Annotated in this window: 50 protein-coding genes and 1 tRNA gene (1 of these 51 running past the window's edge); 22 read left to right on the top strand and 29 right to left on the bottom strand. The window is 68.8% G+C overall.

Annotated features, from left to right (window positions below):
• The 4 genes from VDQ83_RS15690 to VDQ83_RS15675 form a co-directional block, all read right to left on the bottom strand.
• A protein-coding gene (locus VDQ83_RS15690; RefSeq protein ID WP_455435647.1) for an alpha/beta fold hydrolase crosses the window boundary here: on the bottom strand, window positions 1-424 show its 5' portion. The gene continues 872 nt to the left of window position 1, outside the view; only the first 424 of its 1296 coding nucleotides appear in the window; the start codon lies at window positions 422-424; its stop codon lies off the left edge, out of view.
• A 1-nt stretch (window position 425) separates the two neighbouring features.
• Window positions 426-602, bottom strand: a complete 177-nt coding sequence (locus VDQ83_RS15685; RefSeq protein WP_263397614.1) for a DUF4177 domain-containing protein — start codon at window positions 600-602, stop codon at window positions 426-428.
• Window positions 599-778, bottom strand: a complete 180-nt coding sequence (locus VDQ83_RS15680; RefSeq protein WP_263397615.1) for an Arc family DNA binding domain-containing protein — start codon at window positions 776-778, stop codon at window positions 599-601. Before VDQ83_RS15680 ends, VDQ83_RS15685 begins: the two co-directional genes overlap by 4 nt.
• Before the next feature lie 61 nt (window positions 779-839).
• Window positions 840-1724: an SPFH domain-containing protein gene (locus tag VDQ83_RS15675; protein WP_309912498.1), complete on the bottom strand. Its 885-nt coding sequence runs from the start codon at window positions 1722-1724 to the stop codon at window positions 840-842.
• A gap of 140 nt (window positions 1725-1864) precedes the next feature.
• Here VDQ83_RS15675 and purT point away from each other — a divergent pair, with 140 nt between their 5' ends.
• Window positions 1865-3052 (top strand): formate-dependent phosphoribosylglycinamide formyltransferase, encoded by a 1188-nt coding sequence (gene purT / locus VDQ83_RS15670; RefSeq protein WP_455435646.1) that lies wholly within the window; start codon window positions 1865-1867, stop codon window positions 3050-3052.
• Between the two features lie 70 nt (window positions 3053-3122).
• Here purT and VDQ83_RS15665 read toward each other — a convergent pair whose 3' ends face one another.
• The 7 genes from VDQ83_RS15665 to VDQ83_RS15635 all read right to left on the bottom strand — a co-directional run bounded on the left by VDQ83_RS15665 (window position 3123) and on the right by VDQ83_RS15635 (window position 8317).
• Window positions 3123-3743: a hypothetical protein gene (locus VDQ83_RS15665; RefSeq protein ID WP_455435645.1), complete on the bottom strand. Its 621-nt coding sequence runs from the start codon at window positions 3741-3743 to the stop codon at window positions 3123-3125.
• A complete protein-coding gene (locus VDQ83_RS15660) occupies window positions 3740-4384 on the bottom strand; it encodes a hypothetical protein (protein WP_263397619.1) in 645 nt (214 codons plus the stop codon). Before VDQ83_RS15660 ends, VDQ83_RS15665 begins: the two co-directional genes overlap by 4 nt.
• A 10-nt stretch (window positions 4385-4394) precedes the next feature.
• Window positions 4395-5150: a PhnD/SsuA/transferrin family substrate-binding protein gene (locus VDQ83_RS15655; protein WP_455435644.1), complete on the bottom strand. Its 756-nt coding sequence runs from the start codon at window positions 5148-5150 to the stop codon at window positions 4395-4397.
• A complete protein-coding gene (locus tag VDQ83_RS15650) occupies window positions 5147-5647 on the bottom strand; it encodes a PAS domain-containing protein (protein ID WP_309912506.1) in 501 nt (166 codons plus the stop codon). Before VDQ83_RS15650 ends, VDQ83_RS15655 begins: the two co-directional genes overlap by 4 nt.
• A gap of 10 nt (window positions 5648-5657) precedes the next feature.
• A complete protein-coding gene (locus tag VDQ83_RS15645) occupies window positions 5658-6020 on the bottom strand; it encodes a roadblock/LC7 domain-containing protein (RefSeq protein ID WP_263397622.1) in 363 nt (120 codons plus the stop codon).
• Between the two features lie 152 nt (window positions 6021-6172).
• Window positions 6173-7414 (bottom strand): endonuclease/exonuclease/phosphatase family protein, encoded by a 1242-nt coding sequence (locus VDQ83_RS15640; protein WP_455435643.1) that lies wholly within the window; start codon window positions 7412-7414, stop codon window positions 6173-6175.
• A gap of 141 nt (window positions 7415-7555) precedes the next feature.
• Complete coding sequence (locus VDQ83_RS15635; protein WP_455435642.1) at window positions 7556-8317, bottom strand: arginyltransferase; 762 nt, start codon at window positions 8315-8317, stop codon at window positions 7556-7558.
• Window positions 8318-8534: 217 nt separating this feature from the next.
• On the opposite strand from VDQ83_RS15635, the gene VDQ83_RS15630 reads away from it, so the two are divergent.
• Window positions 8535-9143, top strand: a complete 609-nt coding sequence (locus VDQ83_RS15630) for an EF-hand domain-containing protein (RefSeq protein WP_455435641.1) — start codon at window positions 8535-8537, stop codon at window positions 9141-9143.
• A gap of 487 nt (window positions 9144-9630) precedes the next feature.
• Here the strand turns inward: VDQ83_RS15630 and VDQ83_RS15625 are convergent, their stop codons facing one another.
• From VDQ83_RS15625 to uvrA, 5 genes are all read right to left on the bottom strand, one after another.
• Window positions 9631-10155, bottom strand: a complete 525-nt coding sequence (locus VDQ83_RS15625) for a putative signal transducing protein (protein WP_455435640.1) — start codon at window positions 10153-10155, stop codon at window positions 9631-9633.
• A 10-nt stretch (window positions 10156-10165) separates the two neighbouring features.
• On the bottom strand, window positions 10166-11077 hold the full coding sequence (gene tesB, locus VDQ83_RS15620) for an acyl-CoA thioesterase II (RefSeq protein WP_455435639.1): 912 nt from the start codon (window positions 11075-11077) through the stop codon (window positions 10166-10168).
• Between the two features lie 72 nt (window positions 11078-11149).
• On the bottom strand, window positions 11150-11929 hold the full coding sequence (locus VDQ83_RS15615) for an enoyl-CoA hydratase/isomerase family protein (RefSeq protein ID WP_455435638.1): 780 nt from the start codon (window positions 11927-11929) through the stop codon (window positions 11150-11152).
• Between the two features lie 296 nt (window positions 11930-12225).
• Window positions 12226-12657 (bottom strand): acyl-CoA thioesterase, encoded by a 432-nt coding sequence (locus tag VDQ83_RS15610; protein ID WP_455435637.1) that lies wholly within the window; start codon window positions 12655-12657, stop codon window positions 12226-12228.
• On the bottom strand, window positions 12654-15620 hold the full coding sequence (uvrA, locus tag VDQ83_RS15605) for an excinuclease ABC subunit UvrA (RefSeq protein ID WP_455435636.1): 2967 nt from the start codon (window positions 15618-15620) through the stop codon (window positions 12654-12656). The genes VDQ83_RS15610 and uvrA overlap by 4 nt, the downstream gene beginning before the upstream one ends.
• Before the next feature lie 294 nt (window positions 15621-15914).
• On the opposite strand from uvrA, the gene rplU reads away from it, so the two are divergent.
• The 3 genes from rplU (at window position 15915) to cgtA (ending at window position 17817) form a co-directional block, all read left to right on the top strand.
• Window positions 15915-16235, top strand: a complete 321-nt coding sequence (rplU, locus tag VDQ83_RS15600) for a 50S ribosomal protein L21 (RefSeq protein ID WP_145701260.1) — start codon at window positions 15915-15917, stop codon at window positions 16233-16235.
• Window positions 16236-16247: 12 nt separating this feature from the next.
• A complete protein-coding gene (gene rpmA / locus VDQ83_RS15595) occupies window positions 16248-16523 on the top strand; it encodes a 50S ribosomal protein L27 (protein ID WP_263397630.1) in 276 nt (91 codons plus the stop codon).
• Between the two features lie 223 nt (window positions 16524-16746).
• Window positions 16747-17817, top strand: a complete 1071-nt coding sequence (cgtA, locus tag VDQ83_RS15590) for an Obg family GTPase CgtA (protein WP_455435635.1) — start codon at window positions 16747-16749, stop codon at window positions 17815-17817.
• A 124-nt stretch (window positions 17818-17941) separates the two neighbouring features.
• Here the strand turns inward: cgtA and rpsT are convergent, their stop codons facing one another.
• Window positions 17942-18214 (bottom strand): 30S ribosomal protein S20, encoded by a 273-nt coding sequence (rpsT, locus tag VDQ83_RS15585; protein WP_003469619.1) that lies wholly within the window; start codon window positions 18212-18214, stop codon window positions 17942-17944.
• Between the two features lie 116 nt (window positions 18215-18330).
• On the opposite strand from rpsT, the gene murJ reads away from it, so the two are divergent.
• The 7 genes from murJ to VDQ83_RS15550 all read left to right on the top strand — a co-directional run bounded on the left by murJ (window position 18331) and on the right by VDQ83_RS15550 (window position 26973).
• Window positions 18331-19923 (top strand): murein biosynthesis integral membrane protein MurJ, encoded by a 1593-nt coding sequence (gene murJ / locus VDQ83_RS15580; protein WP_309913228.1) that lies wholly within the window; start codon window positions 18331-18333, stop codon window positions 19921-19923.
• Between the two features lie 210 nt (window positions 19924-20133).
• The gene (locus VDQ83_RS15575; protein ID WP_455435634.1) at window positions 20134-21162 is read left to right on the top strand and encodes a bifunctional riboflavin kinase/FAD synthetase; all 1029 of its coding nucleotides are present in this window, start codon (window positions 20134-20136) and stop codon (window positions 21160-21162) included.
• A 6-nt stretch (window positions 21163-21168) separates the two neighbouring features.
• Entirely contained in the window at window positions 21169-24000 is a 2832-nt protein-coding gene (gene ileS, locus VDQ83_RS15570; protein WP_263397633.1) for an isoleucine--tRNA ligase, read from the top strand.
• 94 nt (window positions 24001-24094) lie between these two features.
• The gene (lspA, locus tag VDQ83_RS15565; protein WP_263397634.1) at window positions 24095-24598 is read left to right on the top strand and encodes a signal peptidase II; all 504 of its coding nucleotides are present in this window, start codon (window positions 24095-24097) and stop codon (window positions 24596-24598) included.
• 8 nt (window positions 24599-24606) lie between these two features.
• Complete coding sequence (gene ispH / locus VDQ83_RS15560; protein WP_455435633.1) at window positions 24607-25557, top strand: 4-hydroxy-3-methylbut-2-enyl diphosphate reductase; 951 nt, start codon at window positions 24607-24609, stop codon at window positions 25555-25557.
• Window positions 25558-25592: 35 nt separating this feature from the next.
• Window positions 25593-25668, top strand: a tRNA-Thr gene (locus tag VDQ83_RS15555).
• Window positions 25669-25803: 135 nt separating this feature from the next.
• Entirely contained in the window at window positions 25804-26973 is a 1170-nt protein-coding gene (locus VDQ83_RS15550; protein ID WP_455435632.1) for a hypothetical protein, read from the top strand.
• A 262-nt stretch (window positions 26974-27235) separates the two neighbouring features.
• Here the strand turns inward: VDQ83_RS15550 and VDQ83_RS15545 are convergent, their stop codons facing one another.
• The 10 genes from VDQ83_RS15545 to VDQ83_RS15500 all read right to left on the bottom strand — a co-directional run bounded on the left by VDQ83_RS15545 (window position 27236) and on the right by VDQ83_RS15500 (window position 41964).
• Complete coding sequence (locus VDQ83_RS15545; RefSeq protein ID WP_455435631.1) at window positions 27236-28975, bottom strand: M61 family metallopeptidase; 1740 nt, start codon at window positions 28973-28975, stop codon at window positions 27236-27238.
• 25 nt (window positions 28976-29000) lie between these two features.
• Window positions 29001-30704 carry a M61 family metallopeptidase gene (locus VDQ83_RS15540; protein ID WP_455435630.1) on the bottom strand — a complete coding sequence of 568 codons (1704 nt, stop codon included), beginning with the start codon at window positions 30702-30704 and terminating at the stop codon, window positions 29001-29003.
• A complete protein-coding gene (locus VDQ83_RS15535) occupies window positions 30701-31141 on the bottom strand; it encodes a RidA family protein (RefSeq protein WP_455435629.1) in 441 nt (146 codons plus the stop codon). Before VDQ83_RS15535 ends, VDQ83_RS15540 begins: the two co-directional genes overlap by 4 nt.
• Window positions 31138-32415: an aminotransferase class V-fold PLP-dependent enzyme gene (locus VDQ83_RS15530; protein ID WP_455435628.1), complete on the bottom strand. Its 1278-nt coding sequence runs from the start codon at window positions 32413-32415 to the stop codon at window positions 31138-31140. The genes VDQ83_RS15535 and VDQ83_RS15530 overlap by 4 nt, the downstream gene beginning before the upstream one ends.
• Window positions 32416-32443: 28 nt before the next feature.
• Window positions 32444-32968, bottom strand: coding sequence for a RidA family protein (locus VDQ83_RS15525; protein WP_455435627.1), 525 nt, complete (start codon window positions 32966-32968; stop codon window positions 32444-32446).
• On the bottom strand, window positions 32965-34995 hold the full coding sequence (locus tag VDQ83_RS15520; RefSeq protein ID WP_455435626.1) for an amidohydrolase family protein: 2031 nt from the start codon (window positions 34993-34995) through the stop codon (window positions 32965-32967). The genes VDQ83_RS15525 and VDQ83_RS15520 overlap by 4 nt, the downstream gene beginning before the upstream one ends.
• Window positions 34992-36476, bottom strand: a complete 1485-nt coding sequence (locus VDQ83_RS15515) for a S10 family serine carboxypeptidase-like protein (RefSeq protein ID WP_455435625.1) — start codon at window positions 36474-36476, stop codon at window positions 34992-34994. Before VDQ83_RS15515 ends, VDQ83_RS15520 begins: the two co-directional genes overlap by 4 nt.
• Before the next feature lie 58 nt (window positions 36477-36534).
• Window positions 36535-38778 carry a TonB-dependent receptor gene (locus tag VDQ83_RS15510; RefSeq protein WP_455435624.1) on the bottom strand — a complete coding sequence of 748 codons (2244 nt, stop codon included), beginning with the start codon at window positions 38776-38778 and terminating at the stop codon, window positions 36535-36537.
• Between the two features lie 78 nt (window positions 38779-38856).
• Window positions 38857-40371, bottom strand: coding sequence for a S10 family peptidase (locus tag VDQ83_RS15505; protein ID WP_455435623.1), 1515 nt, complete (start codon window positions 40369-40371; stop codon window positions 38857-38859).
• A 3-nt stretch (window positions 40372-40374) separates the two neighbouring features.
• Entirely contained in the window at window positions 40375-41964 is a 1590-nt protein-coding gene (locus VDQ83_RS15500) for a S10 family serine carboxypeptidase-like protein (protein WP_455435622.1), read from the bottom strand.
• Between the two features lie 259 nt (window positions 41965-42223).
• Here VDQ83_RS15500 and VDQ83_RS15495 point away from each other — a divergent pair, with 259 nt between their 5' ends.
• From VDQ83_RS15495 to VDQ83_RS15470, 6 genes are all read left to right on the top strand, one after another.
• Window positions 42224-42997 carry a helix-turn-helix transcriptional regulator gene (locus VDQ83_RS15495; RefSeq protein ID WP_455435621.1) on the top strand — a complete coding sequence of 258 codons (774 nt, stop codon included), beginning with the start codon at window positions 42224-42226 and terminating at the stop codon, window positions 42995-42997.
• 386 nt (window positions 42998-43383) lie between these two features.
• A complete protein-coding gene (gene cyoA, locus VDQ83_RS15490) occupies window positions 43384-44325 on the top strand; it encodes a ubiquinol oxidase subunit II (RefSeq protein WP_455435620.1) in 942 nt (313 codons plus the stop codon).
• On the top strand, window positions 44325-46325 hold the full coding sequence (gene cyoB / locus VDQ83_RS15485) for a cytochrome o ubiquinol oxidase subunit I (protein ID WP_309912559.1): 2001 nt from the start codon (window positions 44325-44327) through the stop codon (window positions 46323-46325). Before cyoA ends, cyoB begins: the two co-directional genes overlap by 1 nt.
• Window positions 46326-46328: 3 nt before the next feature.
• Entirely contained in the window at window positions 46329-46952 is a 624-nt protein-coding gene (gene cyoC, locus VDQ83_RS15480; protein ID WP_263397651.1) for a cytochrome o ubiquinol oxidase subunit III, read from the top strand.
• The gene (cyoD, locus tag VDQ83_RS15475; RefSeq protein WP_263397652.1) at window positions 46952-47290 is read left to right on the top strand and encodes a cytochrome o ubiquinol oxidase subunit IV; all 339 of its coding nucleotides are present in this window, start codon (window positions 46952-46954) and stop codon (window positions 47288-47290) included. The genes cyoC and cyoD overlap by 1 nt, the downstream gene beginning before the upstream one ends.
• Before the next feature lie 435 nt (window positions 47291-47725).
• Window positions 47726-48412, top strand: coding sequence for a class I SAM-dependent methyltransferase (locus VDQ83_RS15470; protein ID WP_455435619.1), 687 nt, complete (start codon window positions 47726-47728; stop codon window positions 48410-48412).
• Between the two features lie 173 nt (window positions 48413-48585).
• Here the strand turns inward: VDQ83_RS15470 and VDQ83_RS15465 are convergent, their stop codons facing one another.
• Window positions 48586-49467, bottom strand: coding sequence for an SDR family NAD(P)-dependent oxidoreductase (locus tag VDQ83_RS15465; protein ID WP_455435618.1), 882 nt, complete (start codon window positions 49465-49467; stop codon window positions 48586-48588).
• A 90-nt stretch (window positions 49468-49557) separates the two neighbouring features.
• Here VDQ83_RS15465 and VDQ83_RS15460 point away from each other — a divergent pair, with 90 nt between their 5' ends.
• Complete coding sequence (locus VDQ83_RS15460) at window positions 49558-49992, top strand: MarR family winged helix-turn-helix transcriptional regulator (protein WP_455435617.1); 435 nt, start codon at window positions 49558-49560, stop codon at window positions 49990-49992.
• Between the two features lie 324 nt (window positions 49993-50316).
• On the top strand, window positions 50317-52203 hold the full coding sequence (locus tag VDQ83_RS15455; RefSeq protein ID WP_455435616.1) for a M61 family metallopeptidase: 1887 nt from the start codon (window positions 50317-50319) through the stop codon (window positions 52201-52203).
• A 199-nt stretch (window positions 52204-52402) separates the two neighbouring features.
• On the opposite strand, the gene VDQ83_RS15450 is transcribed toward VDQ83_RS15455, so the two are convergent.
• Window positions 52403-52828, bottom strand: coding sequence for a hypothetical protein (locus VDQ83_RS15450; RefSeq protein ID WP_455435615.1), 426 nt, complete (start codon window positions 52826-52828; stop codon window positions 52403-52405).
• 522 nt (window positions 52829-53350) lie between these two features.
• Between VDQ83_RS15450 and radA the strand changes: the two genes are divergently transcribed.
• Both radA and VDQ83_RS15440 read left to right on the top strand, forming a co-directional pair.
• Complete coding sequence (gene radA / locus VDQ83_RS15445; protein ID WP_263397657.1) at window positions 53351-54736, top strand: DNA repair protein RadA; 1386 nt, start codon at window positions 53351-53353, stop codon at window positions 54734-54736.
• 112 nt (window positions 54737-54848) lie between these two features.
• The gene (locus tag VDQ83_RS15440; protein ID WP_309912575.1) at window positions 54849-55235 is read left to right on the top strand and encodes a DUF805 domain-containing protein; all 387 of its coding nucleotides are present in this window, start codon (window positions 54849-54851) and stop codon (window positions 55233-55235) included.
• Window positions 55236-55862: the final 627 nt, after the last annotated feature.

Below are 55862 nucleotides of genomic sequence, written 5' to 3'. Positions count from 1 at the left end.
ACGCCTGTTCGGCGAAGCCGGCATCGGCGGCGGGCGGCGGTGGCGCCGGTGGCGGCGCCGGGGTCAGCAGTAGGCCTGCGATCTTGCCGTCGGCGTCCACCGAGACGTGCGCCAGCAGCGCACCGCGTTCGAACTGCAGGCGTCGCTCGATCAGGCTCAGGCCCTGTTGCCGGCGTTCGGTGGCCGCGCCGCGCTGCTGCAACGCGCCCATCTGCGCGGAAATCGAGCGCCAGACCTCGGCCAGCTTCTCGGCCGGTACCGCCTGCACCATCGCCGGCGTGAAGTCGCGTTCGGCCGCGGCGATGTCGCCGGCCTGCAGGCGGTCCAACAGCGTGTCGGCGGCCTGTCGCGGCGTGGCCGCCAGCGCGCAGGAGCACGCCAGCAGCAACGGCAGCGCGAGGCGCCACGCGCCGCGCAGGCGCATGTCAGAGTTCCCGCTTGAACATCAGCAGCGGCTTGGTGCCCGGCAGGGTGAGGACGTTGACCAGTTCCCAGCCCAGCTTGCCTTGCTTGCTCAGTTCGGCCTGCAGTTCCTCCATCTTCAGGCCCAGCATCAGATTGGTCTTGGCTTCGACGGTGAGATATTCCCAGCGTTTGCTCATGATTCCGGCGCCTTGTCGTCGCCGGGCTTGGGCAGCCGGCCGGCCTTGCGCAGCGCGTCGCGCAACACGTATTCGATCTGCGCGTTGAGGCTGCGCAGCTCGTCGTCGGCCCAGCGCTGCACCGCCGCCAGCACGTCGGCGTTGATGCGCAGCGGGTAGGCCTTCTTCTCGCTCATGCGGAACGGCTCATTTGCATCCGTGCGGCCGCTGCCGCACGGAGGTGGCGGGGCTCGCGCATCAGTACAGCGAACCGGCGTTGACGATCGGCTGGGCGCCGCGGTCCGAGCACAGCACGGTCAGCAGGTTGCTGACCATGTGCGCCTTGCGCTCCTCGTCCAGCTGCACCACGCCGCTCTTCTGCAGTTCGGCCAGCGCCATCTCGACCATGCCCACCGCACCGGCGACGATGCGCGTGCGTGCGGCGATCACCGCGTTGGCCTGCTGCCGCTGCAGCATCGCCTGGGCGATTTCCGGCGCGTAGGCGAGGTGGCTGATGCGCGCTTCGATCACGTCCACGCCGGCCTGGGTCAGGCGCTCGTCGAGGTGGCGCTTGAGCTGTTCGCTGATCTCGGCCGGATGGCTGCGCAGCGAGATCTGGCTGTCCTCGTGCTGGTCGTACGGATAGCTGGTGGCCATCGCGCGCAGCGCCGATTCGGACTGGATGTGCACGAAGCTCTCGTAGTCGTCGACGTTGTACACCGCCTCGGACGCATCGATCACCTGCCACACGATCACCGCGGCGATCTCGATCGGGCTGCCGTCCAGCTCGTTGACCTTGAGCCGGCCGCTCTCGAAGTTGCGCACGCGCTGGCTGACCTTCTTCTTCGAATAGAAGGGGTTGTTCCAGCGCAGGCCGTTGTCCTTGACCGTGCCCACGTACTTGCCGAACAGGCTCAGCACCGCGGCCTGGTTCGGCTGCACCGTGTACAGCCCGCACAGGCCGAGCAGGGTCGCGGCGCCGATCAGCAGCCCCAACAGCACCAGCGGCAGCGAGGTCGGACCGCCGCCGACCGGGTCCTTGATGATGCCGATCACGAACAGCCACAGCGCCACGCCTGCCAGCGCCAGGAGGCCGAGCAGGGCCGGGATGCCGGAGAGCGAGCGAAGCGTGCGTTCTTTCATTGCGGTGTTCCCCCAGGTGTGTGAACAAACGATATCACTTTGATATCTGTTTGCAATAGGGGGTGTTCGGCCCGTTCGCGGTGGGGCGGGCGCGCCGGCCGTTAGAATGGCGCCCCTCTTTCCGCGCAGGCACCGCCGCCATGACCACCCTGGGAACCCCGCTGTCCGCTTCCGCCACCCGCGTGCTGCTGCTGGGCTCGGGCGAACTGGGCAAGGAAGTGGCGATCGAGCTGCAGCGCTTCGGCGTGGAGGTGATCGCCGCCGATCGCTATGCCGATGCGCCGGCGATGCAGGTCGCGCACCGTTCGCACGTGCTGGACATGCTCGATGCGATGGCGTTGCGCGAGCTGATCGCGCGCGAACAGCCCGATCTGATCGTGCCGGAGATCGAGGCGATCCATACCGAGACGCTGGTGGCGCTGGAGCGCGACCACGGCCAGCGGGTGATCCCGACCGCGCGCGCGGCGCGGCTGACCATGGACCGCGAGGGCATCCGCCGGCTGGCCGCCGAGACCCTGGGCCTGCCGACCTCGCCGTACCGCTTCGTCGACACGCCACAGGAATACCGCGAGGCCATCGCCGCGGTCGGCCTGCCGTGCGTGGTCAAGCCGGTGATGTCGTCCTCGGGCAAGGGCCAGAGCACGCTGCGCAGCGACGCCGAAATCGACGCCGCCTGGGAATACGCGCAGACCGGCGGCCGTGCCGGCGCCGGCCGCTGCATCGTCGAGGGCTTCATCGACTTCGACTACGAGATCACCCTGTTGACCGTGCGCCATGCCGCCGGCACCGCGTTCTGCGATCCGATCGGGCACTGGCAGAAGGACGGCGACTACCGCGAGAGCTGGCAGCCGCAGCCGATGTCGGCGCTGGCGCTGCAGCGGGCGCAGGAGATCGCGCGTGCGGTCACCGACGACCTCGGCGGCTGGGGCCTGTTCGGCGTGGAGCTGTTCGTCAAGGGCGACGAGGTGTGGTTCAGCGAAGTCTCGCCGCGGCCGCACGACACGGGCCTGGTCACGCTGGTCTCGCAGGAACTGAGCGAGTTCGCGTTGCATGCGCGCGCGATCCTGGGCCTGCCGATCCCGGTCATCCGCCAGAGCGGGCCGTCGGCCTCGTGCGCGCTGCTGGCGCACGGCGAAGGCGTGCCGCTGTTCGGCAACGTCGCCGCCGCGCTGCAGGTCCCGGACACCGCGCTGCGCCTGTTCGGCAAGCCCAGCGTGCACGGCCACCGCCGCGTCGGCGTGACCCTGGCGCGCGGCGCCAGCATCGACGAGGCGCGCCAGACCGCCTGCGACGCCGCCGCCGCCCTGACCATCGAACTGAAGGCCTGACGGCACGGGAAAAGGACGCGCTGGTGGCGCCGTTCCCAATCTCCAATCCCGACTCCCCAATCCCGGCTCTTCACCCCGGCGGCGCGAACCGCGCCGCCGCCAGGCGGATGCTCCACACCAGTTCCACCATCGCCAGGTTGTTGAGCAGCGCCTCGCCGCCGAGCACCAGCCAATAGCCGGCGCCGTCGACCCAGAACGGCACGAACGACCAGTCCGGCAGCAACAGCTGCGGCTCGCTGTAGAACGACACGTAGCGCTGCGCGCCGCTCCAGCCACGCGCGCTCTGCCGCTGGGCGAAGGCGGAGAAGTCGGCTGCGGCCACGCTCAGCGTGTCGGCCTCGTCCTGGCTCAGCCCGGCATGGCCCAGGCGGAAGCCGCCGTCGGAGGCGAGCACGGCGCGGCGTTCGGCCGACAGCGGCGCGATCACGTGCTGGGCGAAATCGTCCAGGCGGATCTCCGGGCCGGGCAGCGGGCGCCGCAGCAGCTGGATCCATTGCCGCTCGCGCGCTTCGGTCAGCAGGCGCTGCGTATCGCCGTCCACGCGCGTGCGCCATTCCGGCAGCGACAGCGCGCCGTGCGCGCTGAGCAGCAGTTGCAGCGCGCGCTGCATGCGGTCCGGCGCGGCGCTGGCGAAACCGTGCAGTACGCCGTGCGGCGTCGGCATCAGCCAGGTCGGGTCTTGGTCGTTCATGGCCGATGCTCTGCGATGGAAAGAGGGAGGTCGGCGGCGATGTTGCGGCCGCCGAGCAGGTCGCGCTGTTGCAGCCAGCGTGCGGTGCGGTCCCAGCGATCGCCCAGCGCCAGCGCATGGCGGCGCAGTTCGCGGCTGGCGAGCATGAAGGCAAGCTTGTCCTGGCAACTGATGCAGTAGTCGAGGAACTCGCGCTCGCAGCGCGCCGCGGTCAGCGGCGCGCCTTCGCACAGCGCCTCGACCACCTCGCGCACCATGCGCCGCGAATGGTCGGGGCTGGCCCGGCGGACCCGCGCCGGCACGTCCGCCGATGGTCGCGCCAGCACGCTCCAGCGCGTGGCCAGGGCGTTGATCGGCAGCAACGCGTGGCCATGGCTGTGGCGCTGGAAGGCCTCGGCCACGTGCGGCGGCAGGTGCGCGGCGGCCATTTGCAGCGCGACCTGGCGCAACGCCGTGTCGTGCCGCGGCAGCGCCACGAACAGGTCGGCGAGCACGCCTTGCGCCGGCTCGTTGTCGTGCAGCTGCAGCGCCGCATGCAGGCGCGCCAGGTGTGCGGCGGCGTCGCGCGGATCGCGCAGCAGCGCGCGCGCATGCGTGCGCATCACCAGGCGGGCCGGATCGGGAGCGGGGCGGGTGGCCATGGCGGTGCGCTCAGTCCAGCAGGGTGTCGATCAGGTCGATCATGAATTGCGCGTCCTCCATGCCCATCGCTTCGAAGCCCTGTTCCAGGCCCAGCGCGTCGAGCACGCCCTGGTCCTCGCGGTGCGCGGCGTCGCCCAGCGCCAGCAACGCCGCCTGCAACGCAGGCAGCTGCGCGGCGATGCGCGGATGCGCCAGCAGCACGTGGCCGATGTCGCACAACGCGCTTTCCACCAGCGGCCGCAGCCGTTCCCGGGTCAGCCGCGACAGGCGGCGATAGGCATCGGCCAGGAACAGGCCGGCATCGGCTTCGCCTTCCAGCAGCAGCCGCGCCACCGCGGCGTAGCTGCTGGCCGGGCGCCAGGCGATGCGCTCGGGGTCGAGGTCGGCCGGCTCCAGCAGGCGCAGCGCGATCAGGCGCACGTCGTGGTTGTCGGTCAGCGCGATGCGGCAGCCATAGGACAGGTCTTCGACGCAGCGCGCCGGCGCGTCCATGGCCGCGGCGATCACCACCTCGTCGGCACGCCCGCGCGGACGTGCGACCGGCAGGTAGCCGCGCGTGCGGATCAGCGCGCTGGCATCGAACGGGCTGGCGTACACCAGGTCGACCACGCTGGCGTCCAGCACCTGCTTCTGCTCGGCGGCGTCGGCCGGCATCAGCAGGTGCAGGCCGACGCCGGCGCGGCGCTGCAGCACGGTGCTGAGCAGGTACCAGCCGCCGAAGTTCTCCGGCGCGAAATCCGGCGCGACCAGGAAGTCCAGGCTCATGCCGGCGCCTGCGCGCGTTCGTCCTGCAGCCATTGCGCGTACAGCGGTTGCAGCGCGTCGATGCGCCGCCGCGAGGGCTTGCGCCGCACGGAAGTGAAGCCGACCACCTGGCCGTCGCGCACGTTCGGCAGCGCGGTGGCGTAGACCCAGTAGCAGGCGCCGTCGCGGCGCAGGTTCTTGACGTAGCCGTGCCACTTCTCGCCGCCCAGCACCGTGTCCCACAGGTCGGCGAACGCGCGCCTGGGCATGTCCGGATGGCGCAGGATGCAGTGCGGCGCGCCGATCAGCGTCGCCCGCGGCCAGCCGCTGAGTTCGACGAAGGCGTCGTTGGCATGGGTGATGACGCCGTCCAGGTCGGTGCGCGACACGATCAGGCGCCCGTCGGGGTAGGCCACTTCGCGTTCGCTCCAGTACACCAGGCGGCGGCTGCCGTCGTGATAGCGCAGCTCGGCGCTGCGGTGCGGTTCGTGCGGCGGATCCATCGGCGGCAGCGGCATGGCGGCGGCCCTAGAGGATCTGCTGCAGCGCCTGGGCGGCGCGCTTGATGTCCAGGAACACCAGGCCGAGCTTGGCGCTGGGCTTGGCCAGCACGGTCAGCACCGCTTCGCGCCCGGCCGCGCTCATGATCACGTAGCCGAGTTCGCCCTGGATCAGTACCCGTTCCAGCGGCCCGCGCGCCAGTTCGCGCGCGCTGCGCTCGCCCAGCGCCAGCAGCGCGGCGGACATTGCGCCGACGCGATCCTCGTCCATGCCCTGCGGCATCGCCGAGGCGATGGTCAGTCCATCCAGGGAAATCAGCGCCGAGGCCTCGATGTCGGCGGTGGCGCCGTTGAGCCCCTCCAGCGCCTGTTGCAGCTGTTGCGTTCGCATGCTCGCTATCCGTTGACGCATCCCGACGGGGTGCGGGATGCATTGGATAGCGTTTGCGCGCCGTTGCCCTTGATCTGGATCAAGGCCGCGGCGCGGCGACCCCCAAAGTCCGGATCAGCTCAGTCGCCGGCGACCGCCAGCGCTGCGAATCCCTAATCCCGACTCCCCAATCCCGGCTCCCCAGCCACATCCACCCACACCAGGTGATGGTCGCTGCCGTCGGCGATCGCCGCGGCCGGCGCGCCGGAGGCCGGCCAGAACACGCCGCTGTCCAGGTAGCGGAAACCGACCGACGGCAGCACGTAGTCCAGCCGCATCGCGCCGGACTTGGGCCCGAAGTCGCCCGTCACCTGGGCCGGCGAACCGCGCCGGACGATGCCCTGCGCGGCGTAGGCGCGCGCGGTTTCTTCGCCACCGGCGCTGCGCGGGGTCGGGTAGCGCAGCACGCGCGGATGTTCGATCAGTTCGACGATGGCGTCGTGGCGGCCATCGCCATCGACCGGATCGTTGTTGAGATCGCCGAGGATCACGAAGCGCGCGTCGGCGGCCAGGCCGCCGCAACGGCCGGCGTCGTCGCACAGCCAGGACGCGCTGCCGGTGCCGCCGAGGTATTCGCGCCACAGCCGCAGCTCGTCGTGGTTGCGCGCCGCGTTGCGCTTCTCCGCGCCGTCGAACACCGGCGGCGTGGGATGCGCTATCAGCGCGTGCACCACGCCCAGCGGGGTGCGCACCGGCACGTCCCAATGCGACTTCGACGACAGCCGCAGCTGCGCCCACACCGCGTCGCTGTAGAACGTGCGGCCGCTGGCCGGATCGGTCGGCCGCAGCGCGCCAGGCATCGCGCTCCACTTGAGCAGGCGGAAGCTGCGCACCGCGTCGGCGTCGATCGGGTACCTGGACAGCAGCAGCATGCCGTACTGGCCCGGATGCAGGCCGTAGCCCCAGGCGTCGTTGCCGCGCGCACGGCCCTGGCCGCCGGCGTGGCCGTCGTTGTCCAGGTCCAGGCCGCTCGGCACGCCGGTGTTCACCGGCGCCAGGTAGCGGTACGGATAACGCAGCGCGGCGCCGCCGCCGGGTTGGGCCACGTCCAGATAGCGCTGCTGGAACAGGTCGGCGGCACGGTGCGCGTCGTCGTAGTCGAACTCGTTGAGCAGCACCAGGTCCGGGCGCACCTGCTGCAGCACCGCGGCGATCTTGCGCGCGTGCGCGCTGTCGCCCTGCAGTTCGGCGATCAGGCCGCCGTCCTCGTCCGAGTACAGCGAGGTGTTGTAGGTGGCCAGGCGCAGCGGCGCGCTCGCGGGTGCGGCGGGCGTGGCGGCGGTTTGGGCGGGGCCGGTGTGCGCGCAGGCGCCGCACAGCAGGGTCAGGGCAAGCAACAGGGCGCGTGGGTTCATGCGCGCAGTTTGGCACGCGGCGCATGTCCGAACGATGGCGCCGCGGCGGCGCGCGGATCACCGCTTGCGGAAGCTGGAGCGCGGTGCCCAGGTCGGCGCAGGCAGCAGGTGCGGGCGCGGCGCGCGCGAACGCCGCCGCGCTCAGTCGCCGGGGCGGCCGGCGTCCTCGTCGAACGCGCGCCAGCTGCGCCCGTCGTAGGCCTGCAACGGCCGGAAGCGGCGCTTGTAGTCCATCTTCTGGTGGCCGCGGATCCAGTAGCCCAGGTACAGGTAGCTCAGGCCTTCGCGCCTGGCCCATTCGATCTGGTGCAGGATCGCCAGCGTGCCCAGGCCGCGTCCGGCGGCGTCGGGATCGTAGAAGGTGTAGACCGCCGACAGTGCCTGTTCGGCGATGTCGGTCACCGCCACGCCGAGCAGCGGCCCGCGCGCACTGTCCGCCGTCTTCTGGCGCATTTCCAGGAACCGCCCGTGCGACCAGCGGCCGATCAGGAACTGGTCGAACTCGTGCGCGCCGTGTTGGTCCATGCCGCCGCCGGGATGGCGCATGCGCAGGTAGCGCTGGTACAGCGCCAGCTGCTCCTCGCTGCGTTCGGCGGCGACGATGCGCACGTCGATGTCGGCATTGCGCGCCAGGCAGCGGCGCTGGCTGCGGTCGGGCACGAACTCGGCGACCGGGATGCGCACCGCCACGCAGGCGCGGCAGTGGTCGCAATGCGGCCGGTAGACCAGATCGCCGGAACGGCGGAAGCCCCAGCTCAGCGCCAGCGGATATAGCGCGCCCAGGCGCGGGTCGTGCGGGTCCAACACCAGGTCGCGCGCCTGCCGTTCGGGCCAATAGCCGCACGCGTGCTGACCGGTCTGGAACAGCCGCAGGTCGTCGCTGACGTCGGTATGGATGGCCATGCGGTCAGCATAGCGCTTCGCGATCGCAGCGGCCGCGACTGTCCGCCGCATGAATGCGCCCCGGCGCGGGTCAACCGCGCCGGCGCCGGGGCGTTGATTGCAGTGAAGGCGCCGATGCGCCGGCCCGCTCCGCGGTCCGTCCGTTCTGCGCTGGTGACTGCCGTACGCGCGTGTCGCGTCGGCACGGTTCCTTCCTTTTCCCTTAGGGAGTTTTTCAATGAATTACCGCAATCCGCTGCTCGCCCTGGCCGTGCTCGCCGTGCTGTCCGCCGGCGCCTACGCCGCCAACCCGCCGCCGCCGTCGGATCCCGCCGCGCCGGCCGATGCCGGCGGCTTCGCCAAGCTCGACAAGAACGGCGACGGCGTCGTCGATCGCAGCGAGGCCGCGGCTAGCCCGCGCCTGGCCGAGCACTTCGATGCGCTCGACAAGAACCACGACGGCAAGCTGACTCCCGACGAGTTCCCGCGCCATGGCCGTCACGGCGAGCGCGGCGGACGCGGCGAGCATGGCGCGATGCTCGCCAAGCTGGACACCAACAAGGACGGCCGCATCAGCCGCGACGAGGCCAAGGCCGATCCGAAGTTCGCCGCGCGCTTCGACAAGATGGACGCGAACAAGGACGGCTTCGTCGATCGCGCCGACTTCGAGCTGCGTTCCAAGCAGCATCGCGACGAATGGTTCGCCAAGGCCGACACCAACAAGGACGGCATGCTCAGCCGTGCCGAGTTCGATGCGGCGCAGTCGATGCGGATGCACAAGCCCGACCACAAGCCGGGCCAGAAGCAGGGACCGAAGCCGGCGCCGGCCGCGCCCGACGCGAACTGACCGTCCACTCCGCAACAAGCGACAAGCACCAAGCAACAAGGCGCCGATCGACACCCGCCCCTGCGCAGCGATGCGCAGGGGCGTTTTTGTTTGTCTACGCAGCGCTACCGCAGCACACCGGTTCAATCGCCATGCTCCTGTAGGAGCGGTTCCGGGTGGCCTCGGGCCATCAACCGCGACAGGTACATTGGCGAAGTGACGAACTTCGGCGGCCTGTCGGGGCTGAAGCCCCTCCTGCAGTGCATCCAGCCAGCCAATCGCAGGCGGTTTCAATCGCGACAGGCCCATTGGCCCAGTGGCGAACTTCGGCAGCCTGTCGGGGCTGAAGCCCCTCGTACAGTGCAGCCAGCAGTGCCGCCAGTCAGTCGATCGCGAGCGGCTTCATCCGCCACAGGCGCGGTGGCGAAATCGCCGGCTTCGGCGGCCGTCGATCGTCAACGGCCACACCCAAACCCTGCAAGAAACACGATGCCGTGCCGATGACGACTCAGTTCCCGCGTTGCGCCGGTTGCACCCGCACCCGCACTTCGTCGTCGTCGGCGCTTGGCGCGGGCTGCGGCGCCGCTGCGTTGGCCGGCGCTGCGACCGGCGTCGCTGCGGGCACCGCAGCCTGGTTGCCGCGATGGCGCAACACCGTCACCAGCGCCACCGCGCCGATCGCCAGCAGCAGCGCGACGCGGATGCGCCACGCCCAGCGCTTGCCGGTGTCCGGCACCGCCTGCGAGCGGAATTCGCTCAGGTACGGCAGCGTCTGCGCCGGGTCCTGGCGGGTGCTGTCGATCAGGCCGGACTCGCGCAGCAAGGCGCGCGCGCGCGGCTGGTCGTCGGCGTGCACCACCCACACCGTGGGTTGCACCTGCGTCGCCATCGGCTCGATGTAGCTGAACTGGCCGCTGCGCCGGCTGCGGTAGGAGCGGCCGTTGCTGAGCCGTACCTCGATGCCGTGCTCGCGCAGCAGCTTGGCCACGCCTTCGGCGGTTTCCACGCGCTGGCTGCTGAAGATCTGCCGCATCGTCGTCGTCTCAGTCCTTGGCCGGGACCTGCGCCGCGGCGCCGGCCTCGGGCACCACGCGGATCAGGCCTTCCTGCGCGGTGCTGGCGACCAGCACCCCGTCGCGAGTGAAGAACTGGCCGCGCGCCAGGCCGCGCGAACCCTGCGCGCTGGGGCTGTCCAGCGAATACAGCAGCCAGTCGTCGGCGCGGAACGGGCGATGGAACCACAGCGCGTGGTCGAGCGAAGCCATCTGCACGTTCGGCGTGTAGTAGCTGATGCCGTGCGGAAAGGTCGCGGTGCCGAGCAGGTGGAAATCCGAGGCGTAGGCGAGCAGCGCCTGGTGCAGTTCCGGCGCATCGCCGACCGGCTCGCTCAGGCGCAACCACATCTGCTGGAACGGCGGGCGCTTGGGCGGGCTCAGTTCGTCGCGCGGATACACGTGGCGGAACTCGAACGGGCCGCCGCGCGAGAGCCAGCGCTGCACCTTGGTCGGCAGCGTCGCCAGCACCTCCGGGCGCGCGGCCGGGGTCGGCTCGATGTCTTCCGGCTGCGGCACTTCCGGCATCTTCAGCTGGTGGGTGGCGCCGTCTTCCTGCTCCTGGAACGAGGCGGCGCAGAAGAAGATCACCTTGCCGTGCTGGACCGCGGTGACCCGGCGCACCGAGAAGCTGCCGCCGTCGCGGGTGCGGTCCACGTCGTAGACGATGGGATGGTCGATGTCGCCGGCGCGCAGGAAATAGGCGTGCAGCGAATGCACGCGACGCCCGTTGTCCACCGTCGCCTGCGCCGCCGACAGCGCCTGGCCCAGCACCTGCCCGCCGAACACGTACTTGGTGCCGATGTCGCGGCTCTGGCCGCGGAACAGGTTGTCCTCCAGCCGTTCCAGCGACAGCAGTTCGATCAGTTCGGACACGACGGGGGCGGGCGGCTTGGCGGACAAGAGGCGGGGCCTGGGCGAGGGGTGTCCACGATTATACCGGGCCGCCTGCGCCGGCCTGTGTGCCTGCGCCGCTCAGCGCTTGCCCAGCCGTGCCACCAGCGCGTGCAGCGCGGCCTGGGTGTCCGGCGCCTGCCAGCCATCGACGAAGCGCTCGAGCTGGATGTGCTCGTCGGCCAGCGCCGCGCGCAGGTCGGCGCGGGCGATCGCACGGGTCTGCAGCATCGGCTGCCGCGGCCGTTGCAGCAGATCCTGCAGCCACGCCACCGCGCGCGCGACCACCAGTTCCGCGTCGGCCAGTTCGTCGACAAGGCCGATCTCCAGCGCGCGTTCGGCGCTGACCAGTTCGCCGCCGACCAGCAGCCGCTCGGCGCGGTGCGCGCCGACCACGCGCCGCAGCAGGCGCTGGATGCCTTCCGGCGCGACCAGGCCGACCTGGGTCTCGTTGAGGCCGATGCTGACCGGATGCGCCGGCTCCGGGCTGCGCGCCATCACCCGGTAGTCGCAGCACAGCGCCAGCACGCAGCCGCCGGCCGGCGCATGGCCGGTCAGCGCCGCCACCACGGGGATGGCGCTGTCGGCCAGCGCGCGCGCCGCGCCGAAGAACTGCTGCCAGCTGTCGAGCAGCTTGGCGCGGTCGCTGCCGTGGCCGAGCAGGTGCGGCACGTCCATGCCTGCGGAAAAGATGCGTTCGCTGCCGGACAGCACCAGCGCGTGCACCGCGTCGGCCTGCGCCTGCGCGATCGCCGCGGCCAGTTCGGCGCACAGGGCGGTGTCCAGCGCGTTGACCGGCGCGCGCGCCAGGCGCAGCTGGCGGATGGGGCCGTGGTCGAGAACCTGGATCAGCGAGGTCATGCGGAACGTCCGGAGGCGCGGTGCGGGATGGCTATCATAGAGCCACGAAGCTCAAACCATCCGCATGCGTACGGCGGCTGGTCAGCGGGCTGGCGTGTCTGGCCGTGTTGGCGCCCGGGCCGCATTGCCTGCAGTCTGTGGGTTCTGCGCGTCGCGACTGAAGTCGCTCCTACAAGGGCCGGGATTCGGGATTGGGGATTTGGGATTCGCAAAAGCGATCTTGCGTGGGTCTGCCAATCCCGAATTCCGGTTTTCCACAGCCGAACGGCTGGTCATCCCCAATCCCGGCTTTTCAATCAGCTACACGCAGCGCGGATTTCGTCCGGCAGCGGCGCGCTCTTGCCGGTCTGCGTGTCGATCCACACCACCACGACGTTGCCGTCCGAGTGCAGCACGCTGTCGTCCTTCTGGTCGACGATGCGGTGGCCGACGGTGATGCTGCTGCTGCCCATGCGTTCGACGAACAGCTCGACCACGATGTCGTTCGGCCACACGATCGGGCGCCGGTAGTTGACGTTGGTCGCGGCCACCACCGGGGCGATGCGGTTGCGCATCGAGAAGCCCTCCACGTTCAGCAGCCAGCGCACGCGCGCCTCCTCCAGGTAGGAGATGTACTTGGCGTTGTTGACGTGGCCCATGCTGTCCATGTCGCGCCAGCGCACGCTGATCGGCACGCGCGCCAGCGGCTTGTGCGAGGGGGAAGCGGAATCGGCGGGGGTTGCGCTCATCGTGCGGCCTTCTTGGTCGTGGTCTTCTTGGCCGCCTTCTTGGCGGCGGCCTTCTCGGCTTTGCTCTTGCGCGGCGGCAGCGCGTCGGGCTTGTTGGCCATCGCCGCCGGCTTGGTCGGCTTGGCCACGGTGCCGACGGGCAGCAGCTTGGCCAGGAACTGGCCGGTATAGGAATCCGGATGCGCGGCGATCTCCTCCGGCGTGCCGGTGGCCAGGATGGTTCCGCCGCGATGGCCGCCTTCCGGACCCAGGTCCACCACCCAGTCCGCGGTCTTGATCACGTCCAGGTTGTGCTCGATCACGACCACGGTGTTGCCCTCGTCGCGCAGCTTGTGCAGCACGCCCAGCAGCGCTTCGATGTCGTGGAAGTGCAGGCCGGTGGTCGGCTCGTCGAGGATGTACAGGGTGCGGCCGGTATCGCGGCGCGACAGTTCCTTGGACAGCTTCACCCGCTGCGCCTCGCCGCCGGACAGCGTGGTCGCGCTCTGCCCGAGCTTGATGTAGCTCAGGCCCACGTCGACCAGCGTCTCCAGCTTGCGCGCGATGGTCGGCACCGGCTCGAACAGGCGCAGCGCATCCTCGACGGTCATCTGCAGCACGTCGTTGATGTTGAAGCCCTTGTACAGGATCTCCAGCGTCTCGCGGTTGTAGCGCTTGCCGTGGCACACGTCGCAGGGCACGTACACGTCGGGCAGGAAATGCATCTCGACCTTGATCAGGCCGTCGCCCTGGCACGCCTCGCAGCGGCCGCCGCGCACGTTGAAGCTGAAACGGCCCGGCGAATAGCCGCGCGCGCGCGATTCGGGCACCTGCGCGAACAGCTCGCGCAGCGGCGTGAACAGGCCGGTGTAGGTGGCCGGATTGGAGCGCGGGGTGCGCCCGATCGGCGACTGGTCGATGTCCACCACCTTGTCGAACAGGTCCAGGTGCTCGATCTCGCGGTACGGCGCCACCGCATGCGAGGCGCCGTTGATCTCGTTGGCGGCCAGGGTGAACAGCGTGTCGTTGATCAGCGTCGACTTGCCCGAGCCGGACACGCCGGTGACGCAGGTCAGCAGCCCGGCCGGGATGTCCAGGTCCACGTTCTTGAGGTTGTTGCCGGTGGCCCCGCGCAGGTGCAGGGTCATCTTCGGATTGGCCTTGTGCCGCTTGGTCGGAATCTCGATGCGGCGCTTGCCCGACAGGTACTGGCCGGTCAGCGAGCGCGGCGCCTTCAGCAGGTCCTCGATCGTGCCCTGGCCGACGATCTCGCCGCCGTGCACGCCGGCGCCGGGGCCGATGTCCAGCACGTAGTCGGCCAGGCGGATCGCGTCCTCGTCGTGCTCGACCACGATCACCGTGTTGCCCAGGTCGCGCAGCCGGGTGAGCGTGCCGAGCAGGCGCTCGTTGTCGCGCTGGTGCAGGCCGATCGACGGTTCGTCGAGCACGTACATCACGCCGACCAGGCCGGCGCCGATCTGGCTGGCCAGGCGGATGCGCTGCGCCTCGCCGCCGGACAGGGTGTCGGCCTTGCGTTCCAGGGTCAGGTAATCCAGGCCGACGTCGACCAGGAAGCCGAGCCGCTCGGCGATCTCCTTGACGATCTTGGTGGCGATCTCGCCGCGCCAGCCGGGCAGGTCGAGCTGGCGGAAGAAGCGCAGCGCATCGTCGATCGGCAGCACCACCAGGTCCGGCAGCGGGCGATCGGCGACGAATACGTTGCGCGCGGCCTTGTTCAGGCGCGCGCCCTTGCACTCCGGGCACGGCCGCTGGCTGATGTACTTGGCCAGTTCCTCGCGCACCGCCGGCGATTCGGTCTCGCGGTAGCGGCGCTCCAGGTTGGGGATGATGCCTTCGAAGCGGTGCTTGCGCTGGGTGCGGCCGCCGGCGTCGGTGAAGTAGGTGAAGGTGATGGTCTCGTCGCCGCTGCCGTACAGCACCGCCTGGCGCACGCTCGCCGGCAGCGACTGCCACGGCGCGTCCACGTCGAACTTGTAGTGCTTGGCCAGCGAGGCGATCAGCTGGAAGTAGTAGGCGTTGCGCCGGTCCCAGCCGCGCACCGCGCCGGCCGACAGCGACAGCTCCGGATGCACCACCACGCGCTCGGGATCGAAGAACTCGGCCACGCCCAGGCCGTCGCAGCTCGGGCAGGCGCCCATCGGCGCGTTGAACGAGAACAGCCGCGGCTCCAGCTCCGGCAGCGAGTAGTCGCAGACCGGGCAGCTGTACTTGGACGAGAACAGGTGCGGCGCGGCCGCGGTGTCGTCCAGCGACTGCACCGAGACCATGCCGTCGGCCAGCTTCAGCGCGGTCTCGAAGCTCTCGGCCAGGCGCTGCTTGATGTCCTCGCGCGGGCGGAAGCGGTCGATCACCGCCTCGATGGTGTGCTTCTGGCGCAGCGCCAGCGCCGGCACCGCGTCGATCTCGTACAGCTCGCCGTCCACGCGCACGCGCACGAAGCCTTGCGCGCGCAGTTGCTCGAACACCTGCGCGTGCTCGCCCTTGCGCTCGCGGATCACCGGCGCCAGCAGCATGTAGCGCTGCTCCGGGTCCAGGGTCAGGATGTGGTCGACCATCTGGCTGACCGTCTGCGCTTCCAGCGGATAGCCGTGTTCCGGGCAGCGCGGCTGGCCGACGCGCGCGTACAGCAGGCGCAGGTAGTCGTAGATCTCGGTGATGGTGCCGACCGTGGAGCGCGGGTTGTGCGAGGTCGACTTCTGCTCGATCGCGATCGCCGGCGACAGGCCCTCGATGTGGTCGATGTCGGGCTTTTCCATCACGCTGAGGAACTGCCGCGCGTACGCCGACAGCGACTCCACGTAGCGGCGCTGGCCTTCGGCGTAGATGGTGTCGAACGCCAGCGACGACTTGCCCGAGCCGGACAGGCCGGTGATCACGATCAGCTTGTCGCGCGGCAGGTCGAGGTCGAGGTTCTTGAGGTTGTGCGTCCGCGCGCCGCGGATGCGGATGAAATCCATCGCCATGAGGAGTCCGTGTTGTGCCGGCCGGGCGACAGCCCAGGGCCAGCGTGGGGGCGGAGAGGGGACGGCAATCGATCAGCGTACCCAGCTTGTCAGGTGGGGGCAATTGCCGGATTTGCCAGGATCCGGGCGGGCGCGCGGCTGGCCGGTTCAGCCAATCGCGACGGCGCGCCGGGGCCGCAGCCGCGCCGGGCTGGGGACTTGACCCTAACCCGCTGAAGCCATTACAATTCCGCTCCTGTCTGCCCGAAGAGGCACGGCAGGGGCGACCACAATAACTACAGAGGAAGTCTGGTCATGTACGCAGTACTGGTAACCGGCGGTAAGCAATACCGCGTCGCGCAGGGCGAAACGCTCCGCGTGGAAAAGCTCGAAGTCGAAGCCGGCAACGAGATCAAGTTCGACAACATCCTGATGCTGGGCGACAGCGACGGCATCAAGCTCGGTGACGCGCTGAAGGGCGCCACCGTCACCGCGAAGGTCGTGGCCCATGGCCGCGCCGACAAGGTGCGCATCATCAAGTTCCGTCGCCGCAAGCACCACATGAAGCGTCAGGGACATCGTCAGCATTACACCGAAATCGAGATCACCGGCATTGCCGGTGGCGACAAGAAGTAAGGAGCAGCAGTCATGGCACACAAAAAAGGCGTAGGTTCCTCGCGCAACGGCCGCGACTCCAACCCGAAATACCTGGGCGTGAAGATGTTCGGCGGCCAGGCGATCGAGGCCGGCAACATCATCGTGCGTCAGCGCGGCACCCAGTTCCACCCGGGTTCGGGCGTCGGCCTGGGCCGCGACCACACCTTGTTCGCGCTGGTCGACGGCAAGGTCGAGTTCTCGGTGAAGGGCGCCAAGAAGCGTCGCACCGTGAGCGTGGTTGCCGAAGCGGCCGCCGTCGAGGCGTAAGCGTTTCGCCTCCAGGGCCTGCGCCGATGGCGCGGGCTTGCTGACGAGAGCCCCGCTTCGGCGGGGTTTTTCGTTGGAGGGCCGGGATGGCGGGATTGGGGATTGGGGATTCGCAACGGCGGATCGCTTCAAGTCCTTGCCGTCACCTCGGTCTATCGGGGCCGCTAAACTGCGGTGGCCGGTGTTTTTCCAATCCCGAATCCCGAATCGCGAATCTCAAATCATGAAGTTGGTAGACGAAGCAGAAATCCAGGTCGGTGCCGGCAATGGCGGCAACGGCTGCATCGGCTTCCGCCGCGAGAAGTTCATCCCGCTCGGTGGACCGGACGGCGGCGATGGCGGCAACGGCGGCAGCGTGTGGCTGGTCGCCGACGAGAACCTCAACACCCTGGTCGACTTCCGCCACCAGCGTTCGTTCCGCGCGCAGCGCGGCGAGAACGGCATGGGCCGGCAGATGTACGGCAAGGCCGGCGAAGACCTGGTCATCACCGTTCCGGTCGGCACCGTGGTCATCAACGTCGACACCGACGAGACCATCGGCGACCTGGTCGCGCATGGCGACAGGCTGCTGGTCGCGCAGGGCGGCAAGGGCGGCCTGGGCAACATGCATTTCAAGAGCTCGGTGACGCGCGCGCCGCGCAAGGCGACCCCGGGCGAAGAGGGCGAGGAGCGCACGCTGAAGCTGGAGCTGAAGCTGCTCGCCGACGTCGGCCTGCTGGGTTTCCCCAACGCCGGCAAGAGCACCTTCATCCGTGCGGTGTCCGCGGCCACGCCGAAGGTCGCCGACTATCCGTTCACCACGCTGTATCCGAACCTGGGCGTGGTCAGCGTCGAGGCCTACCGCAGCTTCGTGATCGCCGACATCCCGGGCCTGATCGAGGGCGCGGCCGACGGCGCCGGCCTGGGTGCGCAGTTCCTGCGCCACCTGCAGCGCACGCGTCTGCTGCTGCACCTGGTGGATCTGGCGCCGATGGAAGGCGGCGTGGACGGCGTGGCGCCGATCGAGCAGGTGCGCGCGATCGAGCGCGAGCTGGAGAAGCACGATCCCGAGCTGCTGGCCAAGCCGCGCTGGCTGGTGCTGAACAAGGCCGACCTGATGTTCGAGGACGAGGCGCGCACGCTGGCCGAGCAGGTCGTCGCCGAGCTGGGCTGGTCCCAGCCGTGGTACCTGGTGTCGGCGCTTGGCCGCGACGGCACCTGGCCGATCATGAAGGACGTGATGGCGTTCTTCGATCGCCAGCGCGAGGATGCGCTGGAAGCGGCCGCCAATGCGCCCGATGCCGATGCGCTCTGAGCGCAGCGGCCGGTCCGGCGCACAGCGGCCGGCGGCGGATCGCACGCACACGAAAAACCCGGCCGAGGCCGGGCTTTTTCGTAGCGCCGGAAGCGTTGGCGCCTCCGGCAACAACCGCAGCCGGTTAGGCGGCGGTCTTGATCGCCTTGATGCGGGCGGTCAGGCGGCTCTTGTGGCGCGCAGCCTTGTTCTTGTGGATCAGACCGCGCGAGCTGAAACGGTCGAGGATCGGCTGGGCAACGGCGAAAGCGGCTTCGGCGCCGGCGGCGTCGTTGGCGTCCAGGGCCTTGATGACCTTCTTGACGGCGGTGCGCAGCATCGAACGCTGAGCCGTGTTGCGCGCGTTGCGCACGACGGTCTGCTTGGCGCGCTTCTTGGCGGACTTGATATTGGCCACGGTGGTGGTTTCCTGGAAAGCTGTGTGGTGGATAAAAACAAGCGGGAGAGTATGAAGGTTCTAAACAACTGCGTCAAGCCAATTGTCAAGAGGGTCGCTGCATGAGCACGCCGCGCATGCTCCGCGGGCTACTCTCGTTCAGCAGCATGACCATGGTCTCGCGCGTGCTGGGGCTGGTACGCGATCAGGCTATCACCATTTCGTTCGGCGCCAACGCGACCACCGACGCTTTCTGGGTCGCGTTCCGCATTCCCAACTTCCTGCGCCGGCTGTTCGCCGAAGGCTCGTTCGCCACCGCGTTCGTGCCGGTGTTCACCGAGGTCAAGGAAACCCGGCCGCATGCCGACCTGCGCGCGTTGATGTCGCGGGTGTCCGGCACCCTGGGCGGAATCCTGCTGCTGGTCACCGCGCTGGGGCTGATCTTCACACCGCAGGTGGCGCTGCTGTTCAATCCCGGCGCCAGCGACGACCCGGCCAAGTTCGGGCTGATCGTGGATCTGCTGCGGCTGACCTTCCCGTTCCTGCTGTTCGTGTCGCTGACCGCGTTGGCCGGCGGTGCGCTGAACAGTTTCAACCGCTTCGGCCTGCCGGCGCTGACCCCGGTGATCCTCAACCTGTGCATGATCGCCGGCGCGCTGTGGCTGGCGCCGAAGCTGGAGGTGCCGATCCTGGCGATGGGCTGGGCGGTGCTGGTCGCCGGCCTGCTGCAGCTGCTGTTCCAGCTGCCGGCGCTGCGCGGCATCGACCTGCTGACCCTGCCGCGCTGGGGTTGGCGCCACCCGGACGTGCGCCGGGTGCTGACGCTGATGGTGCCGACCCTGTTCGGCTCCTCGATCGCGCAGATCAACCTGCTGCTGGACACGGTGATCGCCTCGTTCCTGTTCGCCGGCTCGCAAAGTTGGCTGTCGCAGGCCGATCGCTTCCTGGAGCTGCCGCTGGGCGTGTTCGGCGTGGCGCTGGGCACGGTGATCCTGCCGGCGCTGTCGCGGCACCACGTCAAGACCGACCATGCCGGATTCTCCAATGCGCTGGACTGGGGCCTGCGCACCACGCTGCTGATCGCGGTGCCGGCGATGCTGGGGCTGATGCTGCTGAGCCAGCCGCTGGTGGCCACGCTGTTCCAGTACGGCAAGTTCACCGCGTTCGACACGCGCATGGCGGCGATGTCGGTGTTCGGGCTGAGCTTCGGCCTGCCCGCGTTCGCGCTGCTGAAGGTGCTGTTGCCGGCGTTCTACTCGCGCCAGGACACGCGCACCCCGGTGCGTGCCGGCGTGGTCGCGCTGGTCGCCAACATGGTGCTGAACCTGCTGTTCCTGGCGATCCTGTACCAGCTGTGGGTGCCCGCCGAGCTGCGCGCGCAGGGCGTGCGCGCGGCATTGGAGGCGGTGCCGGGCTTGCACCTGGCGCTTGGTCTGGCCAGCGCGGTGGCCAGCTACATCAACCTGTCGCTGCTGTGGCGCTGGCTGCGCCGCGCCGAGGTGTACCGGCCGCGGCCGGGCTGGGCCGGCTACCTGCTGCGGCTGGGCCTGGCCTGCGCGGCGATGGCCGCGGTGCTGGCGCTGGGCCTGCACTGGCTGCCGGGCTTCACCACGATGGACAAGTGGCACCGCATCGGCAGCCTGCTGGCGCTGGTCGGCGGCGGCGGGGCGGTGTATCTGCTGGCGCTGCTGGCACTGGGGTTCCGGCCGCGGGATTTGAGGGAGCATTAGAGCCGGGACCGGGGACCGGGGACCGGGGACCCGGTGTGGTTCGCGCTGAAGTTGCGGGATCGTGGGCGCTGAGGGTGTATCCGGTTACTGGCCTGCTCGTAGTGTTGCAGCGATAGGCTTCTCCCGGTCCCCGGTCCCCGGTCCCGGCTATACTCACGAGTTACCCATCATCGGCCGGCGCACTCCAGCGCCGGCGCTTCGGACCGAGGAATGAGCAGGCTGTTTAGAGACGTCGAGGGCGGGACTTTGTTCCCGCAGGGAAGCGTGGTCTGCATCGGCGCCTTCGATGGCCTGCATCTGGGCCACCGTGCGCTGGTGCGCCATGCGCTGGCGCGTGCCCGCGCGCTGGGCGTGCCGGCGGTGGCGTTGAGCTTCGAGCCGCTGCCGCGCGAGTTCTTCGCGCCGGCCGCGCCGCCGCCGCGGCTGACCCTGGCGCGGGCCAAGATCGAAGGCCTGCACGCGCTCGGCGTGGACAGCGTGGGCCTGCTGCGTTTCGACCTGCGGCTGTCGTCGATGAGCGCGCAGGACTTCGTGCAGCGCACCCTGGTCGAGCGGCTGCAGGCGCGCGAGGTGTGGATCGGGCCGGCGTTCCGCTTCGGCCACAAGCGCGGCGGCGACATCGCGCTGCTGCGCGAGATGGGCGCGCAGCTCGGCTTCGCCGCCGGCGAGATCGAGCCGGTGCACCTGCGCGAAGAACGCATTTCCAGCACCCGTATCCGCGAACTGCTGGTGGCCGGCGAATTCGCCCACGCCGCCGAACTGCTCGGCCGTCCGTACGCGATCGACGGCCGCGTGGTGCGCGGCAAGCAGCTCGGGCGTACTCTCGGCTATCCCACCGCCAACCTGCGCTTCAACCGCACCCCGGCGCTGTCGGGCATCTATGCCACCTGGGTGCACGGCGTGACCGAGCAGCCGTGGCCGTCGGTGTCCAGCTTCGGCACGCGGCCGACGGTGCAGGGCGTGGAGCCGTTGCTGGAAGCGCACCTGTTCGATTTCCAGGGCGACCTGTACGGGCGCCACATCGCCGTGGAATTCGTCGCCAAGCTGCGCGACGAAGAAAAGTTTTCCGATCTGGCGGCGCTGACCGAACAGATGCACCGCGACGCCGCACTGGCCCGCCGCCTGCTCGCGTCCGCGCAGGACTCCGCACCGCCGCGCGCGGACGCCGATGGCGCCAGTCGCGCGCACCAGCCCGCGCCTTCCCGCGCGGACTCCCCCATGAAGACCACCGACCGGTAAATCCCCGTGACCCAGGACTACAAAGCCACCCTCCACCTGCCGGCGACGGACTTCCCGATGCGCGGCGATCTGCCCAAGCGCGAGCCGGACACGCTGGCCCGCTGGGAGAGCGAGGGGCTGTACGCGCAGCTGCGCGACAACGCCCAGGGCCGGCCGCTGTTCGTGCTGCACGACGGCCCGCCGTACGCCAACGGTGCGATCCACCTCGGCCATGCGGTCAACAAGATCCTCAAGGACATCATCGTCAAGTCCAAGTACCTGGCCGGCTTCGATGCGCCGTACATCCCGGGCTGGGACTGCCATGGCCTGCCGATCGAGATCGCGATCGAGAAGAAGTTCGGCAAGGTCGGGGTCAAGCTGGATGCGGCGCAGTTCCGGCAGAAGTGCCGCGAGTACGCCAACGAGCAGATCGACATCCAGCGCCGCGATTTCAAGCGCCTGGGCGTGATCGGCGACTGGGACAACCCGTATCGCACGCTCGACTTCCATTTCGAGGCCAACGAGATCCGCGCGCTGGCGCGGATCGTCGACAACGGCCACCTGACCCGCGGCGTGAAGCCGGTGCACTGGTGCTTCGATTGCGGCTCGGCGCTGGCCGAGGCGGAGATCGAGTACGCCGACAAGCAGTCGCCGACCGTGGACGTGGCCTACACCGCGCGCGACGGCGCGGCGCTGGCTGCCGCGTTCGGGGTGGAGCTGCCGGAGGATGTCGAGGTCGCGGTGCCGATCTGGACCACCACGCCGTGGACGCTGCCGGCGTCGCTGGCGGTGTCGCTGGGGCCGGACCTGAGCTACGCCCTGGTCGAAGGCCCGGCGCACGATGGCCGCCGACGCTGGCTGGTGCTGGCCGATGCGCTGGCCGAGCGCGCGCTGCAGCGCTACGGCGTGACCGAGGTGGTGGTGCACGGCCGCGTCGCCGGTGCGGCGCTGGAGAATCAGCTGCTGGCGCATCCGTTCTATGACGAGCGCGACATCCCGCTGATCCTGGGCAGCCACGTCTCCGACGAGGACGGCACCGGCGCGGTGCACACCGCGCCCGGGCACGGCCAGGAAGACTACGTGGCGGCCAAGCAGTACGGCCTGATCGATCGCTACACCGCCGCGCAGATCAACCCGATCGACGGCCGCGGCGTGTACCTGCCGTCGACCCCGCCGGCCGATGGCGTGGCGCTGGCCGGGCTGCACATCTGGAAGGCCAACGACACCATCGCCGAGGTGCTGGCCGCGCGCGGCGCGCTGCTGGCGCACGCGACGATGACCCACAGCTACCCGCACTGCTGGCGGCACAAGACCCCGATCGCGTTCCGCGCCACCCCGCAGTGGTTCATCTCGATGGAGCAGGCCAACCTGCGCGCCGACGCGCTGAAGGCGATCGAGGGCGTGCACTGGTATCCGTCCTGGGGCCAGGCGCGCATCGCCGGCATGGTCGCCGGGCGCCCGGACTGGACCATCTCCCGGCAGCGCACCTGGGGCGTGCCGATCGCGCTGTTCGTGCACCGCGAGACCGGCGAGCCGCATCCGCGCAGCACCGAGCTGATGCGCCAGGTCGCCGACCTGGTCGAGGAGGGCGGGGTGGACGTGTGGTACACGCTCGACGCCGCCGAACTGCTCGGCGAGGAGGCCGCCGACTACGACAAGATCACCGACATCCTCGACGTCTGGTTCGACTCGGGCATCACCCACGAGGCGGTGCTGGCCGAGCGCGGCATTCCCAAGCCGGCCGACCTGTACCTGGAAGGTTCGGACCAGCACCGCGGCTGGTTCCAGTCCTCGCTGCTGACCGGCGTGGCGCTGGACCACGCCGCGCCGTACCGGCAGTGCCTGACCCACGGCTTCACCGTGGACGAGCACGGCCGCAAGATGTCCAAGTCGCTGGGCAACGGCATCGAGCCGCAGGACATCATGAAGACGCTGGGCGCGGACATCCTGCGCCTGTGGATCGCCGCGGCCGACTACAGCAACGAGATGTCGCTGTCGCAGGAGATCCTCAAGCGCAACGCCGACGCCTACCGGCGCCTGCGCAACACCGCGCGCTTCCTGCTCGGCAACCTGCACGGCTTCGCGCCGGGCACGCACCTGCTGCCGCTGGCGGAGATGGTGGCGCTGGACCGCTGGATCGTGCATCGCGCCTACGAGCTGCAGGAGCAGATCAAGGCCGCCTACGAGCGCTACGACTTCGCCGCAATCGTGCAGGCGCTGCTGAACTTCTGCAGCGTGGACCTGGGCTCGCTGTACCTGGACGTGACCAAGGACCGGCTGTACACGATGGCCGAGGACTCGCGCGGCCGGCGTTCGGCGCAGAGCGCGATGTTCCATGTCGCCGAGGCGTTCGTGCGCTGGATCGCGCCGATCCTGAGCTTCACCGCCGACGAACTGTGGGGCTACCTGCCCGGCGCGCACGTCGGCAACGTGCTGTTCGCGACCTGGTACGAAGGCCTGGCGCCGCTGCCGGAGGACGCGGCGCTGAGCGCGGCCGATTTCGACCAGTTGCTGGCGCTGCGCGAGCAGGTGGCCAAGGTGCTGGAGCCGATGCGTGGCAACGGCGTGATCGGCGCCGCGCTGGAGGCGGAGATCACCGTCGCCGCCGATGCCGCGACCGCCGCCAGGCTGCAGCCGCTGCAGGAGGAACTGCGCTTCCTGTTCATCAGCGGCGACGTGGTGGTGCGCGAGGCCAGCACCGACGAGATCTTCGTCAGCGCGCAGGCCACCACCAAGCAGAAGTGCGTGCGCTGCTGGCACCACCGCGCCGACATCGGCGTGGACCCGGCACACCCGGAACTGTGCGGCCGCTGCGTCAGCAACATCGCCGGGCCGGGCGAGGAGCGCAGCTGGTTCTGATCCGCCCCTGCGCGGCGGCGCATCCGGCGTCGCCGTCGCGCCACGCACCCAGCTGTCCCGACAAACCCCTCTTCGCCCAAGGCGGACCCCACGCATGACCGTACGACCCAAACCCTCCGCCCTGATCTGGCTGCTGCTGTCCGCGCTGGTGATCGGCCTGGACCAGTGGAGCAAGGCCTGGGTGCTGTCCAGCCTGCCCGAGTTCACCGCGGTGCCGGTGATCCCCGGCTTCTGGAACTGGTACCGCACCTACAACACCGGCGCCGCGTTCAGTTTCCTGAGCCAGGCCGGCGGCTGGCAGCTGTGGTTCTTCACCGCGCTGGCGGTGGGCATCAGCGGCCTGCTGGCCTGGTGGCTGGCGCGCACCCCGCGCCGCGACTGGCGCAGCGCGATGCCGTACGCCCTGGTCATCGGCGGCGCGATCGGCAATGTGATCGACCGGCTGATGCACGGCCACGTGGTCGATTTCATCCAGTGGTACGTGGGCGAGCACTACTGGCCCTCGTTCAACATCGCCGACTCGGCGATTGTCGCCGGCGCCGTGGGCATCGCCCTGTTCGGCGTGTTCGACGGCAAGTCGAAGCGAAAAGCGGGATAATTGGAACCATGGACGTCCTGCTCGCCAATCCCCGTGGTTTCTGCGCCGGTGTCGACCGCGCGATCGAGATCGTCAAGCGCGCGATCGAGACCCTCGGCGCGCCGATCTACGTGCGCCACGAGGTGGTGCACAACCGCTTCGTGGTCGACGACCTGAAGCAGCGCGGCGCGATCTTCGTCGAGGAACTGGACGAGGTGCCCGACGGCAACACGGTCATCTTCAGCGCCCACGGCGTGTCGCAGGCGGTGCGGCAGGAGGCCGAGCGGCGCGGGCTGAAGGTGTTCGACGCGACCTGCCCGCTGGTCACCAAGGTCCATTTCGAAGTGGCCCGGCACTGCCGCGCCGGCCGCGACGTGGTGCTGATCGGCCACGCCGGCCACCCGGAAGTGGAGGGCACGATGGGCCAGTGGAACCGCGAGCGCGGCGTCGGGCGCATCTATCTGGTCGAGGACATCGAGCAGGTCGCCACCCTGGACATCCAGCAGCCGGAAAACCTGGCCTACACCACCCAGACCACGCTGTCGGTGGACGACACCCGCGGCATCATCGACGCGCTGCGCGCGCGCTACCCGGCGATGCAGGGGCCGAAGAACGACGACATCTGCTACGCCACCCAGAACCGCCAGGACGCGGTGCGCGACCTGGCCAGGCAGTGCGACCTGGTGCTGGTGGTCGGCTCGCCGAACAGCTCCAATTCCAACCGGCTCAGCGAGCTGGCGCGGCGCGACGGGGTGGAGTCCTACCTGATCGACGGCGCCGAGGAGATCGACCCGGCCTGGGTCATCGGCAAGCGCCGCATCGGCCTGACCGCCGGCGCCTCCGCCCCGCAGGTGCTGGTGGACGGCGTCATCGCGCGGCTGCGCGAACTGGGCGCCGACGGCGTCGGCGAACTGGCCGGCGAACCGGAGTCGATGGTGTTCGCCCTGCCCAAGGAACTGCGCCTGCGCCTGGTCAATTGACCGGACGCCCGCGGCCCCCTAGAATTTGCGGTTCAGCCGGAATAGCTCAGTTGGTAGAGCGGCGCATTCGTAATGCGTAGGTCGTAGGTTCGATTCCTATTTCCGGCACCAGATGCAGCAGCAAAAAGGCCGCCCCGAAAGGGCGGCCTTTTTTTGCTTATGCACTTGGCGTTCCCCGCAACTATCGCCGTAGCTACCAGGGTGCGTTAACTTGTGAGTCGATGTGGGTGCATCGGAGGATGCAGAATGATAGTTACCCATGTGCTCGGCAATTGTCCTGAGTGCGGATACGAACGCTTCGGGAACGTCATGGTCCTCCCGAACTTCATTCTTCGCGGATGTGGCCGGTGTGACTACTCAGTCCGCATTCCGCTCCCGCTGACGCGGAAGCGGGTCGTGTATCTGGACCAGCCCTTTTTCAGCGGAGCCTTTCGCGGCGGTGACCCGCGCTTTGTCGAGTTGGCCGCGAAGATCCAAAGGCTTTCCGCCTCCCAGATTCTTACTTCACCAAGATCGTTCGCGCACGAAGCCGAAGCTGTTCAGTGGGCGCGAGGTGCGGAGCTAGTCGCGTTCATAAAGCACACGAGTAGAGGCCACCAGTTCAAGCAGGGCTATGACGTCGAACAAACTCAAATAATGAGGGGTTTTAAGGCATGGCTTGCAGGGGCTAGGCCGGACTATGCTCCCGAACAAAAGGAGGCGTTGACCGCGGAAGTCCACAACTGGGATAACTATATGTTCGTGGACATTCGTCGTCCACTTGGTGATGGAAACGAACTCCGAGAGAGAAAGGAGCAGTCAACCCAAGCTTTAGTGGCCTGTTTTGACGACTGGCGCCAATCACGATCCACATATGAACAAGACGTAGAAGCAGAACTGGCGGCTGTGGCCAAAATTTACCGGGACTCCTATGCGGATTACCTGGTTAGAGTTGGTGGTGGCGATATCGAAGCGATGTTCACTGCCCCGATTTTCTCTATGATCATAGATCGAATGCGTCACTATCTTCCAACGGATATGGATGTTATAGAGCAGCTTAGGAGGTGTGCGGAGTTCTTCGCTGCGCCAAATTTTGCTTCGTTGCCGTATCAATACATTCATTCGCGCGCTTGTGCGCTTCTCAAGCACAAGGTCAGAAACGGTGCTTACGCAAACAGAGAACGGGCCATTGAGGCGGTTGGCGGATTCTTTTATGACCTAGATCATATAGCTCACTATGCGCCGTACTGCGACGCGATAGCGATGGATAGGCCGATGGCGGAAATGATGGGTGATCCGAGGATTGATTTAGAGGCGAGGTTCGGGGTCAAAGTCTTTAGCTTGTCGAATCTTGAAGAATTCCACACATGGCTAGATGACATTGAAGATCGAATGAGCGAAGAACATAGAGAAGCACTTTGCGCCGCTTATCCTTAGTGGGAAACGTTTGGTGCGGTAAAGCTATGAACGCTCTGCCTGTGCTTCCACTGCGATATCGCTATGTCTCCCCGCCCGGTTTGTAGGCGATGGTCAGCGGCTTGCCGTCCCTCACGATGCGCAGGAGGGCCCCGACGCTGCTTGCGCAGCCGGTTCGAGGCCGAGGCTAGAAAACCCGCAATCCGCGCTCGCGTGAAGTCAATTCCGCCTGCGCAGACGGCTACAACTGCGTCAGGCGCCTGGCCCGGGCGGAGCCAGTCGGTCATTGCGCGTGCGCGGTGGCGGGCAGCGAACAGGCCGTCTTCGCGCCCCCTTGCTTGCGCTTCCACTGCCACGTCGCCACGGTCTCGCCGCGCGGCTTGTACGAGACCGTCAGCGGCTTGCCGTCGCGCAGCAGCTGCAGCGTGAGCACGCCGTCCTGCTCTCCCTGCAGCTGATCCTGGCCGACCGGGCGGGTGATCTCGTCGCCGTTTTTCACGCCGGCCTTGGCGGCGACCGAGCCGGGGATCAGGTCGCGGACGATGCGTGGGGATTCGGTCAGCGCCGCGGGGGCGAAGCCGAGTTCGTAGCGGCGCATCGGTTGCGAGATGCGTTCGAAGCAGGGGCCGAAGGCGTCGCTGGCGGGGAGGGGCGTGGCGCCGTCGAGCATGGCGTGCAGTTGCTTGATCGCGTCTTCGCCGAGGGTGTCGCGCAGCACCGCTTCCCAGTCGGCGATGCCGAGTTGTTTGTTGCGTTGCTGGCGTTGCAGCATCGCCAGCATCAGGTCGTCCAGGGATTTGCGGCCGTGGCTGGCCTTGCGCACGGCGTCGTCGACGGTGACGAAGTACAGGAAGCCGCGGTCGTAGGGCAGGGTGCGGATGCGGGTGTCCTGCCAGAACTTCGCCGGCACGTCGCTGTTCGGGGCGTTGCCGAGGAGGTTGGTGTAGTAGCGGGCGGCGGTGTAGTTGAGGTCCTTCAGGAACGCGTCGGCATCGATCATGCCGTAGCGGAACGGCAGGCGCGCCTGGTAGAACACGGCCATGCCTTCGTTGAACCAGGCGTCGGCCAGCGTTTCGCCGTCGTACTGCGCGCTCATGCGCGGCTGGAAGGTGTGGAACATCTCGTGGGCGAGGGTGAGCTCCAACTGTTCCGGGTCGTTGCCGCGGTCGTCGTCGTAGGTGACGACGAAGGAGTTGTACATGCCCATGCCGCCGCCGGGGTTGACCCGGTTGCGGCGCAGGAACACGCCGTAGGGCGTGGCCGGCACGGCGAAGAAGGCCTGGTAGTGCTGGCGCAGTCGCCGGGTCCAGGCCAGCAGTTTTTCCGCGTCGAACGGGGTACGGCCCTGCCAGGCGGAGAAGAAGCCGGTGGCGTCGGGCGCGGGCGGGTACAGGCCGATCTTGCCGGCCATGAAGTAGCTGCTGTCCAGCGCTTCCATGTCCACGTCATGGGCGTTGCGGTCCTGCAGGCTGCTCACGGCATGCGCGCTTGCGCCCAGTGCGGACAGGTCCCATCGCAGGGCGATGTCGTGGCGGCCGCTGGGCGGATGCAGCAGGAAGGTGGCGCCGGCGCCGGAGAAGGCGCCTTCCTCGCTGCGCAGTTCGATCGGCGGCGCGGCGCCGCGCGCGGCCAGCGCTTCGGTCATCGTCGCGCGATAGGAGAAACGCAGGGTGCCGGCGACGGCGCGGTCGGCATACCACTCGCGCTGCCGGGCCGGGCCTTCGCCCTGGTCGCGATAGCGCAGCTGCACGGCGCCGCGGTCGTCGCGCGCGGCCAGTTCGCCGACGCTGGCGGCGATGGTGGGCACGTTGCTGGTCACGTGCGGCATCGCCAGCAGGACGCTGCCGGCCGGCGTGGGCTGCAGCGGGATCGCTTCGTCCACCAGCAGCGCTTCGATCCGGCTATCGGCAGCGTTCGCCTGCGCGTGGATGGTGATCGCGTACGGCGCGTCGGTCGCGGCCAGGGCCGGAGAAGAGGCCGCGGCGAGGGCCAGGAACAGTGGGAGGTGGCGTGGCATCTTCATCGGCAAGGATCGCGGCAGGTGGGAATCAGGGCGAACAACGGGCGGCCAGCGCCGGATCGACGGCGAAGCGCCAGGCGTCCACGCGTGCGCTGCGCGGCAGGTACTCCAGCTGCAACGGCTTGCCGTCGCGTTCCAGTTTCAGCTGCATGCGGGTGTGCTCGTCGGCCATCGCCTGTTCCAGCGGTGTGTATTCGACGATGCGGTCGTTCTCCTGCACGCCGGCACGGGCGGCGGCGGAATCGGGTAGCAGGTTCTTGACCACGCCCATGCGCATGCGATCGAAGCCGAGTTCGAACGGCTGGTGCGGCGCGGGTACCACGCGGTAGCAGCCGAACACCGGGGCGGCCGGCACGATCAGTTTGCCGGCGACCATCGCGTCGAACTCGCTGCCGGCGCCGGCGCCGAGTTCGCGCAGCACCATCGCGCGCCATTCGGATACGCCGATGGTTTCGCCGGCGCGCTGGCGCTTCAGCACTTCCAGCACCAGGGCGTCCACCGAATGCGCCTGCCGGCCATGCTGGCGCAGCTGCGCATCCACGCTCACCAGGTACATGAAGCCGCGGCCGTACGGCACGCGCTGGGCGCGCGCGTCCTTCCAGAAGCGTTCGCCGGCGGCGGCGTTGTCGAGCGCGCGGAACGGGTTGTCGTAGTAGCCGTCGGCGCGGTGGTTGATCGCCTGCAGGAAGGCGTTCTTGTCATAGACGCCGGCGCGCAGCGACAGCAGCAGCGAGTAGAACTCGGCCGTGCCTTCGGTGTACCAGGCGGTGAGCGCGTGCTGTTCGCCGTCGAGCTTGGGCCAGGTGTGGGCCATCTCGTGCGCCAGCAGCGCCTGCGGGCCTTCGGCGATGGTCTGGCCCTGCGGTCCGTAGCCGAACATGAAGGAGTGCGCCAGGCCGGTGCCGCCGCCGGCCGGATACGGGTTGCGGCGGGCGAAGGCGCGATAGGCCGAGCCGTCGTCGCCGAAGAAACGCGCCATGTAGCGGTACAGCTGGCCGGTCTGCGTGGACAGCCGCTGCGCGTCGAACGGCGGGGTGTCCATCCAGTAGAAGTGGAAGACGTCGTCGTCGTTGTCCGGCACCCGCTGCATCGCGCCGACGGCGTAGTAGGAGAAGCGCAGCAGGTCGCTCGGCGCGGTGGTGCGCTGTTCGCCTTCGCCGACGCTCCACACGCCGCGCGCGCCGGCCGGCAGCGCGCTCAGGTCCCAGCGCAGGTGGATCTGGCGCGGCGCCTCGCCCGGCGGCAGCGCCATGAAATAGACGCCGGCGCCCATCAGGCCGCCATCCTGCGCGCGCAGGTCGAACAGCGGGCCGTTGCGGGTGTCGGCATCGACTGCGCGCGGCGGCGTGGCGTAGTCCACGTCGACGTCGCCGACGCTGGCGCGGGTGGCGAGGTAGTTGCGGTACTTGCCGGACGGGTCCGGCGCTTCGTCGACGGCGCGCAGCGGCAAGGCGCCGCGCGCGTCGCGCACGTTGATCTGTTCGGCGCTGTAGGCGGCGGTCGGGGTGGACACCAGTTCCACCGGCATGCGCAGCAACGGCGCGCCGGCAGCGACCTTGGGCGCGGGCAGGTGCAGGTGCACCTGCAGCGTGTCGATCCGGCCGGCGTGGGCCTTGGGCGTGAGCACCACGTCCAGCGGGACCGGAGCGGCAGCTGGTTCGGCGGCGAGCGCGGCGCAGGCCGGTATCAGCAACAGGGCAAGGTGCAGCCAGCGGGTAGGGCGTGCGCTCATGGTCGGGCCTGGGGCAGGTAGGCGATGCATTCGATTTCCACCTTCGCGCCCAGCGCCAGGGCGTTGGCGCCGAAGGCGCTGCGCGCGGGCAGGTGGCCGGGCTTGAAGCGGCGCACGTACAGGGCGTTGAACCCGGGCCATTGCGCCATGTCGGTCAGCATCACCGTGCACTTGGCGATGTCGTCCATGCCGGCACCGGCCAGGGCCAGCGCACTGGCGACATTGTCCAGCGCGTTGTTGGCCTGGGCGCTGAAATCTTCGGGCAACCCGCCCTTTGCGGCGCTGCCGATCTGGCCGGAAACGTAGAGCGTGTCGCCGGCGCGCACCGCCGCCGAGAACGGCGCGCCGGGCGCGGTGCCGTAGTGGCGCAGCGGCGCGGGTGCGGCCTGCGCGGTCCATGGCAGCAGGGCGCACAGCAGCAGCGGAAGTCGTTTCATGACAGGGCCTCGATCAGGCGTTCGACATCGTCGCTGTCGTTGTAGAACGACGGCGAGACGCGAAAATAGTTGCGGTACAGGGTGACCGCGACGCCGGCGGCCTTCAGCTTCGGCGCCAGGCGCTTGCCGACGTCGGGCTGGGCGAAGGACACCAGCGCGGAGCTGGAGTCGGACGGGGTCATCGGTTCGAAGCCCAGACGCGGGATCGCGTCATGCAGGCGCGCCAGCAGCGGTTGCCGCCATTGGGCGATGGTGTCCACGCCGATGCGTTCGATCAGTTCCAGCGACGTCGCCAGTGCGGCGGCCGCCGCGTTGTTGAGCGTGCCGACCTCGATCTTGCCGGCCAGGCCGTCGATCGCCTGCGTCTCCAGCGGCGGTTCGCCGGGCGGGTCGAACGGCAGGATGTGCGAGACCGTCTCGCCTTCCTGGCGGTAGCCCCACACGGTCTGCCGCAGCGCCTGCTGGCTGGCGCGGCGCGCGTACAGCACGCCCAGGCCGAAGTCGCCCATCAGCCACTTGTAGGTGGAGCTGGCGGCGAAATCCACGCCGCTGCCGTGCAGGTCGATCGGGGTGTTGCCGGCGGCCTGGATCAGGTCGGCGTAGACCAGCGCGCCGCGGCTGTGGGCCAACTCGCAGACCGCCTTGAGGTCGTGCTGGAAACCGTTGACGCTGGACACCAGGGTCAGCGCGACCAGCCGCGTGCCCGGGGTGATCGCCTTGTCCAGGTCCTCCAGGCGGATGCGGTTGTCGTGCGGGCGCACCACCTGCACGTCGAGGCCGCGCTTGGCCAGTTCCATATACATGAACAGCGAGCCATTGAAGTGGTAGGCATCGGTGACCACGCGCTGGCGGCTGTGCGGGATGCCGAGGCCGTTCAACACCAGGTTCTCGCCGAACATGGTGCTGGGAATCCACGCCAGTTCGTCGCGGTCGGCATGCAGCAGCCGGCTCAGTACGGCCATCGCGCGTTCGCGGTCGCCGCCCATGTCGACCTTGTCGGCGTTGCCGTTCATCAGCCGCGCGTCGAGGAAGCCGCGCTGCGCCTGCGCGGCGGCGCGGGCGATCGGATGCATGTAGGCGCCGTTGAGATAGCAGCCGGCGATCTCGAAGGCATTGCCGAGGCCTTGCAGGCCGCGTGCGGGCGTGGACGCGGCGGCCGTGGCAGCGTTGGTGGCGCCGGCGAGGCCGGACAGCGCGGCGGACAGCGGCAGTGCGCCGGCCGCCGCCAGCAGTTGCCGGCGGGTGGGATCGAAACGGGGCGAGCGAGTGTCCATGGGAGCGTTCCGGCAGGCGACGGTCGGTTCAGTGCAGTTCGGCTTCGGCTTCGATCTCGACCGGGATGCCGAATGGAAGCTCGGCCATGCCGACCGCGCTGCGCGCATGTTGGCCCAGTTCCGGCCCCCACAGCGCCAGCAGCAGGTCCGAGCAGCCGTTGATCACGTTCGGCAGGCGCTGGAAGCCGGGCGCGCAGCGGACCATGCCGAACACGCGCACCCAGCGCTTGACGCGATCCAGGCTGCCCAGGCTGCGTTCCAGGCTGGCCAGCATCGACAGCGCCGTCTGCCGCGCGGCGGCATAGCCCTGCGCCTCGTCCAGGTCGTCGCCGATGCGGCCGCCGCCGGCCATGCTGCCGTCCGGGTGTTGCGGGCCGTGGCCGGAGATCAGCACGCGGGTGCCGATCACGTGCACCGGGGCGAACGGCAGGATTACCCCGTCGGGCACGCGCAGCGGCGGCGGCAACACCAGGCCGAGCGCACGCAGGCGTGCGCTGACGGTGTCGGATGGGAGGGCGTGCGGGGTCTGCATGGGATGGGGGATCGGGTTCATTGAAGTGTCTTGGGGGCCGGCGCGAACGGGGTCACGCCCAGGGCGCGATAGATCTCGGCGGGCAGGTACAGCTGGCGGTCCTTGACCACCAGCGAGGGCTGGCGGATCGCGGCGATGTCGGTGGTGGGATCGCCGGGCAGCAGCACGAAGTCGGCCTGCTTGCCCGGGTGCACGCTGCCGAGGCGGTCAGTGCGGCCGAAATGCTGCTCGCTCTGCCAGGTGCCGGCGCTCAGCGCCTGCTGCGGGGTCAGCCCGGCGGCGACGTACAGCTCCAGTTCGCGGTGCACGGTGAAGCCGGTTGTGTCGTCGGTGCCGGGCAGCAGCACGGTGCCCTGCCGGTGCAGGCGGCCGATCAGTTGCAGGGTCTTGTCCAGCGCCTGGCGGTAGCGGGCGTCGGCCTGCGGGTTGAGGTCGGGCACGAAGGTGCGCTGGCGGTAGCGTTGGTAGGCGATCGGCATGTGCGACAGGTACGGCGCATCGGCCGGCAGCACGCTGCCGGCGCGGCTCAGCATCAGCCGCTCCAGGATCACCTCGGTGGTGTCCAGGGCGATGTCGCGCTGGCGCATCAGCTCCAGCGTGCGGCGCACCTGCGGCGCGTCCAGGTCGAGATCGGCCACACGCTGCATCGCGGTCAGCCGCAGCGGCGTGCGCGTGTCCTCTTCGGGGGCCAGCACCCAGCCGAGCATCAGCTGGTTGATGTGGGTGATCTCGTCGTAGCCGGCGGCGATCATCGCGTCGGCGTTGGTGAAGGCCGGGATGTGCCCGGTGACGCCCATGCCCAGCGCATGCGCGCGTTCGGCGATCGGCGCCACCCAGGCCGGATTCATCGAGTTGTACAGCTTGATCTGCCAGTAGCCGTGGTCCTTGTACCAGGCCACGTCCTTCAGCGCCTCGTCGAGCGTGTCGACGACGAAGCCGTTGCGCGCCGAAAACGCGCTGCGGCCTTCGAGGAAGCCGTTGCGGACGATGCGCGGGCCGGCGATCTCGCCGCGGTCGATGCGCGCGACGAGATCGAGCAGGAACGCGTTGTCGTTGCCCATGTCGCGGGTGTTGGTGACGCCCGCGGCCAGGTACCACAGCCCCGAAGACAGGGTGCTGTGCGAATGCATGTCGTGCAGGCCGGGAATCACCGTGCCGCCATTGCCGTCGTAGACGCGGTCGCCGGGCGCCGGCCGCCATTGTGCGCCCATCGAGACGATGTGCCCGTCGGCGACGTGCAGGTTCACCGCGTCGCTGCGCAGCCCGTTGACCGGATCGAACACATGCACGTTGCGCAGCCACAGCCCGCGCTCCAGCGGATGCGCGAGCTGGCGCTGCAAGGCCTGCGCATGCGCGAACTGCTGCGCCTTCACCGCGTCGGTGAGCTTCGCCACCTGCGCCTGGTAGCCCTCACGGATCGCCACGGCGTCGTCGTCGAGGTCGGCCAGCAGGGCGTCGTCGGCGTCGACGGCGAGGTAGTGCGGTTCCAGGTCCAGCCCGGACAGCCGCAGCAGCCGCGCCTGAAGCGGCGGCGCGCCGGCCTGGCCGTCCAGCGCCAGCGTGCCGACCAGTTCCAAGCGCATGCGGCCGCTGGGCAGCACGTCCAGGGCATGGTCGGGTGCGGCCAGCAAGGCCTTGGCGTAGGTCCACATCGCCCACGGGCTGCTGTCGTTGGTGATGTACAGCTTCGGTTGCGGCAGCTGCTTGCGTCCGCTGTCGGCCTGGCTGCTCCATTCGGCGACGCCGTCGCGCCACTGGTAGCGCTCGGCGACCTGGCCGCCCATCAGCGAGGTGCCGGCGACCGACCAGGCCAGCGGCAGCGCGTGCTCGCCGAGCACGATGGTCTCGTGGTGTTTGGGGCCGCGGCCGTTGTTGTCGACGTGGTAGTCGACCTCGTAGGTGTCGCCGTTGGCGGATGCTTTCAGATAACCGACGTTCTCGCCGTTGGCGATCAGCACCAGCGAGTGCGGCGGGGTCGCGGCGGGCGCGGCGTGGCCGGCGAACGCGCAGGCGGCCAGGGCGGTGGCCAGCAGCAGGGTGCGGGTCATTTCAGGAAGTCCTTCAGCAGGGTGTGCAGCTGCGGGCGCAGCGCCTCTTCGGCGAACACGGCATGGCCGCCGGGCAGGATGCGGAAATCGATGCGCGCCGGATCCACTCCGCTGTGGTGCAGCGCATACCAGGGCCCGAGCGCGGGCACGGCCAGGTCGTAGTAGCCGTTGAGCGCCAGCACCCGGAAGCGGGGATTGGCCTGCGCCAGCCTTGCCAGGTTCGGCGTGGGATTGAAGCGCATCGCGCTGCCGACCGGGCGCGGGCCGGCGCCGTCGTCGGCGGCGAAGCGCCAGGCCATGGCGATGTCGATGTCCAGACTCACGTAGTCCTGCGGCAACCCAGCGCCGAACAGGCCGTGCAGGTAGTCGGCCATCACCGCGGAGTTGATCCGGTTGCTGCGGCCGAGGCCCAGCGCCGGATCGTTGGCGGCCGAGGGCCGGCCGTTGTCGTCCGCGTGTGGTGCCGGCAGCGGCGCGACGATGCGGCTGTCGAGCCGGCCGATCTGCTGGCCGTCGGCGGCCAGCACGCCGAGCCGGAAGGTTTCGACATCCGGACGCAGGTCGGCCGCCAGCAGCGCTTGCGGTGGCAGGCCCAGCAGCGCGGCCAGGCGCGCGGCCATGCGATTGCGTGCATCGGCCGGCAGCGCGCTGCCCTGCAGCAGTGCCTGCGCGTAGTCGCCGAGCGCGAACGTACGCGCCTGCGCATAGACGCTTTCGACAGGTTGCCCAGCCAACTCGCCCTTGCCGTGGGCGGCGGCAGCGACGGCCAGCGCGGGCAGGTCGAACACCGCGCGCAGATCGTTGCCGGCGCTGTCGTCGCTGCTGGTGGCATCGAGCAGCGGCGACACCAGCAGCACCCCGGCCGGACGCAGGTCGGCGATATCTGCGGCGAGCAGCGCGAGACGGTAGCCGCCGTAGCTCTCGCCGGCGATGTACAGCGGCGCGCGTTCGCGACCGTGGATTTTGAGCCAGTGCCGGATCATCGCCGCCACGGCCTTGGCGTCGCCATGGTCGGACCAGTAACGCGCGCGTGCGGCGGCATCGGCCGGCGCCCGGCTGAAGCCGGTGCCGGGCGGGTCGAGGAACACCAGGTCGGCGGCATCGAGAATGCTGTGCGGATTGGCGACCAGGGTCTGCCGCGTGCCGTTGCGCACGCGCAGCAGCGGGCCCAGGCCTTCGACCTGCAGCACCGACGATGCGCCGGGTCCGCCATTGAAGGCGAACAGCACCGGCCGCGTATCGGTATCGACGCGCTCGGCCATGTAGCCGATGGCGCTGATCGAGGCGTCCGGTTCGCCGTCGGCGCCGACCAGGTCGAGCTGGTCGAAGCCGACCCGGTAGCGCAGCCGCTGCTCGCCGATGCGGGCCTGCTTCGGGCTGGACAGCAAGGCCGGGTGGGCGCGTGGCGCCGCGTCGTCGGCGGCTGCGGCGAACGGCAGCGCCGCCGCCAGCAGCAGGGCCAGGCCATGCATCCAGTTCATCGGGACATTCCGCAACGGGGGCAAGGGCCGGCCGCCGCGCGGCGGCCGGCAGCGCACATCAATAGTCCCAGGCCAGGGTCAGGCCGACCGTGCGCGGCTGGATCAGCGTGGCGCCCAGCGTCGAACTGGCCAGCGAACCGCGGCGGTTGGCGTTGATGTAGCCGACCTCGTCGGTGAGGTTGCGCAGGTACAGCGTGGCGCTCCAGGCCTGGCCCTGCACGCCGGCGCTGAGGCCGAGCGTGGTGTAGCTGGGCAGGTGGATGCGCGGGATGCTGGCCGAGGTGGTGAACTCCATGTCGCGCGCGCCCATGTAGGCCACGTCGGCCCCGACGAAGCCTTCCAGGTCGTTGCCCAGCGCGACATAGCGCTTGAGCGAGGCCGAGGCGCTGTTGCGCGCCGAGTACGGCAGGCGATTGCCGTCCTTGCCGTAGGCGGAGGAACCCTCGGTGTAGCCGGGGATGTCCTCGGCCAGGGTGGCGTCGGTGTAGGCGTAGCTGGCGGTGAGTTTCCAGTCGGCCGACGGTACCCAGGTGGCGGACAGCTCCAGGCCCTGGCTGGTCGCCTTGCCGGCGTTGGTGGTGTAGCTGCTGCCCAGGGTCGGTTCGACCTGCGAGATCTGCAGGTCGCTCCAGTCGATGTAGAACAGCGCCGCGTCCAGGCTGAGCGAGCGGTCCAGCAGTTGCGTCTTCAGGCCCAGCTCGTAGCTCCACAGGCTGTCGGAGTCGTAGGAGAACGGGATGTTGGCCACCAGCGTGCCGTTGCTGCCGCCGGCGCGGTAGCCGGAGGCCACGCGCAGGTAGGCCATCAGCTCGTCGTTGAAGCGGTAGCGCGGCGAGAACAGGTAGGTGGTGGCGCTGTCCTTGTTGCTGTCGAAGCTCTGGTTCGGATCCTGCAGCAGGCCGCCGGTGTCGCTGTTCTCGCGCAGGCTGTTGCGCGCGTAGCGGGCGCCGAACTGGATGTCGAACTGCGGGGTGAAGTGGTAGGTGGCGTCGGCGTACACCGCCTTCTCGCGGTAGCTGCTGTCGCCCAGCGAGACCAGCAGCGGGAAGTCGCGGTAGATGGTGCCGCTGGTCTTGTCGGCGATGTAGAAGTTCTGCGTGCTCTTGGCTTCCTCGTCGCTGTAGAACGCGCCGGCCTGCCAGTCCAGCGCGCGTTCGCCCTGCGAGACCAGCCGCACTTCCTGGGTGGTGCGGTCGGTGTTGTAGCGGTTGTCGATCAGCGAGCTGGGGTTGTCGCTGTCCAGGCCGAAGAGGCCGGCGAACACCGGCGCGAGCCGGCCGATGCTGGTGTAGCCCACGTCCTGGTAGGCGCGGCTGCGGTGCTGGGCGTAGCCGCTGATGCTGTCCAGCGTGGCCCAGCCCAGGTCCCAGCTGACCTTGGTGGTGTAGAAGCGCACCTGGCCCTTGAAGGTATCGCCGCCGCGGATGCGGTCGTGGCTGTACTGGCCGAACAGCGGATGCAGCTCGGGATCGGTGTCGACCACCGAGCTGGAGCCGGTCTCGGTGTCCTGGAACAGCGCCGAGGAGCGCACCGTCACCGTGTCGGTGACGTTCCACAGCGCCGAGACGCGGCCGCCGCGCACCTGGCTGTCGTTCTCGTCGCCGCCGTTGGTGTTGTGGATGAAGTCCGGGTCCTGGCGCTGGAACACGCTGAGCCGCAGCGCGAAGCGCTCGGAGAACGGCAGGTTCACCGAGGTGCGCGCGTTGTAGCCGGAGCCGCCGTGCGCGGCGCTGGAACCGCCGGCCTCGACATGGCCGAAGGTCGCGCCGGTGTCGGCATCGGCCATCACGTACTTGATCAGCCCGCCCATGCTGCTGGCGCCGTACAGCGTGCCCTGCGGGCCGCGCAGCACTTCGATCTGCTGCAGGTCGGACGGATCCAGGTCGGGGATCGCGCCGGTGCTGAGCGCCGAACCGTACGGCACGTCGTCGATGACGATGCCCGAGGTCGGGCGGCTGCCGAGGCCGGAGTCGGTGGCGATGCCGCGCAGCACGATGTTGCTGCTCATCGGCGACTGGATGTAGGACAGGCCGGGCAACTGGGCGAAGTAGTCGGCCAGCTTGTAGTTGCCTTCGCTGCTCATCTTCTCGGTGTTGAGCACCTGCACCGACATCGGCACGTCCTGCAGGCGCTCGCTGCGCTTCTGCGCGGTCACGGTGATGGTATCCAGCTGCTTGGCGGCGGTGGCGCCGTCGTCCTGCTGGGCGACGGCGATGGACGGCAACAGCAGGAGCGCGCTGGCCGGGCAGCACAGCACGCGCGAAATGACCTGGGAAAGACGGTTGCGGGCAACGGATGACATGGGCGGGACTCGCTGGCTGGCGTGGGCGGGTGGGGTGGGTGGAGCGCGAACGGCGGGTGCTGCGGGAAGTGCGGACTGTCACCAGGTGCGGCGGACCATCTGGCGGATGTCCTGGGCGAGGTCGGCGGCGCTGCGCTCGACCGTGTACATCATGTGTCCGCCCTCGTAGTAGCGGGTGCGCACCTGGTCCATCGGCAAGCCGGACTGCGCGGCGAGGTAGTCCATCGCGCCGATCGTGGTCTGGCTGTCGTAGTAGCCGTTGCCGACCAGCAGCCGGCAGCGCGGGTCGGCGACCAGCAGTTCGCGCAGCTGCCCGACCCATGGGTAGTCGCCGAACGGCGACTTGTTCGCGTCCCAGTCCCAGGCGTTGAAGTCGCCGGAGGTCGGCATCGCGGTGGAGTAGCGGCCGGCCTGCGCGGGTACCTTCAGTACCTGCCGGTAATAGCGTTCGGCGACGGCGTTGTAGTCGGGCACGCTGCGCGAGTTGCCCTGCGCATCGAGCAGGTAGCGGCCGTCGCTGGCCGACAGGATCTGCCCGGGGAACAGCTGCCGCGCGTAGGCGACCTTGGAGACCTTCAGGTCGGCCTTCAGCCAGGCCTGCGCCGGCAGGCCGGTGAAGCCCTGCAGCGCCTGCGCCACCTCCTCGCGTTGCTGCGCGCTGGCGCGGTTGCCGAGGAACAGCGTGGTGAGATAACGGTCGCGGCCGTAGGCGGAGGCTTGGTCGACGAACTGCGTGAGGCTGCGGCCCTTGCGATCAACCTTGCCGTGGTACCAGCCGAGTGCGGCCAGGGTCGGCAGCGACACCGCGTAGCTGACGATGTTGTCGCGGCGCTGCGCGTATTCGAGGATGTTGGCGGCCTGGCCGAGCAGGACGATGCCGTCCACCGCGATGCCGGCGGCCTTCAGTTGCGTGGCCGCTTCCGGCGCGCGCAAGGTGCCGTAGCTTTCGCCCAGCAGGTAGACCGGTGCGCCGCGGCGGCCGTGCCGGTCCAGCCACGCCGCCACCAGCTGCGCGAGCTGGCGCGCGTCGGCGCGGGTGGAGAACTGGCTGGCCGGCGCCACGCCGTCGGCGACGCGGCTGTAGCCGGTGCTGGCCGGATCGAAGATGACGATGTCGGCTGCGTCCAGCGGCGAGTAGCGGTTGTCCACCAGCTCGAAGCCGGCGGCGTTGGCGTGCAGGTCGTCGGGCACGGCCAGCCGCTGCGGGCCGAGCAGGCCGAAATGCAGCGGCGTGCTGGCGGCGATCGGGCCGCCGTTGAAGGCGAAGATCAGCGGGCGGGCGCTGTCGGCGGACGTGGCAACGTAGGCGGTGGCGACCAGCCGCGCGGCCGGGCGCCCGTCGGCGCCACTGGTGGCGTAGGTCTCCACCGTCGCGGCGTAGTCGATGCGCTGGCCGTTGAACACGCCGCGGTGCTGCGTGGTCACCGGCGTCGGCAGCGTCACCTGGTCCAGCGTGGCCGGATCGACGAAGCCCAGCTCCGCGGCGTGCATGCTGCCGGCGGGCAATGCCGTCGCCAGGGCCAGTGCCAGCAGCGGCTGCAACAATCGGGTCTTCGGCGGCACGGGGCCGGGACGTGCGGTCGTGGAGCGCATGGGCTAGTCCGTGCTGGGAAGAGAGGAAGCGGCGGCGAGGAAGGCCTCGAATGCGCGGCGGCCCTGGGCACGGCTGGCGCGTTCGGAGTACCACATGTGCCCGCCCTGCAGGCACAGGTTGGTCACCCGCGCGGCGTAGCGCGGGCCGGCGGCGCGGGCGGTCTCCACCGAGCTTTCGCAGGGCCAGCCGTCGTAGCGGCCGCGCAGGCTCAGCACGCGCAGCTGCGGGTCCTGGTCCATCGCCTTGCGCAGCGGCGCATCGGCGCCTTCGGGAACCTTCTGCGAGAAATCCCACAGTTGCGCCATCCAGTCGTCCGGCATGCCGGTCTTCGGGTCGGTGTAGCGCGGCGATGGATGGAAGGCGTTGCCGAACGGGCCGCGATACAGCAGGTCGCTCTCGAAGCCGAGCTGCTGGCGCAGATAGCGGTTGAACACGCGCGAGGTGCCGTTCATCAGGCCGGCCATCAGCTTCAGGCTCGGGTCGATCCCCGGCATCCAGGGAACGTCCTTGGCGCGACGCGGCGCGGTCATGCGCAGGTCGTAGCGGCCCAGTTCCAGGCCTTGGTCGGCGAGCAGGCGATCGGCGAAATCGGCGGTGGAAATGGTCAGTTGCTTGGCATCGATGTCCTGCTCGCGCAGGCCGCTGAAGCGCGCCAGCCCGGCCAGGATCCGGCGCCGCGATTGCGGCGTCTGCGTCGTGGGGGAGGCCAGGAACGGCAGGTAGTCCTGCTGCATCCACGCTTGCGCCTGGGCCACCGCCGCCGTTTCGTCGAGCGCCTGCAGCGTCGCGTCCAGGCGCCGGTGGTAGTGCGCCGCGGCGGTGAACTGCGGCAGGTTCAACGCGTCTTCCGGATACGCCGCCGGCGGCGTGCCCAGGTCGAAGTTGTAGGACACCAGCACCACGCCGCGCACCGGCATGCCGCGCCGCTGCAGCACCGCGGCGACCAGCATCGCGCGGGTCACGCCGTAGCTTTCGCCGGCCAGGTACAGCGGGCGGTCCCAGGCGTCGTGGCGGGTCAGGTAGACCCGGATCGCTTCGGCGATCGTTTCGGCATCACCGTGCGCGGTGTACAGCGTCGGCAGGTCCTTGGCCTCGGCCGCGCGGCTGTAGCCGGTGCCCAGCGGATCGACGAACACCAAATCGCTGGCGCCCAGCCAGCTGTCGGCGTTGTCGACCAGCGGCCGCTCGCTCTGCGCCGGGATCCAGTCCGGCAGGCGATCGGCGGTGTCCAGGCGGCGCGGGCCGACACCCAGGTGCAGTTGCGCCGAGTTGGAGCCGGGGCCGCCGTTCCACAGGAAGGTGAGCGGCCGCGCGGCGCCGGCACTGGCCGCAGTGCTATAGCCGACGAAGAACACCGACGCCATCAGCCGCCCGGTCGGATCGTCGTGGATCGGCAGCAGCCCGGCCTCGGCGGCGTAGCGGAGCGTGCCATGGCCTGCGACGGCGACGCTGCCGGCCGAGTGCACCTGCACGTCGGCATGCACCGGCACCGCCGCCGGCGCGTCGGCGACCGCGGCCAGCCACAACGCCGCCGCGGCCCCGAACGGACGCAGCCAGGCATTGGCGCGACAGCACGATCTGGCGGACGGCATGGACGTCGGCATGGCAGTTCGGTTTTCCCCTGGTGACGCGTGGTTGGGCGCCCGATGCATGGGCGGCGGCGGCCCCCCTGGCCGCGGCGCGATGTCGCTTCAACAGTTTGTTGATATAGAAAAATAATTTGTATGTCAAGGCCGCGTCACGATCCTGTGCGCCGGTCTGCGCCGGTACACCGCTGTCTCGACGCCCGCGGGCGCAGCCGGCAAGATGGCCGGTGCGCATTCGCCAGGCTTTCCTCGGACGGACGATTCAATGGCAACAGCGAAAAAGGGCACGGCGCCCGCCGCCAAGCGCAAGCGCGGCCCGGCGGCGCCTGCGCAAGGGCTGGGGGCGGGCGTGCAGGTGCGCGACCTGTTCGCGCTGCTCGAGCCGGTGGTGACCCTGCTCGGCGCGGTGATCGGCGAGAACATCGAGGTGGTGCTGCACGATCTGTCCGCGCCCGATGCGTCGGTGCGGGCGATCGCCAACGGCCATGTGTCCGGGCGCAATCTCGGCGACCCGATCCTCAGCGGCCCGCGCGAGGACGCCGGCTTCAGCGAGCTCTACCGCGACGTCGAGGGCACCGGCGCGATCAGCTGGTCGATCGTCGACGAGTACCAGACCACCAACGCCGCCGGCCGCCACCTGCGCTCGGCCACCTTGCTGTTCCGCGACGGCGCCGGCCAGCCGGTGGCCGCGCTGTGCCTCAATGCCGACATGACCGTGTTCGAGATGGCCCACGGCTGGCTGGAACAGATGCTGCACCGCAAGCCCAAGCCGCCGCGCAGCGAGGCGCCGGCCGGCGAGGTCGGCCTGGAGGCGATGATGCAGGAGATCATCGACGACGCGGTCAAGCGCTTCATGAAGCCGCCGGCGCTGATGAACAAGGAAGAGAAGATGTACGCGGTGGAGGCGATGATGCATCGCGGCCTGTTCCTGATCCGCAACAGCGTGGAGCAGGTGGCGGCGGCCTTGGGGGTCAGCCGCTTCACCATCTACAACTACATCGAGCAGATCAAGCAGAAGAAGGCGGCGGCGCGGCCGTAGCGCAGGGGTCTGGCCGGCCTGCTGCCGCGCGCGGTCGCTGCTTGCCAGAGGCGTGTCATCCGGCTGTTGCGCAGGTCCCGTCGGCAGCGGCCGACCGCCTCTCCGTTACATCCAAATGACGGCGAGCCAGGGGCGCATTCCGCGCGCCGCAGGCCGGCTGCGGCGATCCGTCGCACGCAGGTGCGGCAATGTGTCGCACACAAAAACACGCCCGTGCGCACGCTCGGCCTTGTCAATGGCTTTCGGAGATGCCGCACGGCAGCATAAAATGCGTGGTCGATCGCGCATGCCGGCCAGGATGCCGCAGGAAACGTGGAAAGGCCCGTCTGCGCCGCCCCCCGTTCGCCACTGCGCGGTCCGCATCCCCTACGCAATTGGATCGTTCGATGATTCCGTTGAAACAACTCCGGCGCTCGCTGCGCTCCGGTCTGTTGCTCCTGCCCGCGTTGCTGCTGGCCGGGTGCGACTCGGCCATCCTCAACCCCAAGGGACAGATCGGCCACGACGAAAAGACGTTGCTGATCACCTCGGTGGTGCTGATGCTGCTGGTGGTGATCCCGGTCATCGTGATGACTCTGGCCTTCGCCTGGCGCTATCGCGCGTCCAACACCAAGGCCCGCTACGAGCCGAACTGGTCGCACTCCACTGCGATCGAGGTGGTGGTGTGGTCGATCCCGTGCATGATCATCCTGGTGCTGGCGGTGCTGACCTGGCGCTCCTCGCACGCGCTGGACCCGTACAAGCCGCTGGAGTCGGACGTCAAGCCGATCACCATCGAGGCGGTGGCGCTGGACTGGAAGTGGATGTTCATCTATCCGGAGCAGGGCATCGCCACGGTCAACGAGATCGCGTTCCCGGTGGATACGCCGCTGAACTTCAAGATCACCTCCGACACGGTGATGAACTCGTTCTTCATCCCGCACCTGGGCACGCAGATCTACGCGATGGCCGGCATGGAGACCAAGCTGCACCTGATCGCCAACGAGCCGGGCGACTACTTCGGCCTGTCGGCGAACTACAGCGGCCATGGCTTCTCGAAGATGGCCTTCACCGCGCACGCCACCGACCAGGCCGGCTTCGACGCCTGGGTGGCCAAGGTCAAGGCCGCGCCGAAGGCGCTGGACCAGGCCGAGTTCCAGGTCCTGGCGGCGAACCGCAACGACAAGGCGCAGTACCCGGTGACCTACTACTCGTCGGTGCAGGACGGCATGTTCAAGTCGTTGATCGACAAATACATGATGGGCAAGGGCCACCACATGCAAGGCCACGACGACCATCCGGCATCGGCTGCTGAGCCGGTCGCCATGTGCACTTCTGGAGACAAGTGATGCTAGGCAAACTCACGCTCGAGGCGATTCCGTACCACGAGCCGATCGTCATGGGCGCGCTGGCCGGCGCCGGCCTGATCGGCCTGCTGATCATGGCGGCGATCACCAAGTACAAGAAGTGGGGCTACCTGTGGCACGAGTGGCTGACCTCGGTCGACCACAAGCGCATCGGCGTGATGTACATCGTCGTGGCGCTGGTGATGCTGCTGCGCGGCTTCGCCGACGCGGCGATGATGCGCACCCAGCAGGCCATCGCCCACGGCGGCAGCGAGGGCATCCTGCCGCCGCACCACTACGACCAGATCTTCACCGCGCACGGCGTGATCATGATCTTCTTCATGGCCATGCCGTTCATGACCGGCCTGCTGAACCTGATCGTGCCGCTGCAGATCGGCGCGCGCGACGTGGCGTTCCCGTTCCTGAACTCGCTGAGCTTCTGGCTGTTCGTGGCCGGCGCGGCGCTGATCAACATCTCGCTGGGCGTGGGCGAGTTCGCGCAGACCGGCTGGCTGGCGTATCCGCCGTTGTCGGGGCTCGAATACAGTCCCGGGGTGGGCGTCGACTACTACATCTGGGCCTTGCAGATATCCGGCTTGGGTACCTTGCTGACCGGCATCAACTTCTTCGTGACGATCATGCGCATGCGCACGCCGGGCATGACCCTGATGCGCATGCCGATCTTCACCTGGACCGCGCTGATCACCAACATCCTGATCATCGCCGCGTTCCCGATCCTGACCGTGGCGCTGGCGCTGCTGGGCGCCGACCGCTACCTGGGCACGCACTTCTTCACCAACGACGGTGGCGGCAACGCCATGATGTACGTCAACCTGATCTGGATCTGGGGCCACCCGGAGGTCTACATCCTGATCCTGCCGGCGTTCGGCATCTTCTCCGAGCTGATCGCCACGTACAGCCGCAAGCGCCTGTTCGGCTACACCTCGATGGTCTACGCCACCTCGTGCATCGGCGTGCTGTCGTTCATCGTGTGGCTGCACCACTTCTTCACCATGGGCTCGGGCGCCAACGTCAACGCGTTCTTCGGCATCACCACGATGATCATCTCCATCCCCACCGGGGTGAAGATCTTCAACTGGCTGTTCACCATGTTCCGCGGCCGCGTGCATATGACCTCGCCGGTGCTGTGGACGATCGGCTTCATCATCACCTTCACCATCGGCGGCATGACCGGGGTGATGCTGGCGATCCCGGCGGTGGACTTCGTGCTGCATAACAGCCTGTTCCTGATCGCGCACTTCCACAACGTGATCATCGGCGGCGTGGTGTTCGGCTACCTGGCCGGTCTGACCTACTGGTTCCCGAAGGCGTTCGGCTTCAAGCTCAACGAGACGCTGGGCAAGGCCTCGTTCTGGTGCTGGATCATCGGCTTCTTCGTCGCCTTCATGCCGCTGTACGTGCTCGGCTTCATGGGCATGACCCGGCGCATGAACAGCTACAACCACCCGGAGTGGGCGCCGTGGCTGATGGTGGCCGCGGTGGGTGCGGCGATCATCGGCATCGGCATCTTCCTGAACCTGGTGCAGATCGGCTACAGCATCTGGAAGCGCAAGGACAACCTGGACCTGACCGGCGACCCGTGGGACGGCCGTACGCTGGAGTGGGCCACGTCCTCGCCGCCGCCGTTCTACAACTTCGCCGTGCTGCCGCACGTCGACGACCGCGACCAGTTCTGGGAAGACAAGCTCAAGGGCAAGGGCTGGCCGCGTCCGGCCAAGTACGAAGCGATCCACATGCCGCGCAACACCGCGGCCGGGTTCTGGATCGGCGCGTTCAGCGTGGTCCTGGGTTTCGGCCTGATCTGGCACATCTGGTGGATGGCGATCATCGGCCTGGTCGGCATGATCGGCAGCTTCATCGCGCGTTCGTTCGACGACGACGTCGACTACTGGGTCCCGGCGGAGGAAGTGGAACGCATCGAGAACGCGCGTTTCGCCCTGCTGGAGCAGCAACAGGCGGCGCATGCCGCAAAGGCGGTCTGAACCATGTCCACCACGACCATTGAGAACCACGCCGTCCACGCGGACGGCCACGACGACCACGCGCACCACGACAGCGGCGGCAACACCGTGTTCGGGTTCTGGGTCTACCTGATGAGCGACTGCCTCATCTTCGCCGGCCTGTTCGCGACCTACGCGGTGCTGGCCGGCGCGACGGTGGACGGCCCGACCGCCAAGGAACTGTTCGACCTGAAGTTCGTGCTGGTGGAAACCTTCCTGCTGCTGTTCAGCAGCCTGAGCTTCGGCCTGGCGATGATCTCCGCGCACAAGCGCAGCCTGGGCGGCCTGTACGGCTGGCTGGCGGTCACCGCCGCGCTCGGCCTGGGCTTCCTGGGCATGGAAATCTACGAGTTCCACCACCTGATCCACGAAGGTGCCGGTCCCGGCCGCAGCGCGTTCCTGTCCGCGTTCTTCACCCTGGTCGGCACCCACGGCCTGCACGTGGCCTCGGGCCTGCTGTGGATGGCGGTGCTGGTGATCCAGATCGCCAAGAACGGCCTGACCCCGCGCAACGCCACGCGCCTGGCGTGCCTGAGCCTGTTCTGGCACTTCCTGGACGTGATCTGGATCGGCGTGTTCACCATCGTCTACCTGCTGGGAGCGCTGTAATGGCCAACCACCATTCTTCCGACGCACACGCCGAGGCCTCGCACGGCGGCGGCCTGAAGTCGTACCTGATCGGCTTCGTGATGGCGGTGATCCTCACCGTGATCCCGTTCGGCATGGTCATGAGCGGCGCGTTCCCGAAGGGCGTGACCGTCATCGTCATCGCGGTGCTGGCCGCGGTGCAGATGCTGGTGCACCTGATCTACTTCCTGCACATGGACCGCTCCGCCGAGCAGCGCTCCAACGTGCACGTGGGCCTGTTCTCGCTGCTGATCATCGGCATCGTGGTGATCGGCTCGCTGTGGGTCATGCACAACCTCAACGTCAACATGATGCATTGAGGCAGGGCGCGGTCTGCCGCGCCCGAGAGAGAGGCCGCCTTCGGGCGGCCTTTTTCGTTTGCGGTCGCGATTGGCGCGGATGCTGCCGAGGTGGGGATCGCCGTTGTCCGGGCGTTCTGCTACCGCCGTGAGCTGCTGAGCGGTCCAGGCGATATCGATTGGCGCAGGGAGGGGCATCCCGCCAGCCTGCTTGCTGCTTGCACCAGGATGCGACCGTGTTGATATGCCGGGTCGCTATTCGTAACATTTAAAGTTACATTAACCGCATCCTGCGATGTCGCTCGATCCGCTTCACGTGCGAGGGCTCATGCCAATGCTTCTGCTTTGCCACGCTGGCGTCGCCTGCGGCATGCGACCGCTGCCTCCTTTGCCGTTCCGCCTGAACGCAACGGACGCGGCAGTAGCACATCGCGCTGCGTTGTTCGGAGCACACCCATGACGCAGCACACGCCATCCCCGTTCGCCGACCCGGCTGCCGTCGCTTCCTATGCGGCGGACGCGCTGCGCAGGGTGCCGGGCCTAGCCGACCTGCATCGCATGGCGACGCTGCTGCTGGACGAGCATGCGGCGGGCGCGGCCCACATCCTCGTGGTCGGCGCCGGCGGCGGGCTGGAACTGAAGGCCATGGCCGAGGCGCGGCCGCACTGGCGCTTCACCGGCGTCGATCCGGCGCCGCCCATGCTCGAGCTGGCGCGGCAGGCGGTCTTGCCTTTCGCCGAGCGCGTCGATCTGCGCGCAGGGACGATCGACCAGGCGCCGGCCGGCCCGTTCGACGGCGCGACCTGCCTGCTCACCCTGCATTTTCTCGATCGAAGCGAGCGGCTGCGCACGCTGCGGGAAATCCGCCGCCGCCTCGTCCCGGGCGCACGCATCGTGCTGGCCCAGCATGCGCCGCCCGGCGACGACCGTGCGCGCTGGATGGCGCGCTCGGCGGCCTTCGGCGATCGCACCGACGCCGGCCCCGCCAAGGCGATGGCCACCGCCGCGATGCTGCTCGAACGCCTGCCGCTGCTGGCGCCGGCCGAGGAGGAAGCGCTGCTGCGCGAAGCTGGCTTCGTGGATATCGCCCTGTTCTATGCCGCCTTTTCGTTTCGCGGGTGGGTCGCGAACGTCCCGGCATGAAGAGCAGGTAAGCCGGCACACGGACGAAACTGCCGCCGGCCCCTGGCACGAGCAAGCACTCGCGAAGGCCGCCTGCGGGTGGCTTTCCTGTTGCGCACCTGCCCGCATTCGTTCGCGAGCCTGCGGCGCCGAGGCCGGCGTCGATCGCGCAACATCGATCATGGGCATCGGCTTCAGTTCGCTGGAGCGGGTGCGATGAACCGGGAGAGGATCTTGGCCGTCGCATCCCACAGGTGCCGCCGCGCAGCGTCGCTGTTCGCCGGTCCCCACGGGGCCAGCGGGCGCGCATTCGCGGTCACGTAGGCGCCGGTCTGGCTGCCGAACGCCGGGTCGATGGCAAGCCGCACGATGCCGTCGGCGCCGCGCTGCGGGTTGCCGATGTCCAGCCCATGCAGCAGCCGGGCGAGGGGACGTGCGAAGCCCAGTTCCCGGCCGAGCCCGGTGACGTTGAAGCCGGGGCACAGGCAGTTGGCCGCAACGCCGGTGCCGCCGAGCCGGCGCGCCAGTTCCAGCGAAAACATGATGTCCAGCAGCTTGCTGCGGCCGTAGATCCGCGACGATCCGCGCGCGCTGAAAGGGGCGACATCGCACAGGTCGGCCGCGATGGCCAGGCCTCCGCTTTGGCGCGAGGCTTGCGAGCCGACCGTGACGATGCGCGACGGAGCGGAACGGAGCAGCGTTGCCTGCAGGACATGGGTCAGCAGCCACGGGGCGAAGTAGTTGACCGCGATCATTTCCGCGTAGCCGTCCTTGCCGACGCGCTGTCGGAAGGCATGCAGGCCGGCGTTGTTGATCAGCACGTCGATGCGCGGATGCTGCCTGGCGATGGCCCGGCCGGTCGCGGCGACCGCCGAAAGGTCCGAAAAATCCACATAATGCACATCGATCGGCGTGGCCGGAGCGGCGGCCAGGATGGCGGCGCGGGTCTGGTCCGCCTTGGTCTGGCTGCGCGCGGTGAGCACCAGGCGTGCGCCGCGGCGCGCCAGCGCCAGGGCCGCCAGCTGGCCGATGCCGTCGGTCGCGCCGGTGATGAGGATGGTGGGAGGAGCGGGCATGGCGCAGGCAGTGATTTGGTTGATATATATCAACTAAATCACGAATGCCGCGCGCTGTCCATCCGTACTTTGGAGACAGGCGGAGAACACATGGGCAGACGTCGTGCGGCACTTGTCGGGGAACTGGGCAGCGAACTGGGTGCCTTGCTGGCGGCGTCGCGCGCGGTCATGGCCGCGTCGGCCGCGCGTTTCCACCCCGATCTGCAGCCTGCCGCGTATCAGGTCGCCGCCGCGCTCGCGCGCCATGGCCCCAGCAAGACCGGGCACCTGGCCGAGACGCTCGGCATGGACAAGAGCGCCGTCAGCAGGCTGGCGAAGTCGCTGATCGAGCAGCGATTGGTGGAGGCGGCGGCCGATCCCGACGACGGACGGGGAACCGTATACCGCCTGACCGATGCCGGCAGCCGGCGCCTGCAGGCCGCCGATGCGGTCAAGACCGAGGCCTTCCTGGAGCGCCTGGCGCATTGGGACGCCACCGAACTGGCACAGCTGGTCGGCCTGCTCAGGAAGTTCAATCGCCCTTGAAGCGGCACCGAGCGCGTGCGGGGGAACCGCGGAGGCCGACGCATTGTCGAGGCGGCGTCTGCGGGCGGCTCGGGATGGTCTGTGCCCTTGTCCGCAGCGCGTGATCCGCTTGCAGCGTGATCGCCGGCTGCTCGCGGCACCGGCGTGACACCGCGTGCTGCGGGAACCGGCCGCTCCTGGCGGTGAACAACATGCATCGCCACTGCAGCGCGCAGAGCATCGGCGCGCCCCGCGCCGGAGCATGACCAATGGCATAGAGCGCTGCGGCGTGGTGGGCATAGCATCGACGTTTGCTCGTTCGCCGTAGCCCCCACTGGAGACCCCATGAACAAGTCCACCGCCTGGATGGCGCCGTTGTTGCTGGCCGCCGCCGCCTTCCAGGCCACGGCACAGACCGCGCCGCCGCAGGACGTGCCGTTCGCCGGCACGCTGAAGATCGACGTCGACGCGACCGACCTGGCGCGCCGCATCTTCCGCGTGCGCACCACGATCCCGGCCACGCCGGGGCCGATGACCCTGCTGTATCCGCAATGGATTCCCGGCAACCATTCGCCGACCGGGCCGATCGACAAGCTGGCCGGCCTGGTGGTCAAGGCCAACGGCCAGGTGCTGCCGTGGACGCGCGACCAGTTCGACGTGTTCGCGTTCAAGGTGGAGGTGCCGCAAGGCGCGAGCGAGATCGTCGCCGAGTATCAGTTCCTGTCCTCGCAGGGCGACGGCCAGGGCCGGGTGATGATGACCTCGGAGATGCTCAACCTGCAGTGGAACACCGCCGCGCTGTACCCGGCCGGCTACTACGCGCGCAACATCAAGGCCCAGGCCAGCGTGACCTTGCCGCCGGGCTGGAGCTACGCCACCGCGCTGGAGACCGCCGGCCGGGTCGGCGACACGGTGACGTTCAAGCCGATCGATTTCGACGACCTGGTCGATTCGCCGATGTTCGCCGGCAAGTACTACAAGCGCGTCGCGCTGGATGCCGGCGGCAAGGCGCCGGTGTATTTGAACGTGTTCGCCGACGAGGCCAAGTCGCTGGAGGCCAAGCCCGAGCAGATCAAGGCGCATGCGGCGCTGGTGCAGCAGATGGACAAGCTGTACGGCGCGCGCCATTTCGACCACTACGAGTTCCTGCTGGCATTGACCGAGAAGCTCGGCGGCATCGGCCTGGAGCATCACCGTTCCAGCGAGAACAGCGGCCCGCCCAACTACTTCACCGAGTGGGACAAGAGCTGGGCGGGACGCGACCTGCTCGCGCACGAGTTCAATCATTCCTGGAACGGCAAGTACCGCCGCGGTGCCGACCTGGCCACGCCGAGCTTCAATGTGCCGATGGGCGACAGCCTGCTGTGGCTGTACGAAGGCCAGACCCAGTTCTTCGGCGAAGTGCTGGCCGCGCGTTCGGGCCTGTGGACCCAGGTGCAGGCGCGCGACATGCTCGCCGAGGTCGCCGCGACCTACCAGCGCGGCCGCCCCGGCATGGTCTGGCGCACGCTGCAGGACACCACCAACGATCCGACCATGTCGATGCGCCGGCCGCGGGCCTACCGCAGCTACCAGATGAGCGAGGACTACTATTCCGGCGGGCAGATGCTGTGGCTGGAGACCGATGCCAAGCTGCGCGAGCTCAGCGGCAACAAGCGTTCGATCGACGACTTCGCCAAGGCCTTCTTCGGCATGCACGACGGCGCCTGGGACGTGAATCCCTACACCTTCGACGACATCGTCGCCACGCTCGACGGCGTCGCCAAGTACGACTGGGCGAGCTTCCTGCGCAGCCGCGTCGACGGCCACGGGCCGCTGGTCGGCGGCATCGAGGCCAGCGGCTGGAAGCTGGTCTACAGCGACCAGCCGAACGAGGCGATCAAGGCCTACGAGGCGACCAAGAAGGGCGTCGGCCTGACCTATTCGCTGGGCCTGAGCCTGGACGACAAGGGCGCGGTGCAGGACGTGCTGTGGGACGGCCCGGCGTTCGCCGCCGGCATCATCGCCGGCAACAGCATCGTCGCGGTCAACGGTCGCGAATACAGCGCCGACGTCATCAAGGATGCGATCACCGCGGCGAAGGGCGGCACCGCGCCGATCGAACTGCTGGTCAAGCGCGGCAACCGCTACGACACGCTGCGCATCGACTACCACGGCGGCCTGCAGTATCCGCACCTGGAGCGCATCGCCGGCAAGCCGGACCGGCTGAGCGAGCTGTACAAGGCGCGTTGAGCCGTCGTGGCTGCAGCGGCTGCGCGCGATCGCAACGCGCAGCCGCCGCTCAAACATGGCGAGAAAAAAGGCGCTGATGTGCGCGCACTGCTTTTTGTAGGAGCGGCTTCAGCCGCGACAGGCACTATCGGTAACGCACGTCGCGGCTGAAGCCGCTCCTACAGGTGGCGCGAACGGTATCCGGTATTCGGGAAGCCCGCTAGCGGCAATGCACATCCGACACGGCGACGCCGGTCTGGCCCTTGTAGTCGATGTAGCCGATCGACTGCACGCATTTGTTGCGGCCATCGATGCGCACCGGGCCGGCCTGATAGGAGTACGTGTCGTCGTCGCGGGCCCACCACGGAGCCCATTGCCACACGCCGCAGTTGTTCTTGTTGGGCTTGCAGACGTAGACCTCCACGCTGGTGGTCAAGGCCTTGCCCCAGGTCGGGCCGGCGTGCGCGAACACGGCGCAGTTCTTGCCGTTGCCGCTGTTGTAGTACAGCTGCAACTCGCCGACTTTCTCGCCGCCGATGCGCACCGGCTTGTGATCGATGAGATTGCCGCCGCACTCGTCCGCACGCGCGGCGCCCGCGTAGCAGAGCGCGAGCAAGGTGAACAGCATCAGAGTGGGATATCGCATGGGTGGCCTCGTCCGTTGGGGTAGGTGCGATCCAGCGCTCACGGTACGCGAGCGACGCGGAGCGGCAGTGCCTTGCGCCGATGCCGACACGATCCAGTGACGTCACCACCGATCCAGGGCCGATGCTAAAGCGGTGGGTTCAGCGCCGCGTGAAAGAGCGCTATCGACGCAACGGTTGCCGAGGACATGCGGATCGCGGTGCGGGGCAGGGCATCCTGGGGCGCGTCCGATGCGATTTCTGCGCCGATCGATAAGGCCGATGCCGCCTGCGCCCTTGCAGCCGGTGCTGCGAGGCGTCTGGCACGCTGCTCCGGACGCACGGGCGCGCCGCACTCGCGGCCTCCGCAGTCGTGGCTTCGTCGCGGCATCGGGATGCCAAGCCCGGTCGGCATTGAAAGCGGAGCGTGGCCTGCCGCTGCGCGCGCCCCGCGTCGGGCAATGCTGGCCGCAGCCGCACCCTGTCGCGCAACCTGAGACCGCCAGCCACTATGCTGGCGCATCCCTGCAACCGGAAACAGCGAGATGGCGAAGGCGAAGACGGCCTATGTGTGCGGCGACTGCGGCGCCGAATACACCAAGTGGCAAGGCCAGTGCACCGAGTGCGGGGCATGGAATTCGCTGAGCGAGATCGTGCTGGAGAGCGCGTCGGCGGCCAAGGCGCCGGCCGCGGCGCGGCGCAGCGGCTGGGCCGGCAAGGCCGAGACGCCGAAGATCACCGCGCTCAAGGACGTGGAGCATCGCGACCAGGCGCGCGTATCCACCGGCATCGGCGAGTTCGACCGGGTGCTCGGCGGCGGCCTGGTCGAAGGCGCGGTGGTGCTGATCGGCGGCGACCCGGGCATCGGCAAGTCGACCCTGCTGCTGCAGGCGCTGGCGAAGATGGCCGGTACGCTGCCGGTGCTGTACGTGACCGGCGAGGAATCGCTGGCCCAGGTCGCCGGCCGCGCGGTGCGCCTGGACCTGCCGCTGGAGGGCCTCAACGCGCTGGCCGAGACCGGCATCGAGCAGATCCTCCAGCACGCCAGCGCGGCGCGGCCCAAGCTGATCGTGGCCGATTCGGTGCAGACCCTGTGGACCGAGTCGCTGACCGCCGCGCCCGGCTCGGTGAGTCAGGTGCGCGAGAGCGCGGCGCGGCTGGTGCGTTATGCCAAGGAGACCGGTACCGCGGTGTTCCTGGTCGGCCACGTGACCAAGGAAGGCGGCATCGCCGGCCCGCGCGTGCTCGAGCACATGGTCGATGCGGTGCTGTATTTCGAGGGCGAGAGCGGCAGCCGCTTCCGCCTGCTGCGCGCGTTCAAGAACCGCTTCGGCGCGGTCAATGAGCTGGGCGTGTTCGCGATGGGCGAGAAGGGGCTGAAGGAAGTGTCCAATCCGTCGGCGATCTTCCTGTCCGGCAGCAGCGCCAACCAGCCCGGCAGCTGCGTGATGGTCACGCGCGAGGGCACGCGGCCGTTGATGGTGGAAGTGCAGGCGCTGGTCGATGCCTCGCCGCTGTCCAATCCGCGGCGGGTGGCGGTGGGCCTGGAGCAGAACCGGCTGGCGATGCTGCTGGCGGTGCTGCACCGGCACGGCGGCATCGTGGTCGGCGACCAGGACGTGTTCGTCAACGTGGTCGGCGGCATCCGCGTGCAGGAGACCGCGGCCGACCTGCCGGTGCTGCTGGCGGTGCTGTCCTCGCTGCGCGACCGGCCGCTGGCGGAGAAGACCATCGCCTTCGGCGAGGTCGGCCTGTCCGGCGAGATCCGGCCGGTGCCCAACGGCGAGGACCGGCTGCGCGAGGCGGCCACGCATGGCTTCAAGCGCGCCATCGTGCCCAAGGCCAATGCGCCCAAGACCGGCGTGGTCAAGGGCATGGAAGTGATCGCGGTGGAGCGCCTTTCGCAGGCGCTGGAGGCGGCGAGCGCGTAGCCGCTCCACGACCGCCGGCAGGTGTGCATGTAAGCGTTTCCATGCGGCGGCGTTTATGCCACCATGCCGCCCGCTGCAGTGAGGCAGCGGTTCAAGAAAAAAGGGAAACACAATGGAATGGATGTTGATGCCGCTTAAGCGCTACGCGGATTTTTCCGGGCGTTCGCGGCGCAAGGAGTACTGGATGTTCACGCTGTTGAACATCGTGGTGATCACCGTGCTGATGGTGTTGATGGGCGTCGGCGGCGGCGTCGGCGGCCAGAACGGCACCGGGACGCTGTCGCTGGTGGCGGTCGTGCTGCTGGGCCTGTACTCGCTGGCGGTGCTGGTGCCGTCGATCGCGGTGCAGGTGCGCCGCTTTCACGACCAGGGCAAGTCCGGCTGGTACGTGCTGCTGGGCCTGATTCCGTGGCTGGGCGGCGTCGTGATCCTGGTCTTCATGTTCATGGAAGGCACCAGGGGCGCCAACGCCTACGGTCCGGATCCGAAGCAGGTCTGACGCGCGATCCGAATGTGCAGCAGCCGGGCCCCGTGCCCGGCTGCTGCCGACGCATCGGCGCGCAAGCTGGCGCCGTGCAGGGGCCAGGCAACCCGGATGGCCTAGACGGCGCTCCTTGCATGAGCGCCGTTTTTGCGCCTGCGCGCGGAAATGCAGGGCTTTTGCGGCTTGCTAACTGGCGCATCGTGGAAAGCTTCAATCCCGACGCTGCCCGAGCCGTCGAGTTCACCACTTCGCTCGTCGCGACTGAAGTCGCTCCCACAGGGGGCTTGCGGCGAGTTGGCTGGGAGGGACTTCAGTCCCGGCGCTATCCGAAGCCGTTGAATTCACCACTTCGCTTGTCGCGACTGAAGTCGTTCCCACAGGGAGCTTGCGGCGAGCTGGCTGGGTGCATTGTGGGAGGGACTTCAGTCCCGATGCTGTCCGAAGCCGTTGAGCTCACCGCTTCGTTCGTCGCGACTGAAGTCGCTCCCACAGTGGGCTTGCGGCGAGCTGGCTGGGTGCATTGTGGGAGGGGCTTCAGTCCCGGCGCTGTCCGAAGCCGTTGAGTTCACCGCTTCGTTCGTCGCGACTGAAGTCGCTCCCACAGTGGGCTTGCGGCGAGCTGGCTGGGTGCATTGTGGGAGG

It is taken from the genome of Xanthomonas sp. WHRI 7945 (genome assembly GCF_035026585.1).
Note: the sequence above shows the minus strand (reverse complement) of the source record. Positions and strands in the feature narration are given on the sequence as shown.

Coding starts and splice junctions, on each gene's coding strand:
- VDQ83_RS15685 (WP_263397614.1), bottom strand. CDS start 602: ATGAGCAAACGCTGGGAATATCTCACCGTCGAAGCCAAGACCAATCTG.
- VDQ83_RS15680 (WP_263397615.1), bottom strand. CDS start 778: ATGAGCGAGAAGAAGGCCTACCCGCTGCGCATCAACGCCGACGTGCTG.
- VDQ83_RS15675 (WP_309912498.1), bottom strand. CDS start 1,724: ATGAAAGAACGCACGCTTCGCTCGCTCTCCGGCATCCCGGCCCTGCTC.
- purT (WP_455435646.1), top strand. CDS start 1,865: ATGACCACCCTGGGAACCCCGCTGTCCGCTTCCGCCACCCGCGTGCTG.
- VDQ83_RS15665 (WP_455435645.1), bottom strand. CDS start 3,743: ATGAACGACCAAGACCCGACCTGGCTGATGCCGACGCCGCACGGCGTA.
- VDQ83_RS15660 (WP_263397619.1), bottom strand. CDS start 4,384: ATGGCCACCCGCCCCGCTCCCGATCCGGCCCGCCTGGTGATGCGCACG.
- VDQ83_RS15655 (WP_455435644.1), bottom strand. CDS start 5,150: ATGAGCCTGGACTTCCTGGTCGCGCCGGATTTCGCGCCGGAGAACTTC.
- VDQ83_RS15650 (WP_309912506.1), bottom strand. CDS start 5,647: ATGCCGCTGCCGCCGATGGATCCGCCGCACGAACCGCACCGCAGCGCC.
- VDQ83_RS15645 (WP_263397622.1), bottom strand. CDS start 6,020: ATGCGAACGCAACAGCTGCAACAGGCGCTGGAGGGGCTCAACGGCGCC.
- VDQ83_RS15640 (WP_455435643.1), bottom strand. CDS start 7,414: ATGAACCCACGCGCCCTGTTGCTTGCCCTGACCCTGCTGTGCGGCGCC.
- VDQ83_RS15635 (WP_455435642.1), bottom strand. CDS start 8,317: ATGGCCATCCATACCGACGTCAGCGACGACCTGCGGCTGTTCCAGACC.
- VDQ83_RS15630 (WP_455435641.1), top strand. CDS start 8,535: ATGAATTACCGCAATCCGCTGCTCGCCCTGGCCGTGCTCGCCGTGCTG.
- VDQ83_RS15625 (WP_455435640.1), bottom strand. CDS start 10,155: ATGCGGCAGATCTTCAGCAGCCAGCGCGTGGAAACCGCCGAAGGCGTG.
- VDQ83_RS15615 (WP_455435638.1), bottom strand. CDS start 11,929: ATGACCTCGCTGATCCAGGTTCTCGACCACGGCCCCATCCGCCAGCTG.
- VDQ83_RS15610 (WP_455435637.1), bottom strand. CDS start 12,657: ATGAGCGCAACCCCCGCCGATTCCGCTTCCCCCTCGCACAAGCCGCTG.
- uvrA (WP_455435636.1), bottom strand. CDS start 15,620: ATGGCGATGGATTTCATCCGCATCCGCGGCGCGCGGACGCACAACCTC.
- rplU (WP_145701260.1), top strand. CDS start 15,915: ATGTACGCAGTACTGGTAACCGGCGGTAAGCAATACCGCGTCGCGCAG.
- rpmA (WP_263397630.1), top strand. CDS start 16,248: ATGGCACACAAAAAAGGCGTAGGTTCCTCGCGCAACGGCCGCGACTCC.
- cgtA (WP_455435635.1), top strand. CDS start 16,747: ATGAAGTTGGTAGACGAAGCAGAAATCCAGGTCGGTGCCGGCAATGGC.
- murJ (WP_309913228.1), top strand. CDS start 18,331: ATGCTCCGCGGGCTACTCTCGTTCAGCAGCATGACCATGGTCTCGCGC.
- VDQ83_RS15575 (WP_455435634.1), top strand. CDS start 20,134: ATGAGCAGGCTGTTTAGAGACGTCGAGGGCGGGACTTTGTTCCCGCAG.
- lspA (WP_263397634.1), top strand. CDS start 24,095: ATGACCGTACGACCCAAACCCTCCGCCCTGATCTGGCTGCTGCTGTCC.
- ispH (WP_455435633.1), top strand. CDS start 24,607: ATGGACGTCCTGCTCGCCAATCCCCGTGGTTTCTGCGCCGGTGTCGAC.
- VDQ83_RS15550 (WP_455435632.1), top strand. CDS start 25,804: ATGATAGTTACCCATGTGCTCGGCAATTGTCCTGAGTGCGGATACGAA.
- VDQ83_RS15545 (WP_455435631.1), bottom strand. CDS start 28,975: ATGAAGATGCCACGCCACCTCCCACTGTTCCTGGCCCTCGCCGCGGCC.
- VDQ83_RS15540 (WP_455435630.1), bottom strand. CDS start 30,704: ATGAGCGCACGCCCTACCCGCTGGCTGCACCTTGCCCTGTTGCTGATA.
- VDQ83_RS15535 (WP_455435629.1), bottom strand. CDS start 31,141: ATGAAACGACTTCCGCTGCTGCTGTGCGCCCTGCTGCCATGGACCGCG.
- VDQ83_RS15530 (WP_455435628.1), bottom strand. CDS start 32,415: ATGGACACTCGCTCGCCCCGTTTCGATCCCACCCGCCGGCAACTGCTG.
- VDQ83_RS15525 (WP_455435627.1), bottom strand. CDS start 32,968: ATGAACCCGATCCCCCATCCCATGCAGACCCCGCACGCCCTCCCATCC.
- VDQ83_RS15520 (WP_455435626.1), bottom strand. CDS start 34,995: ATGACCCGCACCCTGCTGCTGGCCACCGCCCTGGCCGCCTGCGCGTTC.
- VDQ83_RS15515 (WP_455435625.1), bottom strand. CDS start 36,476: ATGAACTGGATGCATGGCCTGGCCCTGCTGCTGGCGGCGGCGCTGCCG.
- VDQ83_RS15510 (WP_455435624.1), bottom strand. CDS start 38,778: ATGTCATCCGTTGCCCGCAACCGTCTTTCCCAGGTCATTTCGCGCGTG.
- VDQ83_RS15505 (WP_455435623.1), bottom strand. CDS start 40,371: ATGCGCTCCACGACCGCACGTCCCGGCCCCGTGCCGCCGAAGACCCGA.
- VDQ83_RS15500 (WP_455435622.1), bottom strand. CDS start 41,964: ATGCCGTCCGCCAGATCGTGCTGTCGCGCCAATGCCTGGCTGCGTCCG.
- VDQ83_RS15495 (WP_455435621.1), top strand. CDS start 42,224: ATGGCAACAGCGAAAAAGGGCACGGCGCCCGCCGCCAAGCGCAAGCGC.
- cyoA (WP_455435620.1), top strand. CDS start 43,384: ATGATTCCGTTGAAACAACTCCGGCGCTCGCTGCGCTCCGGTCTGTTG.
- cyoB (WP_309912559.1), top strand. CDS start 44,325: ATGCTAGGCAAACTCACGCTCGAGGCGATTCCGTACCACGAGCCGATC.
- cyoC (WP_263397651.1), top strand. CDS start 46,329: ATGTCCACCACGACCATTGAGAACCACGCCGTCCACGCGGACGGCCAC.
- cyoD (WP_263397652.1), top strand. CDS start 46,952: ATGGCCAACCACCATTCTTCCGACGCACACGCCGAGGCCTCGCACGGC.
- VDQ83_RS15470 (WP_455435619.1), top strand. CDS start 47,726: ATGACGCAGCACACGCCATCCCCGTTCGCCGACCCGGCTGCCGTCGCT.
- VDQ83_RS15465 (WP_455435618.1), bottom strand. CDS start 49,467: ATGCCCGCTCCTCCCACCATCCTCATCACCGGCGCGACCGACGGCATC.
- VDQ83_RS15460 (WP_455435617.1), top strand. CDS start 49,558: ATGGGCAGACGTCGTGCGGCACTTGTCGGGGAACTGGGCAGCGAACTG.
- VDQ83_RS15455 (WP_455435616.1), top strand. CDS start 50,317: ATGAACAAGTCCACCGCCTGGATGGCGCCGTTGTTGCTGGCCGCCGCC.
- VDQ83_RS15450 (WP_455435615.1), bottom strand. CDS start 52,828: ATGCGATATCCCACTCTGATGCTGTTCACCTTGCTCGCGCTCTGCTAC.
- radA (WP_263397657.1), top strand. CDS start 53,351: ATGGCGAAGGCGAAGACGGCCTATGTGTGCGGCGACTGCGGCGCCGAA.
- VDQ83_RS15440 (WP_309912575.1), top strand. CDS start 54,849: ATGGAATGGATGTTGATGCCGCTTAAGCGCTACGCGGATTTTTCCGGG.